Here is a 57,671-nt window from a genome sequence, read left to right as displayed (position 1 = left end):
CCTGCACAGGCAGGCAATCAACCGCCCTTTAATTATACAGGAATGGGTATGCATATTTAAATTCCATCTATACAGAATTTACTGGTGCAATATGGAATTTACTTTTTCATTTAATAATTATTAATTACTGAGGACTCATTAGTAATGACTTCTCGAACATATGTTTGACATATAATAATAATATGATACAATTTACTTATACAATCTAATAGGTAAAAATTTAAACCTTTAACTCTCAGTTCTTAATTCCTAATTATTAAATTTCTCATGGAGGGTCCTTGCATGGAAATTCTAGATAAATTGACAATTTTAGCAGATGCTGCAAAATATGATGTTTCCTGCTCCTCCAGTGGAAGCTCCCGAAAGAATAAGGAGGGGGGCATTGGAAATGCAGCCATAAGTGGTATTTGCCACAGCTGGTCCGATGATGGACGCTGTATTTCTCTATTAAAAATCTTATTGACTAATTATTGCATATATAATTGTGCCTACTGTGTTAATAGGTCATCTAATGATTTGCCTAGGGCGGCCTTTACACCTGATGAAGTGGCTCAGCTTACAATCAATTTCTATCGAAGAAACTATATTGAAGGGTTATTCCTTAGCTCTGCCATTATGAAGGATCCAAACCATACCATGGAGCTATTACTAACTACGGTTAAGCTATTAAGAAATGAACATCGGTTCAATGGATATATTCATGTTAAGGCAATACCTGGAGCTGATAGTAGGCTTATTTATGAAACTGGTAAGTATGTTGATCGTATGAGTGTAAATATCGAATTACCCAGTAGTGGAGGATTAAAGCTTCTGGCTCCACAAAAGAAAAAGGAAGAAATTATTAAGCCCATGAGCCTCATAACGAGGCAAATGAAACAGCATAAGGAAGAGAAAAAAATCTTCAAAAGTAGTCCCTCCTTTGTTCCAGCTGGCCAAAGTACACAGCTGATAGTTGGAGCAACGGCAGATCATGATTATCAAATTCTTAAGCTATCAGAGGGTTTATATAATCGCTTCCAATTAAAGAGGGTATATTATTCTGCTTATGTACCAATAGGTATTCATCCACAGTTACCAACTTTAGCTAGTCCGCCCACCCTGAGGGAGCATAGACTATATCAAGCAGATTGGCTATTAAGGTTTTATGGCTTTCAGGCTACAGAACTATTAGATGAAGTACAGCCCAATTTCGATACACTATTAGATCCAAAGTGTGATTGGGCGTTAAGAAATATGCATTTGTTTCCTATAGAGATAAACAAAGCTGAGATAGAGATGCTTTTGAGGATACCAGGAATTGGAGTACAATCCGCCAGAAGAATAGTAGCTGCTAGGCGGATGGCCCCAATAAGCTATGATGGATTAAAAAAAATAGGTGTTGTTATGAAAAGGGCACGTTATTTTATAACCTGTCAAGGAAAGTATTACGGAGAGGTAGGTTTGCAAGAAAGGCTTATACGGCAGTGTCTAATTTCCAAACCTATATTGGTACAAAATAAACCAGAAGAAAAGCAGCTGTCATTATTTGATGTATACCAACTAAAGGAATCAATTATAACAGGAGAGTTATAGCCATGATTATTTTTGTTTATGACAATAGCTTTGAGGGGCTCTTAACAGCTATATATGAAGCATATTATACCGATATAAAGCCTAGAGCAATAGTTTCAGATGAATATTATGAACCTAACCTTATAGACAATAGAATCTATATTGAAAGTGATATAACTAAATCAAACAAGGTATATGAAGCAATTAAAAAGAAGATTTCTCAAGATGCTCTAAGGCATGTTTATCATGTCTTTCTTTCTGAGCTAAAGGAGGCACCAACGGTTATATACAAATACCTACTAATAGCCTTTAGGATGGGCTATCAGGTGGATTTTCTGTTAACAAATCAACATGTATTAAATATGCATAAAATTAGTAAAAAGGTAAGTCGTGAAAAGCATAGGATGTTGGGACTTACCCGATTTCAATTGATTAAAGAGGATTTTTACTATGCACCTATCGAACCTGACTATCATATTATAGGATTGCTGGCGCCTCATTTTGCTAATCGGATGGCAGATCAACATTGGATGATACATGATGTAAAAAGAGGAGCTGCTGCTGTGTACGATAAAAAGGAATGGTTTTTGACGGAGGTTGATATGAAGCTACAGGCATCAGTAGGGGCAGAAGAGGAATTGTATCAAGAACTATGGAAAACATATTTTAAAAGTATATCAATAAGTGAAAGAAGAAATCCTAAACTCCAAAAAAACTTTATGCCTACTAGGTATTGGAAATTTTTAACTGAAAAGAAGCAATCTTGATTGGTAAAAACATGCCCTATATGCTAAAATAGTTTTAAAATAGATTTTAACTGCATCAGGGGGACTAATGATGATAAAACAACATTTTTCAAAGGACAAAAAAAATGAAGTTTTATTTCTATTCAGTGGTTTAATTCTATTAAAGCTATTAGTTTTTCATAGCTTTATTGGAATTGAACGAAATTATATTGCTATTTCAGTTTTAAATACTTTTACAGTAATGGCAATATTAATAATGACTTCGCTATTAAAAACTGTAAATAGATTTAAAACCTTTTTAATAATAAATATTATAATATCCTTTCTTTTTTTTGCTAATAGCTTATATTTTAGACATTTTGGTACGGTACTACCTATTCATATCATTTACCAAATACGCCATTTAAGAGGAGTAGGGGGAAGTATTTATTCTATTTTGAGGCTTCAATACCTTTTGTTCTTTATAGATATAGTTCCTCTAATGTGGTACTTTAATCGCAAATATAAGGGCAGAAGCACCCTCTCAACGAGACCAAGACATGCCCTTACATTATTAATGGCCTTTGTAATGGTATTCACCTCAGTATTTGGGCATTTTATGCTTAAAAGAACAGATGATGTGATTCTAACACCATATAACCTTGGTGTGATAAATTATCACATATATGATATTCTTAAAGCATTTAGAAACGAAACAATTCCCGCTGGTTTTGCCAATGTTATAGAAGAGGTTATTATAGAAGAAACTGATCTATATGAAAGGGAATATACCGGGTTAATAGCTGGAAGAAATATTATTGTAATTCAAGCCGAATCGCTACAAGCCTTTGTTATTAATGAAGATATTAATGGACAGCCCATAACTCCTGTCCTTAATCAGCTGATAAAAGAAGACAGTTTTTACTTCTCCCAATATTATGAACAGGTGGGGTGGGGAAACACCTCAGACGCAGAGTTTGTATCCCACAATGGTCTTCATTCATCCTTAAAAAACTATAGCTATAAAAGCTATGAAGGCAAAAACCTTATATCTCTGCCTAATGTTTTGAAGGAAGAAGGTTATAGTACTATTGTATTTCACGGTAATGAACCTGAGTTTTGGAATCGAAGAACAATGTATCCGTATATGGGCTTCGACACATTTATAAGCACAGAGGATTTAATAGAAGATGAAGTAATAGGCATGGGGTTAAGCGATAAGTCTCTTTTTAAACAAGCGATTCCATATTTAAGTGCTATTGATCAGCCCTTTTACTCCTTCTTTATTACATTAACCTCCCATTATCCCTTTTTAATGGAGGAGGACCATAAGACCTTATTTGTCCCAGAACCTTATCAAGACACAATTTTTGGTGACTATATTCATACTGTGAACTACTTAGATAGGTCAATAGGTGAATTAATCAACGACTTAAAGGAAGCAGGTCTTTATGAAAATTCAGTAATAGTAATTTATGGAGATCATCATGGACTAAAAACACAGGACGAAGAAACTCTAGCCCTTTTGGAAGATTTCCTTGATAAAGAGCTTCGAGTGGATGAAATGCTTATGGTGCCTTTAATCATTCATGTTCCTGATGGTGATATCAACGAAGAAATTACAATAGCTGGTGGGATGATTGATTTCTTTCCCACCATGGCAAATCTACTTAACATTACTATAGAAAATACCCATCAAATGGGTAAAGATCTCTTAAATAACAAAGAGGGATTTGTTGCAACCTTCATTCATACAGCTATGGGGTCCTTTATAGATAATGACAAGGTATTTATAATGTCGAAGGATGGAGTTTTTGAAAATAGTAGTGGGTGGAATAAACTTACTGGAGAAGAAATGGATTTAGAAGATTTTAGGGCGGGGTACCAAAGGGCTTTGGTTGAGATATATTTATCAGAATTTATTTTGGAAAATGATCTATTACCGTTGGTGGGTCCGCTAGATATATTAAAGATACTTGAAGAAAGAGAATAAAAAAAGCACTGTTGATTTTTCAACAGTGCTTTTGAATTATACTTTTTACTTAAATACGTCTATAATTCCTTGTACGAATACTATTGCAATAGCTATTGGTGCAACCCATTTAACTAGGAAGCCCCATACTTTCATCATTGGGAAGCTGATTTTACCGTCATTTGTAACTTCCTTGTAGGCATTATCAAGTCCCCAAACCCATCCGATGAAGATACATAATAGCAATCCACCTAATGGTAATAAGATATTACTTGCAACAAAGTCTACAGAGTCTAAAATATCTAAACCAGGAATTATTGTAACTTTTTCCCATACACCGATACCTAATGAAGATGGTATACCCATTAAGAATATTAGTCCACCAAAAACTATACTTGCTTTTTTACGATTCCATTTCTTTTCGTCTACGACATATGCAACAACAACCTCCAGTAGAGATATTGAAGAAGTTAAAGCTGCAAATAATACAAGTACGAAGAATAAAACTCCGAATAAAGAACCTAAAGGCATTTGAGAAAATACTGCAGGTAATGTGATAAATAATAGTCCTGCGCCTCCCTCTGGGTCAAATCCAAAGGCAAATACTGCTGGAAGAATTGCAAGACCAGCGATTAAAGCGATAGCTGTATCTAATAATGGAATTTGTAAAGAACTATCAATAAGGTTTTCTTCTTTATTTAAATAACTACCATATGTGATCATAGTACCCATACCTAAGCTTAGGGAGAAGAATACTTGACCTAATGCAGATAATACTACTCCACCAGTTATTTTAGAGAAGTCTGGTACTAATAAGAACTTAACACCTTCAAATGCTCCTGGTAAAGTTAAAGAACGGAACATAATAAGAATCATCATAACAAATAGTGCAGGCATTAATATTTTTGAATACTTTTCTATACCACCCTTAACACCACCAATAACAATACCTAAAGTAAGAATCATAAAAATAGCATGATAAATAAGTGGTTCTGTAGGGTTTGTAATGAATCCTCCGAATATTCCGCCTAAAACCTCTGGGTCAGCAATTGTAAAGGCACCTGTAAGAGCTTGTACAATATACTTAATTACCCATCCACCAATAACACTGTAGAAAGAAAGAATTAGAAAACCGGCTATAACTCCAAGTCCACCAACCCATGCCCATTTTTCTTTAAGCTTTCTATAGGCACCAACAGGGCTTAACTGTGTATGTCTACCAAGAGTTAACTCTGCCATCATTAGAGTAAAACCAACAAGAACTAAGATTGCAAAATATAGGAATACGAATGCGCCCCCACCATTGGCTCCTGCCATAAAAGGGAATCTCCAGATATTACCTAATCCTACTGCTGATCCAGCGGCTGCTAAAATAAAGCCTATTTTAGAACCCCATTGATCTCTTTGTTGAATCTGATTGTCTTTCATTTAAATCCTCCTCGCTTTTGAATTTTGGCTCATAAATATATAAGAGCTATTTACTCCCAGCCCCTAGATTAAAGGGGGCTTAGGAAAAAATTGTTATACTTATTAAAATATTTTAAGCTAAAAGCAAAATAAAATTATGAATCTTCTTTAAACATAGATGCATATAATAATTAGTGTTGTTCAAAGAATATTATAATATTCAGAAAACGCATACCTTTATAGTATATTATTATATTATTGTTGTTTAAAATATGCAAGGGTTAATATATTAACAAATCAGAAAATTTAAACATAATGCCCTCGAGCTATTGAAATTACAAACAATGGAAATATATAGGCGGTAGTGCTTCGATAATATTTAACCAAAATTATGTATTTTTAAATTTTTATATACAAAAATATTGTTCTGTATAATTGAAATAAAAAAGCACCGCTTTGCAACGGTGCTCTTAATCTAAAAGTCTATTTGAAGAATACGTCGTACCAGCCAACAACCATTACTACAGCAATGCCGATTGGAACAAGGTACTTGATTAATACATCAAACCATCCACCAATAAATATTTTTCCTCTGTTTTTATTGGCATCTTCTTTAAGCTTTTTAGCTGTATATACATGACCTGCAAAAACAGCTGTTAATAAACCACCAAGAGGTAATAGGATACTTTCTTGGAAAATATCTAATACATCAAAGAATGGCATTCCAAACATTTGGAAATCGACTTCATTCATACTGATGGTGGCAGGAATACCAACAGCGAAGATTAATCCACCAATTATTAAAGAAGCTTTCTTTCTATCCCAACCTTTTTCATCAACAACCCATGCAACAACAACCTCTAATAAAGATATTGCTGATGTCAATGCAGCAACTGTCAATAGCAAGAAGAATGCTGCACCGAATATAGTTCCACCAGGCATAGCAGCGAAAACTCCAGGTAAAGTCATAAATGCTAAACCAGCGCCAGAAGCTGGGTCGAAGCCTAAAGCAAACACTGCTGGGAATATTGCAAAACCAGCCATTAATGCAATAGCTGTATCTAGGCCAACAACCCAAGCGGCATTATCAGCTATTTCTTCTTTATCACTTAAGTAGCTACCATAAGTAATCATACAGCCCATACCTAAGCTTAGAGTAAAGAAGGCTTGACCAACGGCACCAAGAATTGATTGACCGCTTAACTCACTGAAATCAGGAGTTAAATAGAAGGCAATACCTGCACCTGCGCCAGGTAGAGTCATTGATCTAAATACTAAAGCCAATAATAATACAAATAGTGCAGGCATTAATATTTTAACTGTTCTTTCTATACCTTTAACAACACCAGCAGCGATAACGGCTAGGGTGATTACCATAAAGACTGCATGCCACAATACAGTCGCAACAGGGTTTGTTATATGACCAACGAAGGTTCCTACGTAGTCTGTACCCGCTCCTAGAGCACCACTAATGGTTTTAAAGAAGTAGGACATAGCCCATCCTGCAACAACAGAATAGAAGGATAAGATAACGAATCCTGCTAATACTCCTAAAGCACCAGTAATCCACCAAGGACTATTTGGAGCTAAACTCCTAAAGGCACCAATTGCATTTTTGTGGGTTTTTTGACCTAAAGACATTTCTGTAATCATCATAGGATAACCAATTAAAAATATAATTACAAGATAAACGATAACAAATGCTGCCCCTCCATTTGTTCCTACTACATACGGGAATCTCCAAATATTACCTAGACCAACTGCAGAACCAGCAGCTGCAAGAATAAAAGCTATACGGGAGCCCCACTGCTCTCTAGTACCCTCATTAAGAGTCTTAGTTTGGTTTGAATTCATGGCAAAATCTCCTTTCATTTGAAATTATAAACAATAATTACTAAAAGCTCCCTTCCCCGAGAAATCACCTCCTGTAAGCTTATTGAGCCCTTTAACAGCCTAATATAAAGTATGTATTATTTAATAAGAAATTTAAGTTGTTAAAAGGTTCTGAAAATTTGAAATATTTTATATTTAAATAATTATACAACTGCAAAGCCATATATGCAAGTGTTAAATATTTAACATACATCTATTAATTTCAGTTAACAACTGGTAAAATGTTGTATTTATTTAGGTGAAACGTTTTCATAGGCCTTAAGGATATTTATAAAGTTAATGGATAAAATGGGAAGGTTTTTAAAAACATATAACGAATATAATCTATTATTAGATGGTTAAAATTAAATGGAAAGGAAGATACACTCATGAAGTCTTTAATTCGTATAAGAATGAGTATGCACGATGCCCACTATGGAGGTAACCTTGTAGATGGAGCTAAAATGCTTCAATTGTTTGGTGATGTAGCCACAGAGCTTTTAATCAGACAAGATGGTGACGAGGGTCTTTTTGTTGCCTATGAAAGCGTAGAGTTTAAAGCACCTGTATATGCAGGAGACTATATTGAAGCAGAAGGAGAAATCACTCATATCGGCAATAGCTCAAGAAAAATGAGCTTTGAGGCTAGAAAAGTAATTATCCCAAGACCAGATATTAATGAATCTGCTTGTGATGTTTTGGAAGAGCCTATAGTCGTATGTAGGGCAGTAGGCACCTGTGTAGTGCCAAAGGATAAACAGAGAAAGTAAATGGAGGTATTTTTATGGAAAAATTAATTATCACTGCTGCTCTTACAGGAGCTGAAGTTACTCGTGAATTACAGCCTAGTCTACCAGTATCACCAGATGAGATAGCAGAAGCTGCATTCGATTGCTATAAAGCAGGGGCTTCTATTGTTCATGTTCACGCCAGGGATGAAAATGGAAACCCTACACAATCTTTTGATATATATAAGGAAATAAAAGAAAAAATTCAAGCAAAATGCAATGTCATTTTCCAACCCTCTACAGGTGGCGCAGTATGGCATACACCTGATGAAAGACTACAGCCTGTTGAGCTTAAGCCTGAAATGGCGACCCTCAGCTGTGGAACCTGCAACTTTGGTAGTGAAGTATTTATGAATACTGAAGAATATATTGAGAAATTTGCATATAGAATGAAGGAACTGGGCGTAAAGCCAGAGCTGGAAATCTTTGAACGAGGCATGATTGATAATGCAATGAAGCTAGTGAAGAAAGGATTTCTAAAGGAGCCCCTACATTTTGACTTCGTGCTTGGAGTACCAGGAGCATGCCCAGCCACTCCAGAGGATTTAATGCATATGATTCGCTTCATACCTAAAGGCTCAACCTGGACTATTGCCGGTATTGGCAGACATGAATTGCCACTGTCGGTTATGGGTATTATACTAGGAGGTCATGTTAGGGTAGGCTTCGAGGATAATATTTATTATGAAAAGGGGAGATTGGCAACCTCTAATGCACAATTAGTTGAACGTATAGCTAGAATTGCTAGGGAAATGGGTAGAGAAGTTGCAACACCAGACGAAGCCCGTGATATATTAGGAATTGGGAGGTAATATCATATGAAGTTTTTCATCGATACTGCTAACATTAATGAAATAAAAGAAATTGCAGAATGGGGAATTTTAGATGGAGTAACAACTAATCCTTCACTAATTGCAAAGGAAGGAAGAGACTTAAAGGAAGTAATAAGAGAGATAACTGAGCTGGTGGATGGCCCCATAAGTGCAGAGGTTATAAGTTTGATTTCAGAAGAAATGGTTGAGGAAGCTAAAGAGCTGGTAAAAATCCATAGCAATGTAGTAATTAAGGTTCCCATGACAGAGGAGGGGCTAAAGGCTGTAAAAGTCCTTTCGCAGATGGGAATAAAATCAAATGTGACTTTAGTCTTTTCAGCAGCCCAAGCCCTTTTGGCAGCTAAGGCAGGAGCAACCTATGTTAGTCCATTTTTAGGAAGGCTTGACGATATCGGCCATGAGGGAATGGGATTGATACGGGAAATAGTGACAATCTTTGCTATGCATAATATTTCTACTGAAATTTTGAGTGCCAGTATTAGACATAGTATACATGTAATTGAAGCAGCTAAGGCTGGCTCAGATATAGCAACTGTTCCCTATGCTGTTTTTAAGCAAATGCTGAAGCATCCTTTAACAGATAGCGGAATAGAACGATTTTTAAAGGATTGGGAGAATGCCAAGTAAATAACAACAAGTTAGAATAGAAAGTTGAAAGTGAAAAGAAAACTATGATAGGGCCGACAGATTCGGTCCTTTGATTTTTCGCAATAATTTCTAATTTTTGATTATTGATTTGCAATTTTCCATTTTCAATAATTTTCCCTTTGGTTACTCTTTATTAATTATTCATAGTCTCTATTATTCCTTACTAATTACTCATTGTTTTTATTACTCATTGTTTTTATTACTCATTACTAATTACTAATTACTAATTACTAATTACTCATTGCTTTAATTACTCATTGCTCTAATTACTGATTATTTCTTTTTTACAGTTGTGTTATAATATTCCTAATATCAGAAGTCGATGGGAGTGTTTTTTTATGACTAATACTAATGAAGATTTAATTCCCAAAGCAATTGGTCAGGCAGAGCTAATAATGGATAAGAATACAATTGAATGGTTTTACAAGATATTTGATCCTATACCAGTATCTATGATATTGGTGGATGAAGAGACTAACATCATGATGATTAATAACGAATTTTGTAGGTTTCTGGAAGTGACAAAGGAGGAGGCCATAGGCAAGAAGGTTGAAGAAATTAATCCTAACTCTCGATTTCCTTTAGTCATGAAAACCAAAAAGTCGGAAATTGCTTGGAAGCACACCTTTGCCAATGGACATACTGCTATTGTACATAGAATTCCTATCCTAAATAATGAAGGCGAGGTCCTCTACGGGTTTGGAATGGTTTTATTTGATAATATGGAAGAATTTCAAAATATAATAGTTAAGAATAAGCTGCTTCAAACAGAAATAAAACACTATAAGCAGGTTCTTCAAAAAATTCAAGGGGCTTATTACAGCTGGGATAATATCATAGGACGAAGCAGAAAGACAGCACAGGCGAAGGAATTTGGGAAAAAAGCTTCGAAAACAGGCTCAACAGTTTTAATTACAGGAGAAAGTGGTACTGGTAAAGAGCTATTTGCCCACGCTATACATAATGAAAGCAGAAGAAGCCATCAGCCCTTTATTAAAGTAAATTGTGGGGCTATTCCCCATGACCTCCTTGAATCAGAGCTATTTGGATATGAAGAAGGAGCCTTTACTGGGGCAAAAAAGGGAGGTAAGGTTGGTAAATTCGAATTTGCTGAGGGTGGCAGTATTTTTTTAGACGAAATAGGAGACATGCCATTGAAGATGCAGGTTAAGCTTTTAAGGGTTTTGCAAGAAAAGGAAATAGAGCGGATTGGAGCAGCCAATCCCATTAAAATAGATGTAAGAATTATAGCAGCTACAAATAAAAACTTGAAAGAATTAGTTGAAAAGGGAGAGTTCAGAGAGGATTTATATTATAGGTTGAATGTAATGACCATAGAAGTACCCCCCTTAAGGGAAAGATTAGAAGATATAGAGGCTTTAACAAAGAGTCTATTGGAGAAGCTCTCAAGTAAGCTTGGTATATATGTCGATGGCATAGATAAGGATGCATTGGATATTTTAAAGACATACAGCTGGCCTGGCAATGTTAGGGAATTGGAAAATGTACTGGAAAGGGCCATGAATTTAGGTGAAGAAGGAAAAATACTATCAATGCATTTACCGGGATATATAACAAAGAAAGAAGCCCATATCAAGTCAAATGTAATACATAGACAATTAAGCGAGATAATAGAAGAAGTGGAAAGAGAAACAATTATTCGATATATAAAGGATACAAAAGGAAATAAGTTAAAAACCGCAAAGCTGCTGGGGATATCTAGATCTAGCCTTTATGATAAAATGGAACGCTACAACATTACTGTATGATTATCAGACACTAGTTAATAAATTAATAGCTTATACAGTAAATACTGAATTTCGGATAAACCTCTGAAAATCAGTATTTTTTTCATCCATCACTGGCTTAAACATGATTTATTAATAAGAAATTATAAAAGCTAAATACTGTGCAAAAAATATACAGCTGTACAGAAAAAATACATAATATCACTTAACACAATAAAAACGTTTTCCTAAATTGCTAATAATTTCTATGTAAATTATACTTCAAAATATAACTTTTAATTGAAATATGAACATTTGACTACTTGTAAATTACATTTAATAAAAATCTATAATAGCAATTTTTATATTTTGGCATAGGCCTTGCTTATATATAGGGTGCAGTAATAATTATATAAAAAAAGAAATTAAAAAATTAAGGGGGAATACACTTTGAGTAGAAAAGCATTATCATTACTTTTAGTTATTATGATGACAGCAGTAATGTTCTTAACTGGCTGTGGCAGCAGTGATACAGCAGGTGATGAAACTGGCCCAATTAAAATAGGGGGCTTGACTTCCTTAAGTGGTGCATTACAGGATTATGGTGATCAAATGCAAAAAGGCTTTATGCTTGGGCTAGAGTATGCTACTGATGGAACCATGGAGGTGGCAGGAAGAAAGATAGAAGTGATTTGGGAAGACACGACAACTGTGCCAGAGGTTGCAAGGGAGAGGGCTATTAAGCTACTGGATGAAGAGAAAGTAGATTTAATCGTTGGTCCAGCCTCCTCTTCAGATGCTTTTGCAATATTAGAGCTTGCAGAGGAATTCCAAAAGATTCTAATGATTGAACCAGCCGCCGCAGACTTTTTAACAGGTCCAAGCTGGAATAGGTATATATTCCGTACCGGAAGAAACTCAGCACAGGATGCTGCAGCTATGGCGGATGTAATCACAACCAATAAGCCTGGCGCAAAGGTAGCAACCTTAGCACCAGATAGTGCCTTTGGTAGAGCAATGGTGGACCCATTTGTGCAAGCTTTAGCAGATAAAGGTGGAGACTTAATTCAACAGGAGTTCCCTCCTGCTGAGACTACAGATTTTACATCCTACATTCTAAGAATTAGAGAAGCAGCTCCTGATTATGTATATGTTATTTGGGCAGGGGCCAATAATCCTTGGAGTCAGTTGATGGAGCTTAACCTAGAGCAGTATGGTATACAAATAACAACTGGAGCACCAGAAATAGCAGCATTAAGGTCTATGTCACCAATGGTGGGTATGACTGGATTCACTGTATATTACAATAGTGTACCAGAAAACCCAGTAAATGATTGGCTGGTAGAAAATCATAAAGAAAAATATAATGCTCCTCCAGATATTTTTACATCCGGTGGGATGGCAGCGGCTATTGCAGTTGTTACTGCTTTAGAAAAGACTGGTGGAAATACAGATACAGAAGCATTAATTGAAGCATTAAGAGGTATGGAATTTGAAAGTCCAACAGGAAAGCGTTACTTTAGAGAAGATGATCATCAGGCAATTCAGCCTTTATTTGAAATTGAACTGACGGAGGGTTCAGATCATCCTATTCCAAAGCTCCTGCGTGTGATTCCAGCAGAAGATATTGCACCACCAATTAGTGTACCAGCTGATGCTAAAAGATAGAAAACCTTGTTAGAAGAAAGGATGTATAACATGGCAGAAACATTAATTCGAACAGAAAATTTAAGCATTAGCTTCGGAGCCCATAAAGCAGTTAATGGTGTCAGCATTTCTCTTGAAAAAGGCTTGTTTACAACTATTCTTGGACCAAATGGTGCTGGAAAAACAACACTATTTAATCTAATAAGTGGACTATTAAAGCCCACCGAAGGTAAAATCTTTTTCAAAGGGACAGACGTTACAGGTCTGTCCCCTGTTGAAAGAGTTAAAATGGGAATGGGAAGGTCCTTTCAGCTAACCAATGTATTTTCAAGGCTTACAACCTATGAGAATGTTAGGCTTGCTATGCAGGCCCATGAAGAGGTTGGCTATAAAATTTTTACTGATCATAGAAGGTTCAAGAGTCTTAATGAAAAAACTGAAGAAATTTTAGAGGAAGTTCTTTTAAAGGATAAAAAGGATTTCTTGGCAGGAGAATTAAGTCATGGTGAACAGAGGAAGCTGGAGCTAGGAATGGTTTTAGCATTAGAGCCGGAGGTGCTGCTATTGGATGAGCCTACAGCAGGTATGTCTATAGAGGAAGTTCCCACCATGATTGATATATTAAGAAGAACAAAGAAAAAGGGTACAACAATTATTTTAATTGAGCACAAAATGGATATGGTTAAGACCTTATCAGATCAATTAATTATTATTGTCAATGGAGCTAAGCTAGTTGAGGGTGACCCAGAAGAGGTTTCAAGAAACCCTGAAGTGCTAAAGGCTTATCTAGGAGGAGGCGTTTTAAATGAACCCACTACTTAAAGCAGAGGATTTAGTATCCTATATAGGGTTATACACCATTTTACAGGGGGTTTCTGTAGAAATTCACCAAGGTGAGGCCGTAGCTCTGTTGGGAAGAAATGGAGCAGGAAAAACAACCTTTTTAAGAACCATCATGGGTTTAGTTAATACCAGAAGTGGATCAATCAAATTGGATGGAGAATCAATTGTAGGTAAACCAACCTATGAAATAGCAAAAATGGGTATAGGCTACGTTCCAGAGGATTATGGTGTGTTTGATGAATTAACAATTGAAGAAAACCTTAAAATTGCCATGTGGAAGGAAGATAAGCCCACTCTTGAAAAGAGGGACTATGTTCTAGACCTATTTCCAGACTTAAAAGTGGCTTATAAAAGATTAGCAAAAACCCTAAGTGGTGGTCAACGACAAATGCTTTCTATTTCAAGAGCATTAGTTAATGAAAACAAAATCATCTTAATTGATGAACCCAGTAAGGGGCTGGCCCCAGTGGTAATTGAAAGACTAGCACTGGCACTTAAGGAAATCAGTAAGAGCACCACCATTTTATTGGTTGAGCAAAACTTTGCCTTAGCATGTGCCGTAGCAGAAAGATATTATATGATTGACGAAGGGAAAACCGTTGATGAAGGCACAATTAAGGAATTAATTGAAGATACTGAGCTACAGAGAAAGCATCTAGGAGTTATATAAGGAGGATAGGATACTATGGATATATTTATAACATTATTAATAAACGGATTAGCCGAAGGAGCTTTGATTTTTCTTATGGCATCAGGGTTGTCCATTATCCTAGGGCTGATGGGTGTAGTTAACTTTACCCACGGTACTTTGTTCCTCTGGGGAGGCTACTCCTTTGTATGGATTTATACCTTGACAAATAGCTTTGTTTTAGGAATTTTAGCTTCAATTTTAATTGTATTTGCATTGGGAGTATTCTTTGAAAAGTTTTTCGTAAGTCGAGTATACGGTAATGTACCTGCACAAATCCTAATTACATTAGGACTACAGGTTATTTTTACCGATTTAGTTAGATTGTTTTGGGGTGCTTCTCCTATTAATGTGGCAAGGCCCAGTTATTTAGCTGGTACTTGGTCAATTGGTGGGGTAACCATTGTTCAGTATAGAGTTTTCCTTATTGTTGTTGGAGCATTAATTGCCATTGGTATTCACATATTACTAAACAAAACTAAGATAGGCATGGTTATTAGGGCAGGTGTACAAAGACCAGATATGGTTCAGGCACTAGGAATAAATATAAAACTTTATTTTACTCTGGTATTTGCAGCAGGAGCAGCCCTTGCAGGACTAGGAGGAGCACTATATGCCCCCCTTGTTGGAAGCATAAGCTCTACAGCAGGAATGCATAATCAGGTATTAGCCTTTATAGTTGTTGTAATTGGAGGAATGGGTAGCTTTATAGGCTCTGCTGCAGGAAGTGTATTTTTAGGTTTAATGGGAGCAGCCGTTGCATGGTATGCACCATCCTTGGCAGTTGTAGCAAATGTAACTTTAATGGCTGCTGTATTGGCATTTAAACCAAGCGGATTATTTGGATTGGCGGTGAAGAAATAATGAAGCTTTTGAATAACATGGATAAGAAAACATTTCTAGCATTAGGTGTGTTACTGGTTGTACTAAGTATTATTCCACATTTTTCTAAGCTGTCTACAATTACTCTTATCAGTCGAATCTTTATACTGGCTGTTTATGGTATGAGCTATGACATACTAAGAGGCTATACTGGCTTTATTAATTTAGGTCATGCATTATTCTTTGGTAGTGGTGCCTATATTGCAGGAATATTTTTCACCAACTTTGGAAACAACCTTGTTGTATTTGGAATGGCAGTGATTGTCACAGTTGTGTTTTGTTCTTTAGCTGCTTATATTATGGGAAAAATAGTTCTGAGGGGTGGTGGAGTTATAGCCGCTGCCATGATTACATTGGCTCTTGGCGAAATTGTCAGGAATATTGCAGAACGCTGGAGAAGTGTAACAATGGGTGCTGATGGATTACCCTTTAAAATTCCAGATGTGTTTAGAGATAGAATAGGCTTTTACTATTACGCCTTAATATTTTTAATAATAATGACCGTTGTATTAAGACAATTTATATTATCTCCAACAGGCAGAGTATTGATGGCCATAAGAGAAAATGAACAAAGGGCCGAATTTTTAGGCTATGAAACTTCAAAATATAAACTGATTGGCTTACAGGTGGCAGGTATTGCTTCTGGTCTTGCTGGAATAATGTTTGGTATATTAAATCGATTTGCCAACACAGATCTTTTGAGTGTGCAGCAAACGCTAAATGCATTATTAATTACTTTGGTGGGTGGTACAGGAACCCTATACGGAGCCATCGTTGGAAGCGCATTTGTAAATGCAGTTCAAAATTATCTTTTAAATCTTCGATCTGTTCATCCTATATTTGAAAGATGGTTATTATTCTTCGGTGCTATGTATGTAATTGTTGTACTATTTATGCCAGAGGGCTTTGTAGGATTATGGAATAAGTATATGAAAGAGAGAAGAACCAAGAAAAATACTAAGGCCATAGAAAAAGGCCTATAGGAGGATTGAATATGTTGAAAAGATTAAGCTATGGAACTATTGAAGTAAAGGGTGGAGATACACTTTTTTATAGGGAAGCAGGTGAGGGTGAAAAGACTATTCTTTTAATTCATGGTAATATGTCCTCTTCTAAGCACTGGGAGCCGATAATGGATTCACTTTCAGAAGAGCATCATCTATATGCTGTTGATTTAAGGGGCATGGGCAAATCCACCTATAATAGACCCTTTAATTCACTTAAGGAGCTGGCAGAGGATGTTAAAGAATTAATTGATCAAAAAATGCTGGAAAATTTAGTTGTGGTAGGATGGTCTACTGGCGGTGGAGTGGCAATGGAGCTGGCAATATTGTATCCCGAGATTATAGAAAGGCTTGTATTAATAAGCTCAGTTTCATATAAAGGATATCCACTATATAAGAAGGATGAAAATGGTCAGCCTATAATAGGTGAGGTTTATAATACTAAAGAGGAAATGGCACAGGATCCAATTCAGGTAATTCCTGCCCTTAATGCAATAGAAAATAAAGATTATGATCTAATGAGACAGATTTGGGATGCCTTAATTTATGTCCATAAAAAACCTGAAGAGGATGATTACAAAATGTTTTTAAACGCAACCTTCGAACAAAGAAATTTAGTGGATATAGATTGGGCATTAGCTAACTTCAATTTGGAAGAGAGTATTAAAAGCATAAATATCCCTGTTTTAGCCCTCTGGGGTGACAGTGATCTTGTAGTTGCAAAAGATATGGTGGAGGAAACAGTTAAAGCAATTGGAGTAAACGCTGGACTGGAAATACTAAAAAATAGTGGTCATTCCCCTATGGTGGATTGTCCGGAGCTATTAGCTGAAAAAATAATAAACTTTATAAAAGAATAAGGTGATATGATGCCAGAGGTAAAAATAAACGGTGTAGATATTTTTTATAAGATAACTGGTGACGGTGATAGAGTACTGGTTATTCTAAATGGAATCATGATGAGTGCAGAAAGCTGGGGAGGGCTTTTGCCCTCCTTTACTAAAGCAGGCTATAGGGTTTTAAATGTTGATTTTAGAGATCAAGGGAAGTCCCAGTCTTCACCAGTGACATATACAATTAGTCAACATGTTGAGGACTTAAAGGGCTTACTTGAACATTTAGGAATAGCAAAGTGTAACCTAATGGGAATTTCCTATGGGGGGCAAGTATCAATGCTTTTTGCTTTAACCTATCCACATATGCTTGAGACCTTAATTTTAGCCAATACAATGGCAAGACTCACTCAATATTTAATAGCTATAGGTGAATCATGGGATGAAGCAGCTAAGCTGAAGGATGGAAAAAAGTTTTTCAGACTAGCGATGCCCTTGATATATTCTGATACCTTCTATGAAAAAAATTGGAAGTGGCTGAAGGATAGAGAAGAGCTATTTAGTAAAATACTGACGGCAGAATGGTTTGAACGATACCTTAGACTTTCCTCTAGCCATGGAGATTACGATATAGTTCAACACCTGACAGGTATAGAGGTACCCACTCTAGTTATTGCCTCTGACAAAGATATAATAACCCCTTACCATGAATTACTATTAATTCATGAAGGGATAAAAGATTCCAAATTCATTATTATACCTGAGGCTGGTCATGCCTCATGCTATGAAAAAATGGAAGAGTTTATACTAATTGTATTGGGATTTTTAGCTATTAATGACTAGTAGGTAATTCCATTAGGAGGTAATGTCATGAAGGATATACATGTTGGAATTGTAGGTATGGGCCTTTATATTCCAGAAACCTATGAAACAGCAGAAGAAATCGCCCAACAATCTGGAATCCCTGTTGATGTTATTAAGAATAAGTTTGGATTCAATAAAAAACCTATTCCTGGTGTAGATGATGGCACTATGGAAATGGGGGTAAGGGCAGCTCAAGATTGCTTAAATAAAACAAACACAAATCCTTTAGATATTGATGTAATAATTTCTATTGGTGAAGAGCATAAGGAATATCCCTTAACTACAACTGGGATATATATTCAAGAGGCTATTGGAGCCTATAATGCATGGGCCTTTGATGTTGCTCAAAGGTGTGGTACAGCAGTAGTAGCCATGAAGCTTGCCAAATCCCTTATGATGTCAGACCCCAGCATAAATACAATATTGATAGCTGGTGGATATAGAAATGGTGATTTTATTGACTATAAAAATGACAGAGTCACCTTTATGTTTAACCTTGCTGCAGGTGGTGGAGCTATTTTGCTTAAGAAGAACTACGGGAAAAACCTGTTACTTGAATCAAGGATTATTACAGACGGTTCATTTGCAAGGGATGTTGCAGTTAAATATGGGGGCACAATTAATCCATTAACTAAGGAGAACATAGAATATGGGCTGAAATCATTAGATGTTTTAGATCCCCAGCATATGAAAAACGGCTTAGGTGAAAAAAGCATGCCGAATTTTTTAAAGGCAATTGATGATAGTTTAAGTGCAAGTGGCTTCAGCAGAAAAGATATTGACTATGTGGCCATGCTTCATATGAAGCCATCTGCCCATGAATATGTTATGAATGAGCTTGGGCTAGGCTTAGACAAATCCATTTATTTAAGAGATTATGGACACATAGGACAAATAGATCAGATTCTTTCCACATCCCTTGCTTTGAATGAAGAAAAAATCAAAGATGGCAGCATTGTAGTTTGGGTTAGCGCAGGTATAGGCTATGCTTGGGATGCTTGTACAATCAAGTGGGGGAATTCATAAAGGAGGGGTGCATATGACCAGTAATGCTAAAGAAATTTATAAAGGTAAGATTAAAAGTATAGATGGTGCATTAAGAACCATTAAATCTAATGATTTTATTATAGCAGCCATGGCAGGAAGTGAACCTATTCCTTTGTTAGAAGAGCTTCATAGGATTAGAGATTATGGAGTAAGGGGATGTGAACTGAGCAATTGCCTACCTATGAAGGATTATGAATTCATTAAGAATCCTGAGTATGCAGATACAATTTTTACGGCGGGCTGGTTCTATTCTCCTGTCATGAGAAAAGCCCATAGCACAGGTAATGTATCCTTTGCCCCACAGCACCTCCATAACTCTTTTACCAAAAGACTATATGCAAGGGATGATAGGCGGCTTGTCCTTCTTTGCACCTGTGCTTCAATGGACAAACACGGATATTTAAGCCTTTCCTTGGGTACTACCTATGAGCGGCAGGCTATCGAAGAGGGAGCCTATGTTATAGCTGTTGTTAATCCCAATTTGCCAAGGACCTTTGGAGATACATTGGTCCACATCAGTGAGATTGATATAGTTGTAGAGTCATCCTATGAATTGCCAACACTGCCGGAAGTTCCAATAAATGAGAAGGATAGAATAATTGGAAACTATATTGCTGAGATGGTGGAGGATGGATCAACCATTCAGCTAGGCATTGGAGGCATACCCAATGCTGTGGCAGAAGCTCTAAAAATTAAAAAACACTTAGGAATTCACACTGAAATGTTTACGGATGGTATGGTGGATCTAATTCAGTGGGGTGCAGTAGATAATTCCCATAAAACCATATACAGAGGTCAAACAGTAGCAACCTTTGCTTTGGGTAGTCAAAGGCTTTATGATTTTATAGATGATAATCCATCTGTAGTTTTTAGATATGGCAAATGGACCAATAACCCATATATTATTGGCCAAAATCATAAGATGGTTTCTATCAATACTTCACTGGAGGTGGATTTATTTGGTCAGTGTGCTTCTGAATCAATTGGACCCATGCAGTTTTCTGGAACTGGAGGGCAGACAGACACAGCAGTAGGAGCTCAGAACTCTCCAGAAGGGAAATCCTTCATTGCCCTATACTCTACAACCACTGTAAAAAATGAAGCAGGAGGAAGGTCTACAATCTCTAAAATTGTTCCTATGCTTAAGCAAGGTGCTGCAGTAAGTCTTTCCAGAAATGATGTAGATTATGTTGTAACAGAGCACGGCATTGTTAGGCTTCGGGGTCGATCTATTAAGGAAAGGGTTGAAAGGCTAATTAGCATAGCCCACCCAGACTTCAGGGATGAATTGAAATTCCAAGCAAAGCAACATGGTATTTGGTAGACAGAGTGACAGAGGTGACAGGAGATAAAGAAATCAATACAAGGAGGTTATATAATGCGGTTAAAGGATAAAGTAGCGGTTGTTACAGGTTCAACTAGAGGTTTAGGAAGAGCTATAGCAGAAAAATATGCTTCAGAGGGCGCAAAGGTTGTTCTTATTGACCGGAGCGGAGATGGTTTAGAAAAAACCATTACTGAAATGAAGGAAAAATACAGTGAGGTTTATGGATATGTGATGGATGTTACAAATAGATCTCAAGTACAAGAGGTATTTACAAAAGTAGTTGAAGATTTAGGAACTGTAGATATATTAGTTAATAATGCTGGTATAACAGCTGATGCTCAGCTTTATAAAATGTCAGATGATCAGTGGGATAACGTAATAAATGTAAACCTAACAGGTGTATATAATTGCTCGAAGGCCGCAGTTAATATCATGAGGACAAAGGAGTATGGGAAAATTATTAATATCTCCTCGGTAGTTGGACTATACGGAAATTTTGGTCAAACAAACTACGCTGCAACTAAGTCAGGAGTAATTGGGATGACAAAGTCTTTGGCTAAAGAACTAGGAAGAAAAAATGTAAATGTCAATGCTGTTTGCCCAGGCTTTATAGAGACTGAAATGACTGCAATAATGCCAGAAAAGGTGCTTGCTATGATGAAGGAAAAGGCTCCCTTAAATAGATTAGGTAAGCCAGATGATATAGCTAATGCATGTTTATTCCTAGCATCAGAGGAGTCTAGCTTTGTAACAGGAACAGTACTTTCGGTTGACGGTGGAATAGTATTATAATAAAAATTTCCCCTATGGCTTATAGCCAATATATATGAGGAGGATGTAAAACGGTAAATGTTTTATGTCTTCCTTTTTTCATTTAGAAAAAATATTATAGAAAGAGATGAGGCATAATACGGTTGAGAATTAATCTACAATAGTATATTATATTGTTAGAACAAACTATTAAAAGTATAGCTTATTTAATGGAATATAAAGAATTTTCAACAGTTTAGCTATTGATTATCTTAACAAATAGTTATATAAAGAATTTTGTCATTATTTTAAAGCATGAAATGATTTTGTTCTAAGTAGATTGAGGAGGAACGTAAAAATGGATAGAAGTTTATCGCTAGAATTAGTACGAGTTACAGAAGCAGCAGCATTAGCCTCAGCCTCCTATATGGGTAGAGGAGATAAGGAAGGTGCTGACCAAGCTGCAGTCGATGGCATGCGAAGCACTTTTGCAGGGCTTTCTATAAAAGGAACTGTTGTGATTGGTGAGGGAGAATTAGATGAAGCTCCTATGCTATATATTGGAGAAGTAGTGGGATGTGGTGAGGGTGAAGAGGTAGAGGTTGATATAGCAGTAGATCCTTTAGAAGGTACTAACCTAATAGCAAAAGGGTTGCCAAATGCAATAGCAGTGGTGGCAATCGCTCCTAAGGGCTGCTTACTACATGCTCCAGATACATACATGAAAAAAATTGCTGTTGGACCAAAGGCTAAAGGAGTTGTTGATATAACTGCTACTGTAAAGGAAAACTTAGAGGCTGTAGCTAAAGCCTTGGATAAAAATATCGAAGACGTAACAGTAATTATACAGGATAGAGAACGCCATGGGGAAATTATTAAAGAGGTAAGAGAAGCGGGTGCAAGAATTAAGCTTTTTAGCGATGGAGATGTGGCAGCGGCAATGGCCACTGGTTTTGAAGAAACAGGAGTAGATATACTGATGGGTATTGGCGGGGCTCCTGAGGGCGTTATTGCGGCTGTGGCTTTAAAATGCTTAGGTGGAGATATGCAGGGTATGCTACATCCTATGAGTGACGAGGAATGGGCTAGATGTAAAGAATTAGGTTTAAGCGAAGAAGATGTTAACCGAATATTGAATCTAGATGCACTGGTTAGTAGTGACGATTGCTTTTTTGCTGCAACAGGAATTACTCAAGGGGATCTTTTGAAGGGAGTCCTTTATTTAGGAAGCAATAGAGCACAAACCCATTCTGTAGTTATGAGGGGAAAAACAGGTACTATTCGATTTGTGGAGGCTATTCATAGATTAGATAAAAATGAAACTTTAATAAATGTTATGAGAAAGCATAAGAGATAATAATAAAGCAATTAGTAATTAGCAATGTGCAATTATTTATTAATAATTATAATTACTCATAAGCTTTCATTGAAAGGTAGGTAATTTTGTGGATAGAAACTTAGCTTTAGATTTAGTAAGGGTTACAGAAACAGCAGCCTTGGGTGCAGCAAAGTATATGGGTAGAGGCGACAAAATTGCTGCTGACCAAGCAGGTGTAGATGGTATGCGAAAAATGTTTGAAACAATTAATATTGAGGGTTTGGTTGTAATTGGAGAAGGCGAGATGGACGAAGCTCCAATGTTATATATAGGCGAAGTAGTAGGAACCTGTGGTACAAAGGTTGATATTGCGGTAGACCCTGTTGAAGGTACAAATTCTGTGGCAAAGGGGTTGCCTAATGCCATTGCTGTTGTTGCTATGGCGCCAAGAGGCTGCCTTCTAAATGCTCCAGATATGTATATGGATAAGATAGCTGTTGGTCCAAAAGCAGCTGGTAAAGTACACTTGGATGCTCCAATACATGAAAATCTTAAGGCAACTGCTGAAGCATTAAATAAAAATATCGGGGACTTAACAGTAACTATGTTGGATAGGCCTCGGCATGAAGAAATCGTTAAGGCATGTAGAGATGCAGGTGCAAGAATAAAGCTATTTAAAGATGGAGATGTGGCTGCTGCATTAGCCACTTGTTTTGAATACACAGGAGTAGATATACTATTGGGCATCGGTGGTGCCCCGGAAGGAGTTATTGCTGCTGCAGCTTTAAAGTCTATGGGAGGCGAGTTTCAAGGTCGATTAGTACCTTATACAGATGAAGAAAAAAATAGATGCATAAAAATGGGTATAGATGTCGATAAAGTATTATATATGGATGATTTAGTTAAAGGTAACGAGGTTTACTTTGCAGCAACAGGAATTTCTGATGGAGAGCTACTAAAGGGAGTAGTATATCCTAAAAAGGGAATTGCTAAAACCCATTCAGTTGTAATGAGATCAGAAACTGGTACCATTCGATTTGTTGAAACTATCCATAAGCTTAATAAAAAACCCAGTTATGCTTACTAACTTTTGTTGATAAAACAATAAGTTGACTAATATTGGAAAAAATGATAAAATCTCGTTATTACAGAGGAACTAATTTCTTCTGTAGAAAGGTTTAGGAGGTGTTGAATTGAGCAGTATAGATTTAGTGTCCTTGAAAATTAATGAGTTAAGAGAAGTTGCAAAGGGCATGGGATTAAAGAGTACGACAAAGTATAAAAAAGATGAGTTGATCAAATGGATACAAGAACAAAAGGAAACAACAACTAAAGATGATAATATAACAAAATTGCCTATTCAAGAAAAGGTAGAAAAGGTAGAAAAGAGAACCAATCATCATCAGCTACCAGATCACCTGAACGATGAAATACCTGAGGGTGAGGAGGCAAATATAGCAGATGGAATATTAGAAACCCACGCTGATGGATATGGCTTTTTAAGAAGAGAAAATTACCTCTCTAGTGATGATGACATCTATATTTCTCCGTCTCAAATAAGACGATTTAACATGCGAACAGGTGACAAGATTACAGGAATAACAAGATCACCAAAAAGTGGTGAGAAATTTAAAGCCCTTCTATATGTGAAAAAAATCAATGGATTAGAACCGGATTCTGCAACAAAGCGACCAAATTTCGAGGATCTTACCCCGATATATCCCCAAGAAAGAATTAATCTTGAACTAAATAACAAAGAGCTATCAACACGCTTGATAGATTTAATTGCGCCTATTGGAAAGGGTCAACGGGGAATGATTGTAGCACCTCCAAAAGCAGGTAAAACAATATTACTGCAGAAAATAGCCAATAGTATTGCAATCAATTATCCTGAAATAGATATTATTGTTCTTCTTATAGATGAAAGACCTGAGGAAGTAACAGATATGCAACGATCAATAAAGGGAGATGTTGTTTATTCTACCTTTGATGAATTGCCTAGCCATCATATAAAGGTTGCAGAGATGGTTTTAAACCGTGCTCAGCGACTTGTTGAACATGGTAAGGATGTTGTTATTCTATTAGACAGTATCACAAGGCTGGCAAGAGCATATAACCTTACAATACCACCTACAGGTAGAACCTTATCAGGTGGACTTGATCCAGGAGCTTTACATAAACCAAAAAGGTTTTTTGGAGCTGCAAGGAATCTGGAAAATGGTGGTAGCTTAACAATTATTGCAACAGCCCTAATTGAGACGGGAAGTCGAATGGATGATGTTATTTTCGAGGAATTTAAAGGGACAGGCAACATGGAGCTTCATTTGGATAGAAAGCTGTCTGAAAAAAGAATATTCCCTGCATTAGATATTAATAAGTCTGGAACTAGAAGGGAAGAATTATTATTAAACCAGCTGGAGCTAGAAACAATATGGAATATTCGTAGGGCCATGAGTAATAATAGTGTTCAAGATGTTACTGAAAAAATAATAAGCTCATTGGTAGAAACCAGATCAAATTTCGAGTTTGTAGATATGTTTAAGAAGAAGATTTAATGGAATTATACCCTTGCACCTATGCATGTTGTATGCTATAATGTAATAGTTAATTTAGCCTAGAAGTTAGTAGTGCTGATATATAAATCATACTTATTATATATAAGGGATATGGAAAGAAGAGGTGAAGAAAATGAAGAAGGAAATTCATCCAGAATACAAAGAGGTAGAAGTTCATTGCGCATGTGGAAACACATTTAGAACTGGTTCTACTAAAAATGAAATTAGAGTAGAAATTTGCTCAGAATGTCATCCGTTTTTCACTGGTAAGCAAAAATCAGTTGAAAAAGGTGGACGTGTAGAAAAATTCAAGAAGAAATTTGGAATGTAATTATCCATATAAAGTATTTTATCAAGGTCGGCAGAAATCTTCTGACCTTGATTTTTTCATGTTCAGAATAAATGACAAAAAAGCTTTTATTTTGATATAAAAATGAAGGTTTTTTTGATGCTCCTGTGGAATTGTTAATTTGAGATTTTTTATATAATAGGCTTTTGGGGGGATATTAAAATGGTTGATATAATGGAATATTCAAAGAACGGAAGCATTGAAATTATTGTAGGTCCGATGTATGCAGGGAAAAGTGAAGAATTAATAAGACGTATAAATAGAGCCAGAATTGCAGAACTAAAGGTATTGGCCTTTAAGCCTAAAATTGATAATAGATATAATAAGGATAGTATCACCTCCCACAATGGAAAACAGGCTGATTGTGTTGCTGTAGACGCTTCACAGGAAATATTAGAGTATATTAAGGATAAGGAATATGACCTCCTTGCCATTGATGAGGTTCAGTTTTTCGATGAAGGAATCGTTGAGTTGTGTCAGCTGGAAGCAGATAAAGGAAAAAGAATCATCTGCTCTGGGCTAGATATGGATTTTAGGGCCGAGCCCTTCAAGGTTGTACCACAATTAATGTCTATTGCTGAGCATGTTAGTAAACTGACTGCTGTTTGTATGGTGTGTAAGCTACCTGCTACAAGAACTCAAAGACTAGTAAATGGACAGCCTGCTAAATATTCAGATCCTATAATTTTGGTTGGAGCAAAAGAAGATTATGAAGCAAGGTGTAGAAAATGCCATGAGGTGATAGAATAAAACAATGAGTAATTAGTAATGAGAAATGAGAAATGAGAAATGAGTAATGGAAGACAATGAGTAATGAGAACAATGAGTAATGAGTAATATAATACAAAAACAAAGAAAATAAATATTTTTTATTGAATTTTACATACTTTTAACTAAAAGCTAATTTAAATGGGGTAATCTAATAATATGGAGGTGACCTTATGAAGAAAAAAGTTGTTGCATTTGTATGTGTTCATAATTCATGCCGTTCTCAAATGGCTGAAGGATGGGCAAAGCATTTAGGAGGAGATGTGCTAGAGGTCTATTCTGCAGGCACTGAAGAGTACCCTGAGGTAAAGCATGGTGCAGTCCAGGTAATGGAGGAATCCTTAATTGATATGAGTGATCATTATCCTAAATTACTAAGTGATATTCCTGCAGAAATAGATATACTTATTACTATGGGATGTAATGTATCCTGCCCCTTTGTTCCCTGTAAGCACCAAGAGGATTGGGGACTAGAAGATCCATCAGGTGGACCGATTGAAGGTTTCAGGAATACTAGAGACTTAATCAAGAAAAAGGTTGAACTCTTAATCGATCGAGTGAAAAAGGGAGAATTATAATTTTTACTTTGCAATCTGAGAATCCATCAAGGATTCTTTTTTTTACTCAAAAAAATATAAATGGAAAAAATTTTTTTAAATTTTTAAAATATTTAAAGGGAGAATCAACACCAATAGAGAATATTTATGATACAATTTTAATAAGTATAAAATGTGGACAAAGAATAATAAGATTTCTTAAGGGGTGACCGTGATGCGGAAAATGCATTTAAGGGACATTACTGACATAGAGATTTTGCAGGAGATACAAGATGGGTTTGCTAGATCAACTGGACTAGCCGCAGTTACAGTAGATTATAAAGGCAGACCTGTCACTGAATACAGTAACTTCTCTCGTTTTTGCAAGCTTATTCGTGAAGAAGGTAAATGTCGAGAAGCTTGTCACCGATCAGATGCATATGGTGGGTTAGAGGCAGCAAGAAAAGAGAAACCTTATATTTATCGTTGTCATACGGGCTTAGTAGATTTTGCTATCCCAATCATAATAAATGGACAATATATGGGGTCTATTATGGCTGGGCAGGTAAAAATAGAAGAAGGTGAATTAAGTAGGCTGGACCATATTATAAACGAAACAAATCATTGGAAGGATAATGAAGAAATAATGGAGGCCTATAATGAAATTCCGCTGATTTCATATGATAAAATTTCAGGCGCCGCCCAGATGATGTTTTTAGTTTCCAATTATATGGTTGAAAAGGATGTAATGCGATTAATGCAGGAGGAGCTTAACGTACAAAATCTAAAGCTTATGGAAGAGGTAAAGGTTAGAGCAGAGCTGGAAAAGGCCTTAAAGGATACTGAGATTAAAGCCCTACAATCACAGGTTAATCCACACTTTTTATTTAATGTACTAAATACTGTAGGAAGACTAGCTCTAATTGAAAAGGCGCCAAAGACACAAGAAATTGTCCATTCATTGGCAGAAATCCTTCGCTATGTACTAAAGAGTATTAATAAGCTAGTTGAACTAAAGGATGAAATTGACCATATCGAACGATATCTAAAAATACAGTCAGTAAGGTTTGGCGAACGGATTCAGTACAAAATAGATATACCTAATTCCCTTCATAAAATTTTAATACCTTCAATGATATTACAATCACTGGTAGAAAATTCAATTAATCATGGATTAGAGCCTAAAGAAGAATATGGAAATATTAAAATTACAGGTTATGCATATGAAGATGAAGTTATAATTGAAATATCTGATGATGGAATTGGTATTCCAAAGGATAGACTTAAAATGATTCTTGACGAAGATAAAGATATTGAGGGAATGACAACCTCTATTGGCATTGGCATTAATAATGTAAATAAAAGATTAACCCATCATTATGGACCAGAATACAAGATCGAAATAAAAAGCAAACTTGAAGTGGGGACAACGGTAAAGGTTAGAATTCCTAAGAAAATAAATTCGAGGAGAGCTTTACATGTATAAAGTACTTTTAGTAGATGATGAATATCTAGAGCGAGAGGCTCTTAAAATCATTCTAAATGACGAAGACGATGATATTTTAATTGTTGGCGAGGCATCAACAGGCAAAAAAGCTGTTGAATTATGTGAAAAGCATAACCCAGATATGGTTATTATGGATATTAGGATGCCGGGTATGGATGGACTTGAGGCTACAGAGATAATTAAGAGACAGGATAAAGATAGGGTAGTAATCATTGTATCAGCCTATGACGATTTTACTTATGCCCAAAGGGCATTGAAATCAGGTGCCAATGATTATATTTTAAAACCAGCACGACCAATAGATATTGTAGATGCAGTGAAGAAGCATAGAGGGAAAGAGGGCCCTAAACGTGATATAAAGAAACAGTTAATCGAAGAGCTAGTTCAGCTGATTCGCATGGAAGACTATAAAGACGCAAAGATTAAAATGAAGGAAGTTGTTAATCAATTAATTTATCAACATGGAGAAAACCAAGACCAATTGAAGATAAATACACAGATTATATCAAAAAGAATGCTGGAGGCTTGTGAACACAAGGGGCTGAACTGGGTTAATAATTATAGATATGATGATGGTATCTTTGAAATGATTAATCAATATAATGTTGGCGAAAAGCTTTTTGTAGTTTTAGATTATATTTTCGAAGAAATTATTAATGTAAAGGCTGTTGAGGAAAACAATGAAATAAATGCAGTCTTAAATTATATAGAAAAGAACTATCACAAAGGGATAACACTGGAGGAAGTTGCTGAATATGTACACCTAAGTCCCCACTATTTAAGTAAGCTCTTTAAGAAAGAGCTTGATATAAATTTCGTTAACTATGTTACGGAAAGAAAAATCGATAGAGCAAAAGAATTACTTACTGAGTCTGACATGCCAGTATTGAATATCGCAATGGAGTTATCCTATAATGAGCCTAATTACTTTAGTAAGGTATTCAAAAAGGTAGTAGGGATGACACCCACAGAATATAGAGATATCAATGGAAATCACAAAACTCAGCAGAAGGATTTGATTAGAAAGTATACACGTATTTCAAATGGAAAATGGTATATATAATACAAATGCGACGGGGGTCACTTCAATTAGAAGTGACCCCCGTCGCATTGTGTTTCCATAATTCACAAACTTGGGTGATTATGTCACCCAAGTTTGCTTTTTTTGACTAAAAAATATCTTTGTAAGGCAATAAATTACCTTGACTAATAAAATGACAGAAAATTATAACTATTTAACAAAATATTATCCGTAGACTGTATACACACTTACAAATGTTTATCATTAGAGGACAAATTCCTATCAAGGCAATTAGCAATAAATATAGAAATCTACAAATACACATATATCAGTTCTTATAAATAAACGGAGGAAAACGTTTATAAAAAGGACTTCAAACAAAATGCTACACAAAAAAATGAAAAAGGGGGCTTTTTAGATGACCAAGGAAGCATTAGGGATGGTAGAAACAAAGGGTTTGGTTGGTGCTGTTGAAGCAGCCGATGCTATGGTAAAGGCAGCAAATGTAATGCTGGTAGGCTATGAAAAAATAGGATCAGGCTTAGTTACAGTAATGGTTAGAGGCGATGTAGGAGCTGTAAAGGCTGCTACTGATGCAGGAGCAGCTGCTGCAGAAAAGGTTGGCGAAGTTGTTTCTGTTCATGTAATTCCAAGACCGCATACAGACGTTGAAAAGATGTTACCTAGATAGGAATCTATGAATATTAGTGGAGGTGTAAAAAAATGAAAGAGCAATTAATTGAAAAGATTATGGAAGAAGTTATGAAAAAGGTTGAAGAACCTAAGGCTGAAGCTAAGCCTCAACAAAAATATTGTGGAATGACAGAATTTGTAGGAACAGCCATTGGCGATACAATTGGGTTGGTAATTGCAAATGTAGATCCAAGTCTTCATGAAATGATGAAGCTAGACAAAAAATATCGCTCTATAGGTATTATCGGTGCCCGTACAGGAGCAGGACCTCAAATAATGGCAGCTGATGAAGCTGTAAAAGCTACAAACACAGAAATAGTAACTATAGAGCTTGCTAGAGATACCAAAGGCGGAGCAGGACATGGATCCTTAATAATCTTCGGAGCTGAAGATGTTTCTGATGCAAGAAGAGCAGTTGAAGTAACCTTAAAGGAACTAGACAGAACCTTTGGCGATGTTTATGCCAACGATGCAGGTCATCTTGAGTTCCAGTACACTGCTAGAGCAAGCTATGCTTGTCAAAAAGCCTTTAATGCACCTATAGGTAAGTCCTTTGGTCTTATAGTAGGAGCACCTGCTGCAATTGGCGTTATCATTGCAGATACAGCAGTAAAATCTGCAAATGTAGATGTTATTGGATATGCTTCGCCAGCAAGTGGAACAAGCTACTCAAATGAGGTAATTCTATTTATCAGTGGAGATTCTGGTGCAGTAAGACAATCACTAATTGCTGCAAGAGAAGTTGGGGTTAAGCTTTTAGGGACCCTTGGAGAAGAGCCTAAGCCAGCAACAACTCCATATATATAATACCTGAATATTCGATAAAGGAGGGAAAAGTAGATGAAATCAAAACGTTTTCAAGTATTAGCCGAACGACCTGTAAATAAAGACGGCTTTGTAAAGGAATGGGCAGAGGTTGGTCTTATTGCCATGAATAGCCCGAATGATCCAAAGCCTAGTATAAAAATAGTAAATGGTAAAGTTGTAGAACTAGATGGAAAAAAACGAGAAGAATTTGATTTACTGGATTATTTTATTGCTGAACATGGCATTAATTTGGCAAAAGCAGAAGAGGTTATGGGAATGGACTCTTTAGAGCTTGCTAGAATGCTGGTGGATATCAATGTCCCTAGAGGAGAAATTGTAAAGCTAACAACCGCCATGACTCCTGCAAAAATCGTAGAGGTTGTTGGACATTTAACAGTTTTAGAAATGATGATGGCCATGAGTAAGATGCGTACTAGAAGGGTTCCATCTAACCAATGTCACGTAACAAATTTAAAGGATCATCCTGTTCAAATTGCTGCAGATGCAGCTGAAGCAGCTGTTAGAGGCTTCGATGAGCAAGAAACAACAGTAGGTATTGCCAGATATGCTCCCTTCAACGCTCTATCCCTTATGGTTGGAGCCCAGGTTGGTAGACCTGGAATATTAACACAATGTGCTGTTGAGGAAGCTACTGAACTAATATTAGGTATGAGGGGATTAACAGCATATGCTGAAACAGTATCTGTATATGGTACAGAGCAGGTATTCATCGATGGGGATGATACTCCTTTCTCAAAGGCCTTCTTGGCTTCTGCCTATGCTTCAAGGGGACTAAAAATGAGATTTACCTCAGGAACAGGCTCAGAGGTGCAAATGGGTTATGCTGAAGGAAAATCAATGCTTTATTTAGAGGCTCGTTGCCTATATGTAACTAAGGGTGCGGGATCTCAGGGAACACAAAATGGATCGGTAAGTTGTATTGGAGTACCTGCAGGGGTTCCTGGAGGAATCAGAGCGGTATTGGCTGAGAACTTAATTGCAACTATGCTAGATTTAGAATGTGCCTCCAGTAATGATCAAACCTTTACCCATTCAGATTTAAGAAGAGTGGCTAGATCACTAATGCAAATGGTTCCTGGAACTGACTTTGTATGTTCTGGCTATAGTGCTACTCCTAACTATGACAATATGTTTGCAGGATCAAACTGGGATGCAGATGACTATGACGACTGGAACGTTATTCAAAGAGATTTAAAAATAGATGCAGGCTTAAGACCAGTGTCTGAAGAGGCTGTTATAAAGGTTAGAAATAAGGCTGCAAAGGTTATACAAGCTTTATTTGATGAGCTCGGTCTTCCAGCGGTTACTGATGAAGAGGTTGAAGCTGCCACATATGCCCATGGAAGTAAGGACATGCCTGATAGAAATGTAGTAGAAGACTTAAAGGCTGCTGGAGAAATGATGGCTAGAGGAATTACTGGAATTGATGTAGTTAAGGCCCTTTACAAAAAAGGATATGAGGATGTTGCCAATAGCGTACTTTCAATGTTGAAGCAGAGGGTAGCAGGAGATTATCTTCACACCTCAGCAATTTTGGATAAAGACTTCAACGTAATAAGTGCTGTCAATGATCCTAATGACTATAGAGGACCGAAAACAGGATATGTGATTAGTGATGAAAGATGGGATGAAATTAAAAATATATCAAATGCCATTAAACCAGAGGATATTGGTTAAATAAGGCTTAGGAAAGGGGTGTAAGCAAATGGCCATAAGTGAAAAATTAATTCGTGAAGTGATAGAAGAGGTTTTAAAGGGTTTTAATCTGGAGGATACAAAAGCAGGTGGACCAACTGTCAATGAAAAAAGCAAAATGGAATTCGTCGAAAAGGGAACAGCCTCTGCTGGAACACGGAAGGATGAAGTTGTTATTGCAATAGCACCAGCCTTCAATCAATATCAGACTAAAACTATTGTAGATGTACCTCATCATGATGTATTGAGGCAAGTTATTGCAGGTATCGAAGAAGAAGGACTGAAGGCTAGAGTAATTAAGGTGTTGAGAACATCTGACGTTGCCTTCATGGCCCATGATGCTGCAAAACTAAGTGGTTCTGGTGTAGGAATTGGTATTCAATCGAAGGGGACTACTGTTATTCACCAAAAAGATTTATTACCTTTAAACAACCTAGAGCTTTTTCCACAGGCACCTCTGTTGGACTTAGATACCTTTAGAGCGATAGGTAAAAATGCTGCTAAATATGCTAAGGGTGAATCACCAAATCCGGTGCCCACAAGAAATGATCAGATGGCAAGACCGAAGTTTCAAGCAAAGGCAGCTTTGCTTCATATAAAGGAAACAGAGCATGTAGTAATGAATGCTAAGCCTATCGAATTTGAAGTGAAGTTCTATTAATAGGAGGTGAATGTAATGAATCAACAATTATTAGAGCAAATAGTAAAGGAAGTCATGGCTTCAATGGAAGGAAGCACAGTGACGAAACCACAGGAAAATACAACTAATGTAAAGGGGAACACTGTGAATGCAAAGCAGGATTATCCTTTAGCAAATAAAAGACCAGAGCTTTTAAAATCACCAACAGGTAAAACATTAGAGGATATTACACTTCAAGGAGTATTAAATGGAGATATAAAGGCTTCGGATGTTCGTATATCACCAGAAACCCTTGAGCTTCAAGCACAGATTGCTGAATCAGTTGGTAGAGACGCATTTGCTAAGAATTTAAGACGGGCAGCAGAGCTAATAGCTGTCCCAGATGATAGAATATTAGAAATCTATAATGCCCTTCGACCATACAGATCTACTAAGAAGGAACTATTTGATATAGCAGATGAGCTTGAAACAAAATATAGTGCAAAAATAAACAGTGCTTTTATTAAGGAAGCTGCTGAAGTATACCAGTTAAGAAATAGACTAAGACAAGAGTAGAAATCTTGGATTAAATCCAGGAGGTAATAATATGAGACTGATTGCTGGAGTTGACATTGGAAATGCAACAACTGAGGTTGCAGTTGCCTATATATCTGAGGACAAAAAGGTAAACTTTTTATCCGGGGGTATAGTAGATACCACCGGAATTAAAGGAACTCGCCAAAATATTCATGGTGTATTTTCAGCCCTGAAGCAGGCCTTAGATAAATGTAGCTATAAAATTGAAGATCTTCATCTAGTTAGAATAAACGAAGCCGCTCCCGTAATAGGGGATGTAGCCATGGAAACTATTACAGAGACTATTATAACTGAATCCACCATGATTGGCCACAACCCCTCCACGCCGGGAGGAGTAGGAGTAGGAATAGGAACAACAGTTGAATTAACTGATTTGGTGAATAGAGGGCAACAGGAGCCAGTAATTGTATTGATTGGCAGAGAAGTAGACTTTGAGGATGCCGCCAATATAATAAATAAGGCTATTGACAAAGGTATTAAGGTTACCGGAGCCATTGTTCAACGTGACGATGGGGTTCTCATCAATAATAGATTAAAAGATATTATACCAATTGTGGATGAAGTGAGCCTGCTGGAAAGGGTGCCTGTTGGTATGAAGGCAGCAATTGAGGTAGCTCCTCCAGGCGGTGTCGTTGAAATGCTGGCTAACCCCTATGGAATCGCAACGGTTTTCCAATTGAGCAGTGAAGAGACTAAATTAATTGTACCTATTGCAAGAGCATTAATTGGTAATCGTTCAGCTGTAGTTATTAAAACTCCAAAGGGAGATGTTCAAGAAAGACGAATACCTGCTGGACAGATTCATATAATTGGTGAAAAAAGAAGAGCATCAGTAGATGTAGATGAAGGTGCTTCTAGAATTATGAAGGTATTAATGGATATAGCACCTGTTGAAGACATAAAGGGAGAGCCCGGCACCAATGCTGGTGGAATGCTGGAGAGGGTAAGGCAGGTAATGTCTGACTTAACAAAGCAGCACCCTAATGATATAAAAATTCAGGATATGCTGGCTGTAGATACTTTTGTACCCCAGAAGGTGAAGGGGGGCTTGGCTGAAGAATTCTCAATGGAAAACGCAGTTGGGATAGCAGCCATGGTAAAGGCAGATAAGCTACAAATGAATATGATAGCTGATGAGTTGGAAAATAGAATGGGAATAAATGTAGAAGTGGGTGGAGTTGAAGCCGATATGGCTATACGTGGAGCACTAACAACACCAGGAACTAATGTCCCCCTAGCTATACTGGATATGGGAGCAGGCTCCACGGATGCCTCCATTATCAATAAGAAGGGTGAAATCACCTCTATACATTTAGCTGGTGCAGGTAATATGGTTACCCTACTGATCAATTCAGAACTGGGACTGGAGGATTTTGCACTGGCAGAGGATATAAAAAAATATCCCTTGGCTAAGGTAGAGAGCTTATTTCATATAAGGCATGAGGATGGAGCAGTGGAGTTTTTCCAAGAACCTTTAGATTCCAGCGTTTTCGCTAGGGTTGTCATTTTAAAGGAAGGTATGATGGTGCCAATTCCTGGGCAACAGTCTATTGAAAAATTAAGGTTCATCCGAAGGAATGCCAAAGAGAAGGTCTTTGTAACAAATGCTTTAAGGGCCTTAAGCATGGTATGCCCTACAGGTAACATCCGTGATATAGAATTTGTTGTTTTGGTAGGCGGATCTGCCCTGGATTTTGAAGTTCCACAGCTTGTAACCGATGCATTATCTCAATATGGAGTTGTAGCAGGAAGGGGTAATGTTAGAGGAACAGAAGGGCCTAGAAATGCAGTGGCAACAGGCTTAATACTGGCAGCGGATGAGGGGAGCGGTGCTATGTGAAGATGAATGACGGGAGACCAATTCCATCTATTCATGTGTACTACTCTTCATTAATAGAAGATACTTCCATATTTAATCAGCTACTATATGGAATTGAAGAGGAAGGCATTCCCTTCAATCTTCAAGGGAAAGAAGAAGCCTCAGCCATAAAACTAAGCTACTTGGCTGCCCAAAATTCAACTTTAGATGTGGGAGTAGGCGTTGGTGAGGCAGGAGAGGTTATACTGCATTACACAAAGCTTAATAAAGATAAACCATTATTTCAAATCCATCTTAAAGAAGATGTAAAGAAGCTTAGAAATTTAGGAGCTAATGGAGCAAGACTTGTTAAGGGGCTACCCTTTAAGGAGCTAGAGGCTGTAGATGTAGAGTATATTGGTGTGCAGGAGAAGATTTCTAAAGAGGAAGTAGCCCTTATTGTGTCACAGGTACTAAATGTAATAAAGAAGATGAATAGTTGAAGGGGAGGTGAAGGCTTTGCCGAGACCTGCATTAGGAATAATTGAAACTGTGGGTTTAGCTGCTGCGATAGAGGCAGCAGATACAGCTGTAAAATCGGCTAATGTAGCTTTAATTGGATATGAGCTGTCTAAGGGCGGTGGAATGGTTACCATTAAGTTAGAGGGAGACGTTGGTGCAGTAAAGGCAGCTGTTGAAGCGGCATGTGCTGCTGCAGAAAAGGTAAATAAGGTTTGGAGCAAGCAAATTATCCCTAGACCCCATGAGGAAATAGAAAAGCTTATTATCACAAAGGATACGGTGGGTATAGACTTCTCGACGCCAGATCCTGTAACGGAAGAAATCATAAGTGATGAAGAGGAAAAGGACTCTAGTCTAGAGATTGAAGAAGAATCAATAGAAAATGAAGGAATAGAAGAAAATGAAGACAAAGAAAACAATGAAGAAGATAATGTTGAAGAGGTTGAACCAGAAAAAGAGGATGACGAAGTATGCAATTTATGTAAGGATGCAAAATGCCCTAGAAGAAAAGGGGATTTAAGAACTAATTGCATTAACTATGAAGAATTGAAGGAGGTATTATAATGGGTGACGCATTAGGTATGATAGAAACTAAAGGTTTGGTTGGAGCAATTGAGGCTGCAGATGCCATGACCAAGGCAGCCAATGTTAATTTAATTGGCTATGAAAAAATAGGTTCAGGACTTGTTACTGTAATGGTAAGGGGCGATGTAGGTGCTGTAAAGGCTGCTACTGATGCTGGTGCCGCAGCTGCTGATAGGGTTGGAGAATTAGTATCTGTTCATGTAATACCAAGACCAAATGTTGATACAGAAAAGATATTACCTAAAGGTATTGAATAATCAATTAAATTGAGGAAGTTGCAGCTTATGGATTTGTGCAATTTCCTCAATAATATTATAGTTATATTTAGCTTAGCAAGTTACGGGTACTATGATGTAAAGCCTTGATAAGACCTGTAATAAGGGAGGAAGCTAGCTCTATGAATAACGAGGAAATAATTATAAAGAAAATAGTTGAGGAAGTAGTAAAGAGATTACAGTGTACTAATGAAGCTTATGTACCAATAGGAATTTCTAATCGTCATGTACACTTAACCACTGAAGACCTAGAAGTACTATTTGGTAAGGGGTATCAGCTTACTAAAATGAAGGATTTAAAACAGCCGGGACAGTATGCAGCACAAGAAACTGTAACGGTTATTGGCCCTAAGGGAGAATTTAAAGGAGTACGAATCCTGGGACCAGTTAGAAAGGAAACTCAACTGGAGCTTTCTTTAAGTGATGGATTTAAGCTAGGTGTAAATGTTCCTGTAAGGGAATCAGGCAAAACAGAGGGAACTCCTAAAATAGTATTAAAGGGACCTATGGGAACAGTTGAAAAGGATCAGGCAGTGATTGCTGCCTTAAGACATATTCATATGCCAGCAGTCTTTGCGGAAAATTACGGATTTAAGGATAAGGAAATGGTTACTGTTGAAGTAGGAGATGTGAGGCGGGTATCCTTTCACAATGTACTTGTTCGAGTTTCAAAGGATTTTGATTTGGAAATGCATCTAGATATTGATGAAGCCAACGCAGCAGCAATATGCAATGGGGACCTTGGTAAAATATTAAAGGACTAAAGGAGGGGGACAGCTATGGATCTTAAAAAGGCAAACGATTATATTGCCTCTTTTGCTAAACTAATAGAGGAAAAACAGCCCCATAAGATTACAGGAAAGCTAAAGGTAGGTGTTGATCTTGGTACAGCCAACATCGTAATATCAGTTTTAGACGAAGCTGATAAACCTATTGCCGGAGCCCTATATCCTGCCTCTGTAGTTAAGGATGGTTTAGTGGTGGATTATGTTGGCGCAGTTCAAATAGTAAGAAGCCTAAAGCAACAGGTGGAAGACCTATTGGGAACAAGATTAATAGAAGCGGCAACTGCTGTCCCTCCCGGGACTATTGGAGGAAACGCAAAAGCCATGGCTAATGTGGTGGAATCTGCTGATATGGAGGTTATTAATGTAGTTGACGAACCAACGGCGGCCTCAACAGTATTGGGTGTTAAAGATGGGGCGGTGGTAGATGTTGGCGGAGGTACTACTGGCATAAGCATTTTAAAAAAGGGTCGGGTGATTTACACTGCCGATGAAGCTACAGGTGGAACCCACATGAGCTTGGTTATTGCAGGAAATTATAAGGTATCATTTCAGCAGGCTGAAGAAATGAAAAAGGACCCCAGCAGAGAAAGAGAAATTTTTACTGTTATTAAACCTGTTGTAGAGAAGATGGCATCTATTGTTAAAAAACATATTGCATCCTATGATGTTAAAAAAATATATGTGGTGGGTGGAGCCTGTTGCTTCAAAGAATTTGAAGGAGTTTTTTATAAGGAAATTGGAGTAGAAACAGTTAAGCCAAAGCTACCACTTTTAGTGACACCTTTAGGTATTGCACTGAACTGCAAGAAATGAGGTGATATAAATTGAATGCAGAAGAGGCATTAAGCTGGATTGTTGAAGAGGTAATACGCAGATTACAGTCAAGAAGGAAACGAGCCTTGGTTATATTTACTGGAGGGGCAATAGGCTATAAGGAGGCCATACCTCAAGTAAAATCTCTGATTAAGGATGGATGGAATCTAAGGATTCTGCTATCAAACAGTGCCGAATATGTATTGACTCCTCAATTAGTAAAGGATCAGCTGGAGGTTGATGAAGTAATTGTAGAGAGTGAAGTAAAGGGCTTAAGACCCCTGTATGGGGATGTAAACTATTTTATAATTCCTACCTTGACCCTAAATTCAGCAGTGAAAATTGCTATTGGAATTGCAGATACTTTAGTAACTAATCTGGTGGCCCATGGAATTATGGAGGGTATATCTATTATAGCAGCTAAGGATGCCTGTGATTTAAAGAATTCTACTAGATTAAATATGGGAATGAACAAAACACCTGCTGCGTATTTATCCGTAATGGAGGAATACTTGAATCGCCTTGAAGCCTATGGTATTAAGCTGGTTGATGCAGAAGATTTATATAAAGCTACTATAGAAGAGGTTAACTATTCTTACAAAAATCAACACACTGGCAAAGCTACCCAAGAATTTACTAAGAAGGTTTTAAGTAGAACAGATATTATTAAAGCAAAGGAAGCAGATGCTGTACTATATGTAAATCCTTCTACCATAGTAACCTCATTAGCCCATGATACAGCTAGAGAAATAGGGGTTAAAATTTTACAGAAGTAGAAATAAAGATCATATATTCAAATTTACAAATAGTGATATTTATGTACTCTAAAAGAGGTGGGTGAAGCAAATGTATGTTGGAAAAGTCATTGGGATGGTGGTTGCCACTAGAAAAGATGACAATCTTGTGGGTAAAAAGCTACTGATTGTTCAACAGACAGATATGAAGGGTAATCCTTCAGGTAATGAAGAGATTGCAGTAGATTCTGTAGGAGCAGGAACCGGTGAATTTGTTTTGGTAGCTAAGGGAAGCCCAGCTAGGCAGGTGTTTGATAATCCCAATTCTCCTATTGATGCTGCAATTGTTGGGATTATCGATAATATAGAAGTCAAATCATAGAGGAAGTGATGCTATGGCTATTTATACAAAAAAAGGAGATAAAGGTGAAACCGGGCTACTTGGTGGAAGTAGGGTAGGGAAGGATGATCTAAGGGTATCCTGCTATGGGACATTGGATGAAGCCAACGCAGCTATTGGGGTTGCATATTCTTTAACGGATAATGAGGCCATTTTAGAGTATCTAAGGATGATTCAAAAAAAGCTATTTAATGTAGCTGCGGAGCTGGCATGTGATGAGGCGGGCCAAGGCTATCTTAATGATACTGTTGGTCAAACTGATATTGAAGCTTTAGAAAGTATTATTGATAAATATGAGAAGCAGCTGGGTCCATTAAAGGAATTTGTTATACCCGGCGGTACAGTAGCATCCTCCGCTATACATCTTGCCAGAACAATTATTCGAAGAAGTGAAAGATTAATTGTTGAACTCAGTAGAGGAAGCAATGTACCACAAGAACTTGTTCAATACATCAATCGTTTGTCAGATGCCCTGTTTATGATTGCTAGGGCAGAGGAGCAAACGATCCTTATAAACAAGGTTAAATGCAAGGTGTTGGAGAGGTTAGGCTATTCAGAAAGCTTAAAAAATGTAAGCTTGGATTTAGCCAAAAGAATGGCTGAGGCTGCTGAAGTAAAGGCCATTAGTATAGGTGTTCCAATTGTATTTTCAGTTGTTGATGCTGGTGGGAATATGGTGTTATTACATCGAATGAATGGCGCTTTATTGGCCAGCATTGACATAGCAAAGAATAAAGCCTATACTGCTGCAGCTTTAAAGCTACCCACCCATGAAGTATCTAATCTAGTACAGCCAGGAGCCCAATTATATGGTTTGCAATATACCAATGAAGGGAAAATTATAACCTTTGGAGGTGGTTACCCTCTAAAGCTTCATGATGAAATTATTGGAGGTATTGGTATAAGCGGTGGTACGGTTGAGGAGGACATGAAAATTGCTAATCATGCATTAAGGGTATTCGATTACGAAAGGAGGGTCTAAATTGATGGTAGAGGAATTGAAAATAGAAGAAATTATTAGAAGAGTCATGAAGGAAATCAGTAGCAAAAATGAGACCGGTGAAGAAGGCGCATATGGGATTTTTCAAGATATGAATGATGCAGTTGATGCTGCCTATATTGCTCAGAAGGAACTAATCGGATTTAATCTTGAGACAAGAGGAAAATTTATTGAAGCCATGAGACAGGCTGCAAGGCAGAACGTGGAGCTACTATCAAAAATGGCCCATGAAGAAACTGATATGGGTAGATATGAAGATAAAATTTTGAAGAATAGACTGGCTATTGAAAAAACACCAGGTATTGAAGATTTAGGATCAGAGGTTTTCACTGGTGATGATGGATTAACTTTAATTGAATTATCACCATATGGAGTTATTGGATCAATCTCTCCAGTTACTAATCCTTCTGAAACTATAATCTGCAATGCTATAGGCATGATAGCAGCTGGGAATGCTGTAGCATTTAGCCCCCATCCCTCTGCTAAAAAAACCTCATTGAAAACTATAGAGATATTAAACAAGGGAATTATTGAAGCAGGTGGACCAAAAAACCTAATAGTGGCAGTAGAGAATCCTTCAATTGAACAAGCAGAAGCTATGATGAAGCATAAAAAAATCAACATGCTGGTGGCCACAGGAGGCCCTGGTGTTGTAAAATCTGTTTTATCTTCAGGAAAGAAGGCCATCGGAGCAGGGGCTGGAAACCCACCGGCAGTTGTTGATGAAACAGCAGATATAGAGAAGGCGGCTAGGGACATAATAGCAGGCTGCAGCTTTGATAATAACTTGCCCTGCGTTGCAGAAAAGGAAGTCATTGTAGTAGATTCAGTGGCTGATTATTTAATTTTTAATATGAAAAAGAATGGAGCATATGAGCTAAAAGAAAAAGATTTGATAGAACAGCTTGAAAAATTAGTAGTAAACGAAAAAGGTTACCCCGTAAAGGAGTTCGTCGGTAAGAATGCTGACTATATATTAAGTAAAATGGGGATAAAGTGTGATGACAGCATACGAGCTATTATTGTGGAGGTACCAAAGAGCCATCCCTTTGTAGTAGGAGAGCTGATGATGCCAGTCCTTCCAATAGTCCGAGTTAATGATGTAGAGGAGGCTATTAAACTAGCTGTTGAGGTGGAGCACGGTTTCAAACATACAGCTATAATGCATTCGAAAAATATAGATCGTTTATCAAAATTTGCAAAAGAAATACAAACAACTATATTTGTTAAGAACGGACCTTCCTTTGCTGGTATAGGTGTAGGAGGAGAAGGATATGCAACCTTTACAATTGCAGGCCCCACAGGGGAAGGTTTAACCTCTGCCAAAAGCTTTGCAAGAAGAAGGAGATGCACTTTAGTAGGTGGATTCTCCATAAAATAAGATGAGGTGGGAAGCATGGATAAGGATCTTATTACTTTAATAAAAGAAGCAGGTGTAGTAGGGGCAGGTGGTGCTGGGTTCCCCACCCATGTAAAGGTAAAAGGGAAAGCCGACTATATAGTGGTAAATGGGGCAGAATGCGAACCTCTTTTAAGGGTTGATCAACAGCTGATGGCCCATCGAACAAAGGAAATACTACAGGGATTAAGGGCTGTAATTAAAGAAACTGGAGCTATGCAGGGAATTATTGCCCTAAAGGGAAAATACAGTCTAGCAATTGAGAAATTAAAAGCATCAATTCTTCAAGAAGACCAAATTGAAATTTTCCCAATGAAGGACTTTTACCCAGCAGGTGATGAACAGGTGACGGTATATGAGGTGTTGAAAAAAATCGTACCTGAAGGGGGCATCCCTCTTCAGGTGGGGGTAATAGTAGTTAATGTTGAAACGCTATTGAATATTCAACGGGCCATTAAAGGATTACCAGTAACCCATAAATACGTCACAGTAACAGGGGCCGTAAAACAGCCAATAACCCTTAAAGCTCCTATAGGAATCAGTATTAGAAAAATGATTGAGCTTGCTGGTGGTGCTATAATAGAAGATTTTAAGGTTATTGAAGGTGGACCTATGATGGGAAAAATAGTAGATAATATTGATAAGCCCATTACAAAAACCACTAAAGGCCTTATTGTTCTTCCTCACCATCATCCATTAATTTTATCTAAGGGTAAAAGTATTGACACAATCTTAAGGCAGGCAAGAACTGCATGCTGTCATTGCTCCCTTTGTACAGAGGTTTGTCCACGAAATTTACTTGGTCATAAGCTACATCCAGATAAGTTAATGAGACTTGCTAGCTATAATAGCACCTGTGAAAATGATTCTTCAGCAACAGAAGCATTTCTGTGTTGTGAATGTGGACTTTGTGAAACGGCATGTATTATGGATCTACAGCCTTGGAAGCTGAATCAGTTCTTAAAGGAAAAAATGAGTAAAGAAGGAATTAAGAACCCAAATAACAGAGTGCCACAAAATACCAATGATTTTAGAGAGTATAGAAAATTTCCAGTTAAAAAGTTAATTGCTAGACTTGGCTTAGAAGAGTATAACGTTGATGCACCTTTGATAGAAGACGTTTTGGAGGATTTTGATAGTGTTTTATTAGAGCAAAAACAACATATCGGGGGAAAAGCAGAAGCAACTGTTAAGGTGGGAGATTATGTAAAGAAAAACCAAACAGTGGCTGAAGTGGCAGAAAATCAGTTAGGAGCAAGAATTCATGCAAGTATCGATGGGCGAGTACAAAAGATTGACCAATATGGTATAATGTTATGTAAACCACTATAAGAAGAGGGGGATGTAAATTATGTTTAGCTTAGCATTGATTTTGGCAGCCTTTGGCGGAGGTGTATTGGGAGCGTTAATTGGAGCGTTGCCTGCCTTCATATTCACTGGATTTATAGGGTTAATTGGAGTTGGGGTTATAGCAGCTGGTGGACCAGCAACTATATTGACTGATGTAACCTTTGGAGCTCTATTTGGACCCCATATTGCCTTTGCAGGTGGGGTAGCCGCAGCAGCTTTTGCCGGTAACAAAAAGCGTTACTTGGAAAGTGGCGCAGATATTCTTACACCATTAAATAAAACAAATGACGTTAGTGTATTACTGGTGGGTGGCGCATTTGGTATATTAGGTTATATTATTAATGCTATTTATGTTCATTTAGCATTACCTACCGATACTGTTGCCTTAACTGTTTTTACCTCTGGAGTACTTGTAAGATTTATATTTGGTAATACTGGACTTATTGGAGAATACAATACAGCAAGAAGTGAAGTGGCAGCCACTGCAGAAGCATCAAAGAGGAAGTTTATACCAGATTCAAAAACCTTTAGTTTTATAGTTATCTATTCTTTAGGTTTAGGTTTAGTAGTTTCATATTTGGTTGATCTTACCCAGATTGATGTTCTTGGATTCACTGTTAGTGCTGCACTATTAATCTTTGTTCAAATGGGTTTTAATATACCGGCGACACATCATATTACTTTAGTAGCTGGTTTGGCAACAATGGCCACCGGAAACATATATATCGGGACATTATTTGCTATAATTGCTGGGCTTTTAAATGATATTGTTGCAAGAACCTTTAACAGTAATTGTGACACCCACATAGATCCACCGGCAACAGCCATATTTATTTGTGCCTTCATTATATTTATATTTATGTAAATTTTAAATGACGAAAGAGGCGATATCCATGAAAAAGTCCATTGGGCTATTAGAATATAAAAGTATCGCAAAGGGTATGGAGTCAGCAGATGCAATGCTGAAGGCTTCAAATGTTGAATTGATTTTATCTACACCAATTTGTCCCGGCAAGTATATAAGCTTAATTAGTGGGGATGTAGGTGCTGTAAAAAATGCCGTAGAGGTTGGAAGGACGGTAGGAGGAATATTTACTGTAGATCATTATGTTCTTTCTAACGTTAGTGAAGCTGTATTTCCGGCATTAACTGCAACTATGGATATAGATAAAATAACCTCTCTAGGCATTATCGAGACTATGTCAGCCATTACATCAATTGTTGTGGGGGACATTGCTGCAAAATCAGCTAATATTCAACTGCTGGAAATTCGATTAGCTAGAGGGCTAGGTGGAAAAGGCTTTGTGCTTATTACCGGCGAGGTGGCAGCTGTTAAATCTGCTATTAAAGCCTGTGAAAACAACCTGGAGGATACTGGGGGAATCATAAGTGCTGTAGCCATAGCCTCTCCAAACCGCGAGTTTATTTCAAAAATATTGTAAATTATTAAATATATACAGAATATACTGATGGGCTGACTACTAGTCAGCTCTTTTTAATTGGGGGGAGGACCTATTCACCTCAAGTTATTGTCAAAAATTATGGTAAACAACCTATTCACCTGGTATTACTATGGATTTTTATTTAGTTCAATTTCATTTTACAATGAAGCAATTTATATTATAATGTAACTTCACATTATTTCTCATATGTTTATTAATTATTTTACACGCTATATGGTTTACATTTATATGCTATTCTTACTTTTAACAAATAAAGCGCTTTTATAAAGCGAAACTAGGGGGTGTAATTATGGAAAATGATTTATTAAGGCTTGCTTCTACCCAGGGCTTATGGGCTGCTCTTTCCGTTCTTCTGATATTATATATATTGAGAGCTCAAGAAAAAAGGGATGTAAAACAGGAGCAAAGGGAGCAAAAATACCAAGAAATAATTTGTAGTCTTACAGACAAGCTAAATCTTATTGAAGATGCAAATAGAAAAATTGAAATAATAGAAAAGCATGTACTTAATATAAAGTCATAAAAAAAGCACTAAACCTTTCTACAACTTCACCCGTTGTATGATCTTCGTACCAAAATTTAACGACCTGGCCATCATATTTAATTATCCTATATTCTACTATCGCAGGTCTTGCAAGGTGGCGACCAATATATTCAGCTGCTTTTTTAGCACTATCCATTTTCGTCTCAGCATGTACGTAAAATCCATTTGGGTATCTTTTATATAGATCATTGATCAATTTAGATACTCTGTCTTTTTCCATAATAAAAATGTAATGGGAATATTAGTAATATTAAACTTCTATATTTCCTTTTTTCCTCCCTTTCGGGTTTTTCTAACAGTGCTGCAGGATTCACTTTATGTTACGGTCTGCATCTTTGCTAGCACCACTAAGGCACATTTTCGAGACGCTTCAATGCCACCATCTCTGCTGACATTGGTCTTATAGCTACTAGGCTTCTTGGCAATTACCTAGACTGGACTTTCACCAGTTAGCAAATTACAGCTTTGCTGGCCACGCCCCTTAATATTTTAAAAAGTTTGAATTTAATGCAAATTATATTGACATTGGATAAAATTAACCTTACAATGAAATTAATAAATGTTTTTACGAACTTCGTAAAAAGTATACAGAGGAGAATAAGATGCTAAGTTCACTAAAAATACAAAATATAAAAAACATAGCCACTAAACTGCTTTCAAGTGGTCAGGCAACCAAAATGGAATTGGTTTTGTCGACGGATCTGAGCAATACAACTGTTTCTGATTGCATTAACAGTTTGCTCAAACTGGGGTTAGTGGCAACAGTAGGATGGGAGGATTCTATAGGCGGAAGGCGCTCGTCAATATATGAAATTAACAGAAATTTTGGAGTATCTTTGGGGATCATGCTTTATGAGCAAGATATTGAAATCGCAATTGCTGATGCCGGCAATATCATTATTGACCATTTATATTTTAAAATTACGGATGACGAACCTCCTATAAATTCTTTGATTAGAGCGATAGAAAAAGTAATTGAGAGATATCATGAAAAGAATCTGTTAAGCATAGGAATAGGATTGGATGGAGTCATTGACTATGAAAATCAAATTGTGATTGAATGCAAATCATATAAATGGAACAATGTGCACCTCAAGGAAATCATTGAACGTCACTTTTTAACACCGGCTTATATTGATCATCGTATCAATGGAGCTGCCTATTATGAGAAGCTTATGGGACAGGCAAAATCCTTGGATAATTTTATCTTTATGCTGGAAGGTATTGAAGAGAAAGTGGTTTTGATTATTGATGGGGAAATCTCTCGTGGTGCAGGCAATTTATCAGGTCGTATTAACAGTATGCAGCAGATGCTCAATAACCTGGTATCATATATGCAATTCTTGGATATTACAACGGCTATCATTGGTTTTAAATCATCCGGTTTTAAAGAAAAGATAAGCTCGATCAACACTGAAAAGGGGCAGATTATTACCTTTTCGATGAACCAAGCCCAACTAGTGCAAGGCCTGGCACTAATGGCACAGGTTAAGTGGTTTGAGTCAATCTATTTTATGCTGTGATGTTTAAAATAATATAAAAATGGAGGGAGTACAGCATGGTTACGTGGTTCATTGTTATTATTTTCTTGGTAATGTGTGCTTTGATGTACACGAAAAAGCTTTCGGCAATGTTTGCCCTACCACTTATGGCTTTCTTAATTGCTTTGGTATCCGGCATCCCCTTTAACGATGTTCCAATAGGGGAAACAATACAACCCGGTATCATGAAATTAATGTTCATTGAAGGCCCAGTAAGATTGGCGTCCCCTATAATGATGTTGATTTTCGGTGCAATTTTGGCTCAATTCGTTAAAAATAGTGGGATTGCAGAAACGGTAATTAGAAAAGTTTCAGAGTTTGCAGGAGATCGTCCGACGGTGTTGGGAATTGTGTTTATGTTGGTTCTTAGTGTCTTGTTTACTTCTTTAGGCGGATTAGGTTCCGTAATCATGATAGGTTCTATTGTTTTGCCAATTATGACTTCTGTAGGCATAAGTTCATTAACAGCAGGTTGTATACTCTTGTTTGCATTAAGTACGGGCGGTATTTTTAATCTTGCCAACTGGGGGCTATACATTGAAGTCATGGGATTGTCCGTGGAACAAATCAAGTTTTATGCATATTTTCTCGGTGTTATATTTATCTTGGCCGGTATCTTGTTTGTGATATTCGAAACAAAATCCAACTCAAAGTTTTTCTTTGGAAAAAAAGGTAAAGTTCTATGGGCAATGCCTTCCGCAGAATTACAGGATCAAGGGTCTTTTAAAAAGGTAAATGTTTTAGCTATGCTTACCCCTATTGTTCCATTGATACTTGTTCTTGGCTTAGGGTGGGATATTATTGCAGGTTTTGTTGCTGCGATTATGTATGGATTAATTACAACCATTAATAAAGATTCAATAAAAATCCTGACAAAATGTGTTACACAAGGTATCTCTGATTCTGCCGGCGCAATATTTCTTATGATCGGCATTGGCATGCTGCTGAAGGTTGTTATGGATAGCCGTGTAACACAGCATATCGGACCGTATTTGGCAAATATTCTTCCGACAACGGGTATTACTTTTATCATATTTTTCTCTTTGCTAGCACCACTTGCACTTTACAGAGGACCGCTTAATGTTTGGGGTCTTGGCTTAGGGATTGGCGCTATGATGATGACAACTGGCAGAATGCCGGGGTTGGCAATTATGGCTGCCCTCATGTCCACTGGTCAGATTCAGGGCATTTGTGACCCGACGAATACACACAATGTATGGACGGCAGCATCGGTAGGTAAGGATGTGAATGATATTTTGAGAAAAACCCTTCCGTATGTATGGATTGCAGCAATTGTTGGACTTGTTGTAGCAGGCGTTCTATACTTCTAGAATTAATATATGTTATCCATGGAAGATGGGGTGGGGCAGGTTGAAAATAAAATTTGCCTCACTTTTTTCAAAAGTCATAATTACAAAAGGAGAGATTATCTTGGGCAATCGCAAAATAAGAATAGGAATTGACGTTGGAGGAACTTTTACACATGCAGTTGCAGTAGATCACATAACATTTGAGGTTATTGCTCATGCAGTAACTCCTACCACTCATTTTTCTCGCTACTCCGTTTCTGAAGGAATTATCAAGGCGTTTCATGATATTATGCAGCAAACCAAGGCAGTATCTCAAGATGTGGTTTTTGTATCTCACAGCACAACACAAGCAACTAACGCTTTATTGGAAGGGGATGTTGCAAAGGTTGGTATTATCGGAATGGGGAAAGGGATAGAAGGGGTTAAAGCAAAAAGCGATACTTTGATAAGCAATTTAGAGCTTAGCAAAGGAAAAATGCTACATACCGCACATTGTTATTTTAATACCGATGCAAAAAGATTTGATGACAATGTAATAAAGGATGCATTAAGCAAAATGATGTTGGAAGGCTGTAATGTTATTGTAGCCAGTGAAGCCTTTGGGGTGGATGACTCAACCAATGAAAACAAGGTGTTGCAGCTGGCAGCAGAACAGAATCTTCCTGCTACCGCAAGCCATGAGATATCACAGCTTTATGGACTCAAAATAAGAACCCGCACAGCAGTCATTAATGCAAGCATTTTACCTAAGATGACGCATACGGCAGAGCTTACGGAAGAAAGCATCAAAAAAAGCGGCATTACTTCCCCTCTAATGATCATGAGAAGTGACGGCGGTGTTATGGATATTGTTCAAATGAAAAAACGTCCTATTCTTACAATGCTTTCCGGTCCAGCTGCGGGAATAGCAGCCGCACTTATGTTTGCAAAGGTATCCGATGGAATTTTCCTTGAAGTAGGTGGTACGAGTACGGATATTTCCGCTATCAAAAACGGAAAAGCTATGATTAAAAGCGCTAGTGTCGGTGGACACAAAACTTATCTTAAGACACTTGATTCTCGTACTGTAGGTATTGGCGGCGGGTCGATGGTACGAATATCTCATAACGAGGTTGCAGACGTAGGACCCAGGAGTGCTCATATTGCAGGATTGGGTTATATAGCATTTACAAAACCTGAGGATTTACAGGAGATACACCCTGTTTTGGTAAAGCCTATGCCCTCAGACCCTGATGATTATTTAGTAATAGAAAACAACAAGGGGGAAAGGTTTGCGATTACCCTGACCGATGCATCAATGATGGCGGGGATGACGACTAAAGGTGATTATGCTTATGGTAATTTTGAAAATGTCAAACATGTATTTGAAGTGCTGGCGCAACATTATAATACCAGTCCTTTACGGCTATCACAAGATATTTTAGATAAAGCTATTCAAAAAGTAGGGAAAGTGGTACAGGAGCTTTTAGAAGAATATCATTTGGATATGGAGCTGGTATCCTTAGTTGGAGGCGGAGGAGGAGCGACATGCGTTGTTCCTTGGCTGAGTCAAAAGATGAATATAAAATATTTTGTGGCAGAAAAAGCAGAGGTTATTTCGGCAATTGGTGCAGCGATGGCTATGCTGCGGGACTGTATGGAACGAACGGTCTTGAACCCGACAGAACAAGATATTATGTCTATTCGTAAGCAAGTAACCAATAATCTTATTCAAATGGGTGCAAACAGCGAAACCATTGAAGTTCAAATTGAGATTGACCAGCAAAAAAATATTCTACGTGCAACGGCGGTTGGATCAATCTATATGGACAATCAAAATTTTGATATGCAGGCAGCAGACGAGCAAATACTTTACAATAATGCCGCGTTATCTATGAAAGCTCCAGCAGATCAAGTGATACAGGCGGCAGCAACATCAGGGCTTTTTGTATTTGCTTATATGGAGACTCAAAAAAAGGTATTCGGTTTATTTCGTTCCAAACGATGGAATCTTCGAGTAATCGACCGATTTGGTGTAATAAAATTGCAGGTGAATAATGGCAGGTACTTATCAACTGCTTGTGAAAATATTTCCTCAGCTTTCAACAGATTTATTGATGATGTATCAGTGCATAATGATGTGGGAATGATCATCCCGGAAATATTTATGCTATATGGCAGCAGGATAGTTGACTTTAGTACAATTCTTGATAGTGTACAGCTTCTTAGTCTTATTCAAATCGAGCTCCAAGGCTTAGAAGATAATGAACCTATTGTGCTTGTGGCCAGACCTAGATAACGAATGTTGAATCTTAATATATGTTTACTATAATCAGCAGATGGATGGATTTGTACCGCTGCACGAAAGGAGTGATGTAGATGAATACTACATTCTTGAATTTATTAAAAACAAAAAAACTAACGACTATTATGAGTCTGCCTGCCAATGATCCGGAGCTTGCAAAGGCAGCATGGGAGCATGGGGCAGATGCTGTAAAAGTGCATATCAATGTTGAGCATCGTGCAAGCAATACAATATTTAGAAGTTTTGAGGAAGAATATGAAGCATTAAAAGAAATTCTTTCTGTTGCCAAAGGACCCACAGGCATTGTATTGGGAGGAGATGTGCTTAGTGCTGCTAAGGATTATGAAAGTGTAGTAAAGGCAGGATTTGATTTTGTTTCTCTATATGTTCACCATACGCCTATGCAAGTGCTGCAAAGTGATAAAATACTCAAAATGCTTGCAATCGATTATACCTATTCCCAGTATGAAATAAATAGCTTATCTCATATAGGAGCAGATATACTTGAAGCATCCGTCATTAAACCTGAAACATATGGACAGCCGCTGACTGCAAGAGAAATCATATCATACAAATATATAGTGCAAAATACTGATATTCCTGTCGTTGTGCCAACGCAAAGGGACATAAAGGCTTCGCATCTTAGTACACTAGCTCAGTGCGGTGTTAACGGTGTTATGTTAGGGGCAATTGTAACAGGTAAAACTAAAGAATCAATTTCCAGAGCTATTGCCGAATTTAGAAATTATATTGACAGAATGTAGGTGAGTTGAGAATGAGAATATCCCTACTTCCCATAGACAGTAGACCATGTACATATGAATTTCCTGTTCGGCTTGCCGGTATTGCAGGTGTGGAGATTTATACACCGCCTATGACAATAATGGATCAGTTTAAAATTCCTTCTGGATTTAATGACATTGCAAATTGGCTGGAAGAACAAGCGGCTAAAACCGATGTGCTTGTGCTCTCGGTGGAGCAGTTGCTTCACGGCGGTCTAATAACTTCACGCACTATGAATATATCAAGAGAGGAATGTTTTAGACGACTGGAATGGATTAAAAATTTAAAGAAAAAATATAAGAATTTGGAGATACATGCTTTTAATATTATCATGCGCACTTCTATCAGTACCCTTAGTGCACAAAGTAAAGTATGGTGGGAAAAAATTAATGCCTACAGTCGTGCTAAATATATGGAAAATAGTACAGGAGAGCATAAGTATACCGTACAAATACAAGAGCTGGCACAGGAAATACCTTCCGAGGTATTAGAAGAATTTCTAGAAGCAAGACAGAGAAATAATGCTGTTAATATGGAGTGTTTGCAGCTAGTAAAAGAAGATATATTTTCCAGTCTTCTTCTTTTGCAGGAGGATTCGGCACCCCAGGGTATACATAGGGTTGAACAAACCCAATTGTGTCAATTTATTAGTCAATTTAAGTTGGAGCAAAAGGTACTTTTGCATAATGGAACAGATGAAGCAGCCTGTGAAATTATTGCTAGAATTATTTCTAGAAACAAACGGCCCATAAAAGTTTTTATCAATTGGCTCGGAGGCAATAAGGATAAGTTTATTGCATTATACGAAGACAGGTTGTTTATAGAAAATCTGCACAGCCATATGAAAGCAGTTGGCCTGGTTGAGGTTGCCAGTAAATCTGACGCAGATGGTATAGTCAATGTTTTTTTACCAAAGAATCAACAGGGGGATGCATGTATATGTTTTGAAGCGTTATGCAACGGATATACCGATGAAGAGCTTCAGCACTTTGCACATATTATTTCACAAGATATTACCGACGGCAGACCCACTGCACTGTTAGATTTGGCATATGCCAATGGCGGAGACGCCAGAATTCTTGATGCGCTTGCTAAAAAAGTTTCCCTGCTTGAACTTGTAGCTTACTCAGGGTGGAATACAGCTTCAAATGCACTGGGAACATTACTCTCACAAATATGTCTCTCAAGATTTTATAACAGCATTAAGAATAAGCAGTTTACTGCAGAGCGGTTAATGGATGATTTTATTTACCAATCTTGTGTACGTCCAATCGCAGAAAAGAAGCTAAGAGATAATGGGCAAGACTGCTGGAATATCAGTGATATCGAATATGCACAAACCATTGTAGATGAAGCATTTGAACTTTGCCGGCCTGTTATGGAAAAGGTATTTAAGGATAATGTCCCGACATTTCAACAAAAATTAAGATGGCATAGAACTTTCGAGATTAGCATTACGATACAATCTTTATCAGATATGGGAGGATAATATGAATAAAATATATGATGTAATAATTGCAGGAGCAGGCTCCAGTGGTGCTGTTGCAGCAATATCTGCTGCCCGAAACGGTGCTTCCGTACTGCTGATAGATAAAAATGGATATCCGGGTGGAATGAATACAGCAGGAATGGTTTGTCCAATCATGACCTTTCATGCCGGAGATAGGCAGATTATAAAAGGCATTCCGCAAGAAATTATTGATGTATTGATAGAACGCGGCGCATCACTTGGGCACGTGCCTGATCCCATCGGTGTAGTATCTTCTATTACGCCTATTGAACCTGAAATTCTAAAACTGGTTTACTTTGAAATGCTGGCTAAATTACCCAATATAACAGTATTATTTCATACCTTTATCTGTGATACAGTGGTAGAAAATGGAGTGGTAAAAAGTATTCAAGTAGTTAGTAAAAGCGGATTAGCCAGTTATCAGGGAAAAACCTTTATTGATGCAACTGGAGATGGAGATGTAGCGAGCTTTTGTAAAGCAGATTTTCATATGGGAAGAAGCAGCGACGGATTTTCTCAACCTATGACGCTTATGTTTCAAGTTGGCGGAGTTGATATAAAGAAGGTGATAGCCTATGTAAAGAGTAACCCCGAACAGTTTATACTAAATAAAGATTGTGATATTGACAAGTATCTGGCTGTATCAGGATTTTTCGATATAGTAAATACGGCGAGGATCAACGGTGATTTAACTATTCCCCGTGATCGGGTATTGTTTTTTCAAGGTATGCACCCAGGGACAATTGTGGTTAATATGACGCGTATTACAAAACTAAGAGGTACCAATGCAAAGGAATTAACAACAGCAGAGTTTAACTCTCACAATCAAATTAGTGAAATTATGCTCTTTTTTAGAAAATATCTACCAGGATTTGCAAACTGCCATTTGTTATCCGCCGCCGATACAATAGGTGTCAGAGAGTCCCGGCGAATTTGCGGTGATTACACGCTAACCATCGATGATGTGGTCAATGGCGTTTGTTTTGAAGACAGTATTGCGATGTGCGCTTTCCCTATTGATATTCATGATCCGATTGGTAATGACTTGAATTGGGTGCGAAAGAGCCGTACATGCTGCTATGATATTCCGTATCGTGTTATGATGCCTAAAAAGCTGAAAAATTTATTAGTAACAGGCAGGTGTATATCAGCTACACATGAGGCCATGGCTTCTTCGAGGATATCAGCTACAGCAATGGCAATCGGGCAGGCAGCGGGCTTGGCTGCTGCTTTAGAAAGCCGCGATATTTGTGATTTCAGACAAACAGATGTAAAAGTACTGCAGGATAAACTTATAAAGCAAGGAGCGGTAGTGGGAAAAGCATGGCTGGATTAGATCAAAAAGCAAGACATGTCCTGGAGTTTTGTAATAGTCAGCAACTTGATATACTGTTGCTTCTACAAACAATTGGTTTCAAAAGAATATCTATCGATTCCATAAAGCGTATGCAATCAATGGCTGCATCCTTAGGTGAGCAGTATTACGTCAGGCATTACCATCCTGATAATACCCTGTCACAGGAGCTTTTACGCTTAGGGATAAAAAACATAACTTCATTCTCAGAAAAGCAGGAGCATTCTTTAAAAGCACGGGCTTTTTATAATGCTAATAGCTGTACTATTAGCATTAATGATTCAGCGTTAGATGAACTATACACTATTCTTTGCCAGTATGGTATGGTTTATTATTCTAGGTATGATCTAAAGAATACTCACTTGCTGCATGAACTGTTTCATCACATAGAGGAAAAATACGAGCAGCCGGTTAACTTGGTAATGGAGAAGATGCTAAATCATCCGGTAAGTGCGGGTTTTCGCGACATTGCAGCTTTTGCTTTTGTAAATTACGCTATACGTCCAAACATATGCCAGATTTTGGATTTTATTTGGTTGTGTTATAAATATCCAAGAGCTATTACCAGTTTATATGATCGGTTTTGCAGCATAGAGTGATGTTGATAATATACTTATAACGCAAAATGATTATTGGCAAACCTATATATTCTTTATAATAAAGGAGCGATTATGAATGAATAAAGTCAGATTTATTTCCTTAGCTACAGTGGTTTTAATGCTATTTCCTATTGTTGCTTACGGGATCGTAAATAATTATATTAATTCTCCTATTCCCAGTATTGTAGACGATGAAAACAATCCAACACTGACATTAATGCATAGAATTTATATTGAAAACTTTGAAGGAGGCATTATTTCTATTGTCAATACAAGTGGTGTGCACACTACTATTGGAACGGTATACAGACCTGCATCTTTTGTGAAAGATTCCAGCGATGGGTTTTGGGCTGCGCACTATGACAAGGCATCCGACGGTACCCATTCGTGTGTGACTGCAATTGGTGCAAATGCTTTGCATATTCGAACCGGTCCAAATAATGAATATGACCCCTCTGACCCTCACGCATGGACTCCAAAACAGTTTAGCGTAGGTATTAAGGAAGACTATGATTATGCAGGAGGACAATACAGTAATGCAATGATTTATACCTCCATTCCAGGCGGCAGTAATATTTTCGGGGGATCTTCCGCGCCCTTTGTAGGCAATCCAGTAAAATACTTAACTGCTTCCGGCACATGGGAATCGTTGGATTATTATTTTAGCGGTGATTACACAAAGGAACTACCCAAACGACTTATTATAGAAGTTAATAAGCCTTCTACTTTAAATGGATCACCGGATTACATTGAGTTTGAAAATTGGGCAGCCGATGATACCGTAGGGAATATACTGCAAACTGCCAATGGAAGAGTACTTGTTCATTACCCCAATGGTACCACAAAACATATTGCGGATGTTATTCAGCGTGTACAGGGAACGGGAAGATTCTCGGGAACTGAGTATGCGGAAGTGGGCAGAGTTCGAGCAGCTCATCCCGGAGTTATTTGTTTTTCTACTTCACCTCGAATAGGGTATACAAATAATACAAATTTACTTGGAGGATTTCAATTTATTCCTGCCAACCATGCTAAATTCCTGAATTATGATTTAAACCAAAATAGCTTCATAGGAAGAGATCAATGGGGCATTATTGCACATGTTGGTGCTGCGTCAGAGGCTCTTGATGATCCTGATTACATCATTGATGGAGAGATATCATATCATCCTGTATGGGAAGGTGTCGCACCTTTATTTGCTCAGTATATCAAGCCTAGACACATACCTAATAATCAGTCAAATTCTACTTACTTTGAAGTTTCCGATGATTTTGGAACCACATGGAATAGCTGCCCCCAAATACAAGGAGTGACAGATTTATCTACTAACTCGCCTGTAGCAGGGTGGACAAATATTAGACTGTATCTTAATTATTAGTACAACCAAGGGGACGTCAGACTGTGTGACAATTATTTTTGATGAGATTTCGTCCGAGACATTCTCGCTCGTATTTTTTTAATTGTCACACGCTCTGACGATTCCTACGGTTAAAATAGAGTTTATAAAATGATAGGATAACTTAGGGTGATAAAAATACCATTTTATTTAACCCATTCACCCTTCACCACTCTATCTAAGCCTGCTAAATCTTTGATTATTTCAACCTTAGAAAAGCCCGCCTCATCCATCAGCCTTGAAACAGCTTCTCCTTGGTCATATCCTATTTCAAATACTAACCACCCCTTATTAATTAAATATTTAGGGGATTCATTAACTATTTTCCTATAAAAGTCTAGACCATCTTCTCCTCCATCCAATGCTAATTCCGGCTCATAATCCTTCACCTGTGATGAAAGTCCTTTTACAGTTTCAGTAGGTATATAGGGAGGATTGGAAACAATAAAATGAAAAGTTTTTTCAAAGCCTTTATTTAATAAAGGATCAAGTAGATTTCCCTGTAAAAAGTTTATCTTATGGTCAACCCCATGATTTTTTGCATTTTTCTTCGCTATAGCCAAAGCCTTATGGGAAATATCTATTGAAAAAACAATACTATTTTTAATTAGTATAGCTAAAGTGACTGTAATTGCACCACTCCCCGTACCAATATCTAAAATTGTCCCATTGGTACCTTTAAAAAATTCACCGTAGAGGCGAATAACCTCTTCCACCAGGATTTCAGTATCCCCCCGCGGGATCAAAACCCCTTCTTCAACAAAAAAGTCTAGCCCCATAAATTCTTGTCGATTAATAATGTATTGTATGGGCATACGGTTCAATCTCTTTTCTACAAGCTCCCAAAACTTTCTACAAATTTCCTGGGAAATTTCCCTTTCTGGATATATGTGAAGTTGTATTCTTTCAAAATTCATTATATTACAAAGAATAACCTCTGCATCTAGCTGAGGTGTCTCTATACCTGCAGACTTGAATTTATTCACTGCTTCCTTTAGTAATTCTGCTACTGTAGTCAATTAGCACCCTCCTTACCTTTTGCTAATATCAAGGCTGCCATAGCCAATTCAATTTCATCATCAGACCTTTATTTTTTTCTCTATCAAAATTCTTATTATTCAAATATAACACATAATCCGACGGATTTTAAGCATATGGATTAAATATTTAGAGTAAAAATATAATTTGTAAAGACTTGTAGATATCAATAGAAATAATTTAATATATATATTATTCTGTTATTATAGGACTATATTACCAATTTATCTAGCGTATCTTTGTAATATATGGTAATATATTGGAATAGTGTATTTTATAAAGGAGTATGTT

The 57,671-nt window shown here is 37.3% G+C and carries 55 protein-coding genes and 1 pseudogene; 52 read left to right on the top strand and 4 right to left on the bottom strand.

Translation table 11 applies throughout. From position 1 onward, the window contains the following. Positions 1 to 282 precede the first annotated feature (282 nt). From BLP68_RS00285 to BLP68_RS00275, 3 genes are all read left to right on the top strand, one after another. Positions 283 to 1,572 carry a putative DNA modification/repair radical SAM protein gene (locus BLP68_RS00285; RefSeq protein WP_091538608.1) on the top strand — a complete coding sequence of 430 codons (1,290 nt, stop codon included), beginning with the start codon at positions 283 to 285 and terminating at the stop codon, positions 1,570 to 1,572. A gap of 2 nt (positions 1,573 to 1,574) precedes the next feature. After that, the gene (locus BLP68_RS00280; protein WP_091538606.1) at positions 1,575 to 2,318 is read left to right on the top strand and encodes a TIGR03915 family putative DNA repair protein; all 744 of its coding nucleotides are present in this window, start codon (positions 1,575 to 1,577) and stop codon (positions 2,316 to 2,318) included. A gap of 70 nt (positions 2,319 to 2,388) precedes the next feature. Then, the gene (locus BLP68_RS00275; protein ID WP_176758788.1) at positions 2,389 to 4,269 is read left to right on the top strand and encodes an LTA synthase family protein; all 1,881 of its coding nucleotides are present in this window, start codon (positions 2,389 to 2,391) and stop codon (positions 4,267 to 4,269) included. A 45-nt stretch (positions 4,270 to 4,314) separates the two neighbouring features. Here BLP68_RS00275 and BLP68_RS00270 read toward each other — a convergent pair whose 3' ends face one another. Together BLP68_RS00270 and BLP68_RS00265 are read right to left on the bottom strand one after the other, a co-directional pair. Next, positions 4,315 to 5,676: a sodium-dependent transporter gene (locus tag BLP68_RS00270; RefSeq protein WP_091538601.1), complete on the bottom strand. Its 1,362-nt coding sequence runs from the start codon at positions 5,674 to 5,676 to the stop codon at positions 4,315 to 4,317. A 462-nt stretch (positions 5,677 to 6,138) separates the two neighbouring features. Then, positions 6,139 to 7,509, bottom strand: coding sequence for a sodium-dependent transporter (locus BLP68_RS00265; protein ID WP_091538598.1), 1,371 nt, complete (start codon positions 7,507 to 7,509; stop codon positions 6,139 to 6,141). 407 nt (positions 7,510 to 7,916) lie between these two features. Between BLP68_RS00265 and kal the strand changes: the two genes are divergently transcribed. The 41 genes and pseudogenes from kal (at position 7,917) to BLP68_RS00055 (ending at position 45,544) form a co-directional block, all read left to right on the top strand. Continuing rightward, positions 7,917 to 8,297 carry a 3-aminobutyryl-CoA ammonia lyase gene (kal, locus tag BLP68_RS00260; RefSeq protein WP_091538595.1) on the top strand — a complete coding sequence of 127 codons (381 nt, stop codon included), beginning with the start codon at positions 7,917 to 7,919 and terminating at the stop codon, positions 8,295 to 8,297. A 14-nt stretch (positions 8,298 to 8,311) separates the two neighbouring features. After that, positions 8,312 to 9,127, top strand: a complete 816-nt coding sequence (gene kce, locus BLP68_RS00255) for a 3-keto-5-aminohexanoate cleavage enzyme (protein WP_091538592.1) — start codon at positions 8,312 to 8,314, stop codon at positions 9,125 to 9,127. A gap of 6 nt (positions 9,128 to 9,133) precedes the next feature. After that, on the top strand, positions 9,134 to 9,775 hold the full coding sequence (gene fsa / locus BLP68_RS00250) for a fructose-6-phosphate aldolase (RefSeq protein WP_091538589.1): 642 nt from the start codon (positions 9,134 to 9,136) through the stop codon (positions 9,773 to 9,775). A 359-nt stretch (positions 9,776 to 10,134) separates the two neighbouring features. Beyond that, positions 10,135 to 11,565: a sigma-54 interaction domain-containing protein gene (locus BLP68_RS00245; RefSeq protein ID WP_091538588.1), complete on the top strand. Its 1,431-nt coding sequence runs from the start codon at positions 10,135 to 10,137 to the stop codon at positions 11,563 to 11,565. 408 nt (positions 11,566 to 11,973) lie between these two features. Next, entirely contained in the window at positions 11,974 to 13,191 is a 1,218-nt protein-coding gene (locus tag BLP68_RS00240; protein WP_207647854.1) for a substrate-binding domain-containing protein, read from the top strand. 30 nt (positions 13,192 to 13,221) lie between these two features. Beyond that, positions 13,222 to 13,992 carry an ABC transporter ATP-binding protein gene (locus BLP68_RS00235; RefSeq protein WP_091538586.1) on the top strand — a complete coding sequence of 257 codons (771 nt, stop codon included), beginning with the start codon at positions 13,222 to 13,224 and terminating at the stop codon, positions 13,990 to 13,992. Then, positions 13,976 to 14,683, top strand: a complete 708-nt coding sequence (locus tag BLP68_RS00230; protein ID WP_091538583.1) for an ABC transporter ATP-binding protein — start codon at positions 13,976 to 13,978, stop codon at positions 14,681 to 14,683. Before BLP68_RS00235 ends, BLP68_RS00230 begins: the two co-directional genes overlap by 17 nt. 15 nt (positions 14,684 to 14,698) lie before the next feature. Then, positions 14,699 to 15,565 carry a branched-chain amino acid ABC transporter permease gene (locus BLP68_RS00225; protein ID WP_091538580.1) on the top strand — a complete coding sequence of 289 codons (867 nt, stop codon included), beginning with the start codon at positions 14,699 to 14,701 and terminating at the stop codon, positions 15,563 to 15,565. Continuing rightward, positions 15,565 to 16,566 (top strand): branched-chain amino acid ABC transporter permease, encoded by a 1,002-nt coding sequence (locus BLP68_RS00220; protein ID WP_091538577.1) that lies wholly within the window; start codon positions 15,565 to 15,567, stop codon positions 16,564 to 16,566. Before BLP68_RS00225 ends, BLP68_RS00220 begins: the two co-directional genes overlap by 1 nt. Positions 16,567 to 16,577: 11 nt before the next feature. Further along, positions 16,578 to 17,447 (top strand): intracellular short-chain-length polyhydroxyalkanoate depolymerase, encoded by an 870-nt coding sequence (phaZ, locus tag BLP68_RS00215; protein ID WP_091538574.1) that lies wholly within the window; start codon positions 16,578 to 16,580, stop codon positions 17,445 to 17,447. 9 nt (positions 17,448 to 17,456) lie between these two features. After that, positions 17,457 to 18,263 carry an alpha/beta fold hydrolase gene (locus BLP68_RS00210; protein ID WP_176758787.1) on the top strand — a complete coding sequence of 269 codons (807 nt, stop codon included), beginning with the start codon at positions 17,457 to 17,459 and terminating at the stop codon, positions 18,261 to 18,263. A 27-nt stretch (positions 18,264 to 18,290) separates the two neighbouring features. After that, complete coding sequence (locus tag BLP68_RS00205) at positions 18,291 to 19,310, top strand: 3-oxoacyl-ACP synthase (RefSeq protein ID WP_091538571.1); 1,020 nt, start codon at positions 18,291 to 18,293, stop codon at positions 19,308 to 19,310. Between the two features lie 13 nt (positions 19,311 to 19,323). Further along, positions 19,324 to 20,655, top strand: a complete 1,332-nt coding sequence (locus BLP68_RS00200; protein WP_091538569.1) for an acetyl-CoA hydrolase/transferase family protein — start codon at positions 19,324 to 19,326, stop codon at positions 20,653 to 20,655. A 54-nt stretch (positions 20,656 to 20,709) separates the two neighbouring features. Continuing rightward, the gene (fabG, locus tag BLP68_RS00195; RefSeq protein WP_091538566.1) at positions 20,710 to 21,450 is read left to right on the top strand and encodes a 3-oxoacyl-ACP reductase FabG; all 741 of its coding nucleotides are present in this window, start codon (positions 20,710 to 20,712) and stop codon (positions 21,448 to 21,450) included. 316 nt (positions 21,451 to 21,766) lie between these two features. After that, complete coding sequence (glpX, locus tag BLP68_RS00190) at positions 21,767 to 22,765, top strand: class II fructose-bisphosphatase (RefSeq protein ID WP_091538563.1); 999 nt, start codon at positions 21,767 to 21,769, stop codon at positions 22,763 to 22,765. 88 nt (positions 22,766 to 22,853) lie between these two features. Further along, positions 22,854 to 23,813, top strand: a complete 960-nt coding sequence (glpX, locus tag BLP68_RS00185) for a class II fructose-bisphosphatase (protein WP_091538561.1) — start codon at positions 22,854 to 22,856, stop codon at positions 23,811 to 23,813. A 106-nt stretch (positions 23,814 to 23,919) separates the two neighbouring features. Further along, entirely contained in the window at positions 23,920 to 25,281 is a 1,362-nt protein-coding gene (gene rho, locus BLP68_RS00180; protein ID WP_091538559.1) for a transcription termination factor Rho, read from the top strand. 133 nt (positions 25,282 to 25,414) lie between these two features. Then, complete coding sequence (rpmE, locus tag BLP68_RS00175; protein WP_091538556.1) at positions 25,415 to 25,612, top strand: 50S ribosomal protein L31; 198 nt, start codon at positions 25,415 to 25,417, stop codon at positions 25,610 to 25,612. A 180-nt stretch (positions 25,613 to 25,792) separates the two neighbouring features. Further along, complete coding sequence (locus BLP68_RS00170) at positions 25,793 to 26,380, top strand: thymidine kinase (protein ID WP_091538553.1); 588 nt, start codon at positions 25,793 to 25,795, stop codon at positions 26,378 to 26,380. Between the two features lie 191 nt (positions 26,381 to 26,571). Further along, positions 26,572 to 26,976 carry an arsenate reductase ArsC gene (locus tag BLP68_RS00165; protein ID WP_091538550.1) on the top strand — a complete coding sequence of 135 codons (405 nt, stop codon included), beginning with the start codon at positions 26,572 to 26,574 and terminating at the stop codon, positions 26,974 to 26,976. 193 nt (positions 26,977 to 27,169) lie between these two features. Beyond that, positions 27,170 to 28,420: a sensor histidine kinase gene (locus tag BLP68_RS00155; RefSeq protein WP_091538545.1), complete on the top strand. Its 1,251-nt coding sequence runs from the start codon at positions 27,170 to 27,172 to the stop codon at positions 28,418 to 28,420. Then, positions 28,413 to 29,504: a response regulator transcription factor gene (locus BLP68_RS00150; RefSeq protein WP_091538542.1), complete on the top strand. Its 1,092-nt coding sequence runs from the start codon at positions 28,413 to 28,415 to the stop codon at positions 29,502 to 29,504. The genes BLP68_RS00155 and BLP68_RS00150 overlap by 8 nt, the downstream gene beginning before the upstream one ends. A 376-nt stretch (positions 29,505 to 29,880) precedes the next feature. Next, entirely contained in the window at positions 29,881 to 30,153 is a 273-nt protein-coding gene (pduA, locus tag BLP68_RS00145) for a propanediol utilization microcompartment protein PduA (protein WP_091538539.1), read from the top strand. A gap of 32 nt (positions 30,154 to 30,185) precedes the next feature. After that, entirely contained in the window at positions 30,186 to 30,962 is a 777-nt protein-coding gene (gene pduB / locus BLP68_RS00140; protein ID WP_091538536.1) for a propanediol utilization microcompartment protein PduB, read from the top strand. A gap of 33 nt (positions 30,963 to 30,995) precedes the next feature. After that, a complete protein-coding gene (locus BLP68_RS00135; protein WP_091538535.1) occupies positions 30,996 to 32,660 on the top strand; it encodes a propanediol/glycerol family dehydratase large subunit in 1,665 nt (554 codons plus the stop codon). Between the two features lie 28 nt (positions 32,661 to 32,688). Then, entirely contained in the window at positions 32,689 to 33,339 is a 651-nt protein-coding gene (locus BLP68_RS00130; protein WP_091538532.1) for a propanediol/glycerol family dehydratase medium subunit, read from the top strand. Positions 33,340 to 33,354: 15 nt separating this feature from the next. Next, positions 33,355 to 33,873 (top strand): diol dehydratase small subunit, encoded by a 519-nt coding sequence (locus BLP68_RS00125; RefSeq protein ID WP_091538529.1) that lies wholly within the window; start codon positions 33,355 to 33,357, stop codon positions 33,871 to 33,873. A gap of 31 nt (positions 33,874 to 33,904) precedes the next feature. After that, positions 33,905 to 35,734: a diol dehydratase reactivase subunit alpha gene (locus BLP68_RS00120; protein ID WP_091538528.1), complete on the top strand. Its 1,830-nt coding sequence runs from the start codon at positions 33,905 to 33,907 to the stop codon at positions 35,732 to 35,734. Positions 35,735 to 35,736: 2 nt separating this feature from the next. Continuing rightward, positions 35,737 to 36,195, top strand: coding sequence for a glycerol dehydratase reactivase beta/small subunit family protein (locus tag BLP68_RS00115; RefSeq protein ID WP_091539213.1), 459 nt, complete (start codon positions 35,737 to 35,739; stop codon positions 36,193 to 36,195). A 16-nt stretch (positions 36,196 to 36,211) separates the two neighbouring features. Then, positions 36,212 to 36,478 (top strand): annotated as a pseudogene (locus BLP68_RS22365) (BMC domain-containing protein); the annotation flags it as partial. A gap of 296 nt (positions 36,479 to 36,774) precedes the next feature. Then, entirely contained in the window at positions 36,775 to 37,056 is a 282-nt protein-coding gene (locus BLP68_RS00105; protein ID WP_242876875.1) for a BMC domain-containing protein, read from the top strand. A gap of 140 nt (positions 37,057 to 37,196) precedes the next feature. Then, a complete protein-coding gene (locus tag BLP68_RS00100) occupies positions 37,197 to 37,838 on the top strand; it encodes a phosphate propanoyltransferase (RefSeq protein ID WP_091538521.1) in 642 nt (213 codons plus the stop codon). 15 nt (positions 37,839 to 37,853) lie between these two features. Then, a complete protein-coding gene (eutJ, locus tag BLP68_RS00095) occupies positions 37,854 to 38,675 on the top strand; it encodes an ethanolamine utilization protein EutJ (protein WP_091538518.1) in 822 nt (273 codons plus the stop codon). A gap of 11 nt (positions 38,676 to 38,686) precedes the next feature. Then, positions 38,687 to 39,451 carry a flavoprotein gene (locus tag BLP68_RS00090; RefSeq protein WP_091538516.1) on the top strand — a complete coding sequence of 255 codons (765 nt, stop codon included), beginning with the start codon at positions 38,687 to 38,689 and terminating at the stop codon, positions 39,449 to 39,451. A gap of 70 nt (positions 39,452 to 39,521) precedes the next feature. Beyond that, the gene (locus tag BLP68_RS00085; RefSeq protein WP_091538514.1) at positions 39,522 to 39,791 is read left to right on the top strand and encodes a EutN/CcmL family microcompartment protein; all 270 of its coding nucleotides are present in this window, start codon (positions 39,522 to 39,524) and stop codon (positions 39,789 to 39,791) included. A 13-nt stretch (positions 39,792 to 39,804) separates the two neighbouring features. Further along, a complete protein-coding gene (locus BLP68_RS00080) occupies positions 39,805 to 40,791 on the top strand; it encodes a cob(I)yrinic acid a,c-diamide adenosyltransferase (protein ID WP_091538512.1) in 987 nt (328 codons plus the stop codon). Positions 40,792 to 40,795: 4 nt separating this feature from the next. Next, positions 40,796 to 42,190, top strand: coding sequence for an aldehyde dehydrogenase family protein (locus BLP68_RS00075; protein WP_091539210.1), 1,395 nt, complete (start codon positions 40,796 to 40,798; stop codon positions 42,188 to 42,190). Between the two features lie 15 nt (positions 42,191 to 42,205). Further along, the gene (locus tag BLP68_RS00070; protein ID WP_091538509.1) at positions 42,206 to 43,540 is read left to right on the top strand and encodes a 4Fe-4S dicluster domain-containing protein; all 1,335 of its coding nucleotides are present in this window, start codon (positions 42,206 to 42,208) and stop codon (positions 43,538 to 43,540) included. 19 nt (positions 43,541 to 43,559) lie between these two features. Beyond that, positions 43,560 to 44,423 carry a DUF7973 family transport facilitator gene (locus BLP68_RS00065; protein ID WP_091538507.1) on the top strand — a complete coding sequence of 288 codons (864 nt, stop codon included), beginning with the start codon at positions 43,560 to 43,562 and terminating at the stop codon, positions 44,421 to 44,423. 28 nt (positions 44,424 to 44,451) lie between these two features. Further along, positions 44,452 to 45,000, top strand: a complete 549-nt coding sequence (locus tag BLP68_RS00060; protein ID WP_091538504.1) for a BMC domain-containing protein — start codon at positions 44,452 to 44,454, stop codon at positions 44,998 to 45,000. Positions 45,001 to 45,310: 310 nt separating this feature from the next. After that, positions 45,311 to 45,544 (top strand): BhlA/UviB family holin-like peptide, encoded by a 234-nt coding sequence (locus tag BLP68_RS00055; protein WP_091538503.1) that lies wholly within the window; start codon positions 45,311 to 45,313, stop codon positions 45,542 to 45,544. Here the strand turns inward: BLP68_RS00055 and BLP68_RS22410 are convergent. Continuing rightward, positions 45,528 to 45,785 (bottom strand): transposase, encoded by a 258-nt coding sequence (locus tag BLP68_RS22410; protein WP_091538501.1) that lies wholly within the window; start codon positions 45,783 to 45,785, stop codon positions 45,528 to 45,530. The genes BLP68_RS00055 and BLP68_RS22410 overlap by 17 nt on opposite strands. Before the next feature lie 382 nt (positions 45,786 to 46,167). Between BLP68_RS22410 and BLP68_RS00045 the strand changes: the two genes are divergently transcribed. The 8 genes from BLP68_RS00045 to BLP68_RS00010 all read left to right on the top strand — a co-directional run bounded on the left by BLP68_RS00045 (position 46,168) and on the right by BLP68_RS00010 (position 56,324). After that, positions 46,168 to 47,088, top strand: a complete 921-nt coding sequence (locus BLP68_RS00045; RefSeq protein WP_091538499.1) for an ROK family protein — start codon at positions 46,168 to 46,170, stop codon at positions 47,086 to 47,088. 35 nt (positions 47,089 to 47,123) lie between these two features. After that, positions 47,124 to 48,437 carry a transporter permease gene (locus BLP68_RS00040; RefSeq protein WP_091538497.1) on the top strand — a complete coding sequence of 438 codons (1,314 nt, stop codon included), beginning with the start codon at positions 47,124 to 47,126 and terminating at the stop codon, positions 48,435 to 48,437. A gap of 40 nt (positions 48,438 to 48,477) precedes the next feature. Next, complete coding sequence (locus BLP68_RS00035) at positions 48,478 to 50,694, top strand: hydantoinase/oxoprolinase family protein (protein ID WP_207647853.1); 2,217 nt, start codon at positions 48,478 to 48,480, stop codon at positions 50,692 to 50,694. Between the two features lie 80 nt (positions 50,695 to 50,774). Next, positions 50,775 to 51,464, top strand: coding sequence for a beta/alpha barrel domain-containing protein (locus tag BLP68_RS00030; RefSeq protein WP_091538495.1), 690 nt, complete (start codon positions 50,775 to 50,777; stop codon positions 51,462 to 51,464). A gap of 11 nt (positions 51,465 to 51,475) precedes the next feature. Then, entirely contained in the window at positions 51,476 to 52,972 is a 1,497-nt protein-coding gene (locus BLP68_RS00025; RefSeq protein ID WP_091538493.1) for a DUF4127 family protein, read from the top strand. A 1-nt stretch (position 52,973) separates the two neighbouring features. Further along, complete coding sequence (locus tag BLP68_RS00020; RefSeq protein ID WP_091538490.1) at positions 52,974 to 54,329, top strand: FAD-dependent oxidoreductase; 1,356 nt, start codon at positions 52,974 to 52,976, stop codon at positions 54,327 to 54,329. Further along, complete coding sequence (locus tag BLP68_RS00015; RefSeq protein ID WP_091538488.1) at positions 54,317 to 54,946, top strand: hypothetical protein; 630 nt, start codon at positions 54,317 to 54,319, stop codon at positions 54,944 to 54,946. Before BLP68_RS00020 ends, BLP68_RS00015 begins: the two co-directional genes overlap by 13 nt. Positions 54,947 to 55,022: 76 nt before the next feature. Next, positions 55,023 to 56,324 (top strand): hypothetical protein, encoded by a 1,302-nt coding sequence (locus BLP68_RS00010; RefSeq protein WP_176758785.1) that lies wholly within the window; start codon positions 55,023 to 55,025, stop codon positions 56,322 to 56,324. Positions 56,325 to 56,488: 164 nt separating this feature from the next. On the opposite strand, the gene prmC is transcribed toward BLP68_RS00010, so the two are convergent. Continuing rightward, the gene (prmC, locus tag BLP68_RS00005) at positions 56,489 to 57,361 is read right to left on the bottom strand and encodes a peptide chain release factor N(5)-glutamine methyltransferase (RefSeq protein ID WP_091538485.1); all 873 of its coding nucleotides are present in this window, start codon (positions 57,359 to 57,361) and stop codon (positions 56,489 to 56,491) included. Between the last annotated feature and the right edge of the window lie 310 nt (positions 57,362 to 57,671).

Source organism: Alkaliphilus peptidifermentans DSM 18978, assembly GCF_900101495.1.
Lineage (GTDB): Bacteria > Bacillota > Clostridia > Peptostreptococcales > Natronincolaceae > Alkaliphilus_C > Alkaliphilus_C peptidifermentans.
Note: the sequence above shows the minus strand (reverse complement) of the source record. Positions and strands in the feature narration are given on the sequence as shown.

Bases quoted from the DNA above. Each gene is read 5' to 3' on its own strand.
- BLP68_RS00200 (WP_091538569.1), top strand. From the start codon at position 19,324: ATGACCAGTAATGCTAAAGAAATTTATAAAGGTAAGATTAAAAGTATA.
- BLP68_RS00210 (WP_176758787.1), top strand. From the start codon at position 17,457: ATGCCAGAGGTAAAAATAAACGGTGTAGATATTTTTTATAAGATAACT.
- BLP68_RS00010 (WP_176758785.1), top strand. From the start codon at position 55,023: ATGAATAAAGTCAGATTTATTTCCTTAGCTACAGTGGTTTTAATGCTA.
- BLP68_RS00170 (WP_091538553.1), top strand. From the start codon at position 25,793: ATGGTTGATATAATGGAATATTCAAAGAACGGAAGCATTGAAATTATT.
- BLP68_RS00070 (WP_091538509.1), top strand. From the start codon at position 42,206: ATGGATAAGGATCTTATTACTTTAATAAAAGAAGCAGGTGTAGTAGGG.
- BLP68_RS00100 (WP_091538521.1), top strand. From the start codon at position 37,197: ATGAATAACGAGGAAATAATTATAAAGAAAATAGTTGAGGAAGTAGTA.
- BLP68_RS00235 (WP_091538586.1), top strand. From the start codon at position 13,222: ATGGCAGAAACATTAATTCGAACAGAAAATTTAAGCATTAGCTTCGGA.
- BLP68_RS00025 (WP_091538493.1), top strand. From the start codon at position 51,476: ATGAGAATATCCCTACTTCCCATAGACAGTAGACCATGTACATATGAA.
- BLP68_RS00080 (WP_091538512.1), top strand. From the start codon at position 39,805: ATGGCTATTTATACAAAAAAAGGAGATAAAGGTGAAACCGGGCTACTT.
- kal (WP_091538595.1), top strand. From the start codon at position 7,917: ATGAAGTCTTTAATTCGTATAAGAATGAGTATGCACGATGCCCACTAT.
- BLP68_RS00270 (WP_091538601.1), bottom strand. From the start codon at position 5,676: ATGAAAGACAATCAGATTCAACAAAGAGATCAATGGGGTTCTAAAATA.
- BLP68_RS00245 (WP_091538588.1), top strand. From the start codon at position 10,135: ATGACTAATACTAATGAAGATTTAATTCCCAAAGCAATTGGTCAGGCA.
- BLP68_RS00125 (WP_091538529.1), top strand. From the start codon at position 33,355: ATGAATCAACAATTATTAGAGCAAATAGTAAAGGAAGTCATGGCTTCA.
- BLP68_RS00130 (WP_091538532.1), top strand. From the start codon at position 32,689: ATGGCCATAAGTGAAAAATTAATTCGTGAAGTGATAGAAGAGGTTTTA.
- BLP68_RS22410 (WP_091538501.1), bottom strand. From the start codon at position 45,785: ATGGAAAAAGACAGAGTATCTAAATTGATCAATGATCTATATAAAAGA.
- BLP68_RS00115 (WP_091539213.1), top strand. From the start codon at position 35,737: ATGAATGACGGGAGACCAATTCCATCTATTCATGTGTACTACTCTTCA.
- BLP68_RS00155 (WP_091538545.1), top strand. From the start codon at position 27,170: ATGCGGAAAATGCATTTAAGGGACATTACTGACATAGAGATTTTGCAG.
- BLP68_RS00015 (WP_091538488.1), top strand. From the start codon at position 54,317: ATGGCTGGATTAGATCAAAAAGCAAGACATGTCCTGGAGTTTTGTAAT.
- BLP68_RS00065 (WP_091538507.1), top strand. From the start codon at position 43,560: ATGTTTAGCTTAGCATTGATTTTGGCAGCCTTTGGCGGAGGTGTATTG.
- pduB (WP_091538536.1), top strand. From the start codon at position 30,186: ATGAAAGAGCAATTAATTGAAAAGATTATGGAAGAAGTTATGAAAAAG.
- BLP68_RS00020 (WP_091538490.1), top strand. From the start codon at position 52,974: ATGAATAAAATATATGATGTAATAATTGCAGGAGCAGGCTCCAGTGGT.
- BLP68_RS00165 (WP_091538550.1), top strand. From the start codon at position 26,572: ATGAAGAAAAAAGTTGTTGCATTTGTATGTGTTCATAATTCATGCCGT.
- BLP68_RS00075 (WP_091539210.1), top strand. From the start codon at position 40,796: ATGGTAGAGGAATTGAAAATAGAAGAAATTATTAGAAGAGTCATGAAG.
- BLP68_RS00085 (WP_091538514.1), top strand. From the start codon at position 39,522: ATGTATGTTGGAAAAGTCATTGGGATGGTGGTTGCCACTAGAAAAGAT.
- eutJ (WP_091538518.1), top strand. From the start codon at position 37,854: ATGGATCTTAAAAAGGCAAACGATTATATTGCCTCTTTTGCTAAACTA.
- BLP68_RS00285 (WP_091538608.1), top strand. From the start codon at position 283: ATGGAAATTCTAGATAAATTGACAATTTTAGCAGATGCTGCAAAATAT.
- BLP68_RS00230 (WP_091538583.1), top strand. From the start codon at position 13,976: ATGAACCCACTACTTAAAGCAGAGGATTTAGTATCCTATATAGGGTTA.
- BLP68_RS00135 (WP_091538535.1), top strand. From the start codon at position 30,996: ATGAAATCAAAACGTTTTCAAGTATTAGCCGAACGACCTGTAAATAAA.
- BLP68_RS00120 (WP_091538528.1), top strand. From the start codon at position 33,905: ATGAGACTGATTGCTGGAGTTGACATTGGAAATGCAACAACTGAGGTT.
- BLP68_RS00275 (WP_176758788.1), top strand. From the start codon at position 2,389: ATGATAAAACAACATTTTTCAAAGGACAAAAAAAATGAAGTTTTATTT.
- BLP68_RS00205 (WP_091538571.1), top strand. From the start codon at position 18,291: ATGAAGGATATACATGTTGGAATTGTAGGTATGGGCCTTTATATTCCA.
- BLP68_RS00060 (WP_091538504.1), top strand. From the start codon at position 44,452: ATGAAAAAGTCCATTGGGCTATTAGAATATAAAAGTATCGCAAAGGGT.
- fsa (WP_091538589.1), top strand. From the start codon at position 9,134: ATGAAGTTTTTCATCGATACTGCTAACATTAATGAAATAAAAGAAATT.
- pduA (WP_091538539.1), top strand. From the start codon at position 29,881: ATGACCAAGGAAGCATTAGGGATGGTAGAAACAAAGGGTTTGGTTGGT.
- BLP68_RS00045 (WP_091538499.1), top strand. From the start codon at position 46,168: ATGCTAAGTTCACTAAAAATACAAAATATAAAAAACATAGCCACTAAA.
- BLP68_RS00030 (WP_091538495.1), top strand. From the start codon at position 50,775: ATGAATACTACATTCTTGAATTTATTAAAAACAAAAAAACTAACGACT.
- BLP68_RS00220 (WP_091538577.1), top strand. From the start codon at position 15,565: ATGAAGCTTTTGAATAACATGGATAAGAAAACATTTCTAGCATTAGGT.
- BLP68_RS00150 (WP_091538542.1), top strand. From the start codon at position 28,413: ATGTATAAAGTACTTTTAGTAGATGATGAATATCTAGAGCGAGAGGCT.
- kce (WP_091538592.1), top strand. From the start codon at position 8,312: ATGGAAAAATTAATTATCACTGCTGCTCTTACAGGAGCTGAAGTTACT.
- BLP68_RS00225 (WP_091538580.1), top strand. From the start codon at position 14,699: ATGGATATATTTATAACATTATTAATAAACGGATTAGCCGAAGGAGCT.
- BLP68_RS00055 (WP_091538503.1), top strand. From the start codon at position 45,311: ATGGAAAATGATTTATTAAGGCTTGCTTCTACCCAGGGCTTATGGGCT.
- rpmE (WP_091538556.1), top strand. From the start codon at position 25,415: ATGAAGAAGGAAATTCATCCAGAATACAAAGAGGTAGAAGTTCATTGC.
- BLP68_RS00280 (WP_091538606.1), top strand. From the start codon at position 1,575: ATGATTATTTTTGTTTATGACAATAGCTTTGAGGGGCTCTTAACAGCT.
- BLP68_RS00040 (WP_091538497.1), top strand. From the start codon at position 47,124: ATGGTTACGTGGTTCATTGTTATTATTTTCTTGGTAATGTGTGCTTTG.
- glpX (WP_091538563.1), top strand. From the start codon at position 21,767: ATGGATAGAAGTTTATCGCTAGAATTAGTACGAGTTACAGAAGCAGCA.
- fabG (WP_091538566.1), top strand. From the start codon at position 20,710: ATGCGGTTAAAGGATAAAGTAGCGGTTGTTACAGGTTCAACTAGAGGT.
- BLP68_RS00265 (WP_091538598.1), bottom strand. From the start codon at position 7,509: ATGAATTCAAACCAAACTAAGACTCTTAATGAGGGTACTAGAGAGCAG.
- phaZ (WP_091538574.1), top strand. From the start codon at position 16,578: ATGTTGAAAAGATTAAGCTATGGAACTATTGAAGTAAAGGGTGGAGAT.